Raw genomic sequence first — 57671 nt, forward strand, 5'->3', positions numbered from 1 at the left:
GTTGCCAATAAAGCCGGGATCTGATGAGGATCCGAATTGACGACTTTACTGTATCAGCTACTCCCCTTTGGAGTATTACGTATGAACTTATAACTTGATTATAAAAAGATAGAGAATGAAAGTCAAGGCATTTGGTCTAATCCGTTTATACTTCTTTGAATGCGTCCATAATCGCTTGCCATTCTTCTTCGGTCCCATCGAACTTATCCTTAGCAAATCGCTCATTAGCCCAATGCAGCATCGCTGGCCGCCCGATGAATGTGTGACACTCTTCACCCCATTGGTCGGAGATCTCCGTCAGCACAATTTTGGTTCCTTGGACTTCGACATTCAGCATGTTCCATTTATCTTTTTTGTAGATGGTATGTTTCTTAAAAGGTTGTTTTGACACGGTTGTTCCTCGTTTCTGTAGTAAGCTTAAAGATATATGCCATCGTATCATAAATAGGCTTGATTTCCAAACAGGACATCAAAGAAAACTCTATTGCCATAGACCGTTGCCCATGGTAATATTCTCCTAATCCTTTCCAGAGGGAAATGGGTTATGAGACGGGTTGTTGCCCGGAGAAGATGAGCTGAGGAGAGATGAGCATGGAGCAAAAGCGGATTTATGAGCAAGTTGGGGTCGCGATGACCTCAAGATCGTACGCAGAGTATGAGAAAATGTTTATGCTGCAGTTGGAACAATTGCAAGGTAAAAGGGTTCTGGATGTGGCCGGCGGTGCGTCTTCCTTCACGGTAGAAGCAAGGCAGCTTGGTATTCTCTCAGAGGCGGTTGACCCGCTGTATGAGAAATCATCGGAGGAGATAGATCAACACGGCAGGCAAGAAATCGGGCTTGTTGCGGCCAAGATGGAGAAGCTCCAGGACGTCTATGACTGGTCGTTTTATGGATCACTTCAAAATCATACGGCAGGACGTATATAGGGCCTAGAAAGGTTCGTAGAGGACTTCTCAAGCCGTGATGGCATGGCAAGGTATCATGTGGCTTGTCTTCCGGTGCTGCCTTTTGAACAAGATTCCTTTGATCTTGTGCTGTGCAGTCACTTTCTGTTTCTGTATGAGGAGCAGTTCGACTATGCCTTCCATCTGAAGGCGGTGCGGGAGCTGCTTCGCGTTGCGAAGCCTGGCGGTGAAGTGAAGATATATCCGCTGCTCAGTTTTCGAACAGAGGAATATGGCAGACTGCCTGATTTAATAAATGAATTGACAAACGAGGGGCATTTGGTAGAAAAAAGAGAGGCAAGCCTACCTTTTTTACCAAATTCTCATCAATATTTAAGCATAATTAAGAGGGGCTTCGCATAGAGGAAAACGTTGGTACATCAACAAATTTTAGCATGTCCAGAGCTTTTTATGCGTTGATTTATCCCAGATGTGATGGTATAATTTCCTTATTCGTCATAGATGGCGATATTTTTAGGAGGTTGTTCACTTGAAAGGTACAGTTAAATGGTTCAACGCAGAAAAAGGCTACGGTTTCATTTCTGTTGATGGAGGCGACGATGTATTCGTTCACTTCTCCGCAATTCAGGGCGAAGGATTCAAAACATTAGAAGAAGGCCAATCCGTTGAGTTCGACATTACTCAAGGCAACCGTGGTCCTCAAGCAGCTAACGTCACAAAATTATAAGAAATTGGGAGTCCCCACTTATAAATAGAGTGTCATAGCACAAACAACAGAGACAGTCCCCTGTGGGGCTGTCTTTTTTGCTGTTTTTAAGGCCTGTACACATCCTAGGAGGAGGTGCACAGGCTTTTATATTTAAACGAAGATATCGATAATCAGCACGGTTCCGAATGCAATGAAGGAAAGGAGTGTTTCTAGGACAGTCCACGTTTTGAACGTTTCTTTGACGGTTAATCCGAGGTATTCCTTAACCATCCAGAAGCCTGCATCATTGACGTGGGAAAGCATCAGTGAGCCTGCGCCTGTGGCAATAACAAGCAGTTCCAAATTAACACCGGACATATGCTCAACAATGGGAGAGACGATGCCCGCGGCTGTTGTTAAAGCGACCGTCGCTGAACCGGTTGCGACACGAATTAATCCGGCTACCATGAAAGCAAGTACGATAGGAGACAGAGAAATATTTTCAGCCATTTGCGCAATAGAGGTCCCTACGCCGCTGGCGATAAGGATTTGTTTGAATCCTCCGCCGGCACCGATAATCAAAATAATCGAAGCAACAGGGAGCAGGCAATCGTGCGACAGTTTGCTAATATAACTTTTACTCATCCCTTGGCGAATGCCTAGGAAGTAGAAGGCAGCGAAACAAGAAATGAGCAGCGCGATCACGGAATTCCCGATAAAAGCAAGGAATTTCATGAATCCGTTTGGAACCGGCAGGTAAGGTGCAATGACTGACAAAACCATCAATAAAACAGGCAGCAAAATAATGAAAAAGGAAATGCCGGCGCCTGGCAATTTTTCAGGCTCAGTGCTTGAATCCAGAAGCTCAGGTTCATTCTGAGGAACAACCCGTTTGTTTACCCACTTGGCAAACAGGGGGCCTGCAATGATCGCAGCTGGAATCGCAATGATCAGCGAGTAAATTAGCACTTTTCCGATGTCTGCTTTATAAATACCGATGGCTGTCATAGCGCCTGGATGCGGTGGCACTAGACCGTGAACAATGGACAATCCGGCAATGACCGGTAATCCGATGAGTAAAATGTTTTGCTTCGTCGATTTGTGAATGGAGATCACAAGCGGCAGGAGCATAACGATCCCGACGTCAAAAAATACAGGGATCCCGATAATAAAACCGGATAGCAGCATGGCCCAAGGCAAACGTTTTTCACCAAACACGCGAATAAAGAAATTGGCGACTTGGGTGCCTGCTCCGGAATCGGACATCATTTTACCCAAAATTGTACCTAAGGCCAAAATGCCGACTAAATGCCCTAGCACAGCGCCGACGCCGGTTTCGTATGCGCCAACGATTTTATCCATAGAAAGACCCGCCATAAGCGCCAGGAACAAGCTCGCAACGGTTAAAGAAATAAAGGCATGCCATTTCCACCAGGCTACGCCGAGAATAACAATGACAATAGCAAGCAGGGTAACGATCAGTAGATACATATTCATGTGGAATCCCTCTTCTCAAGATGTTAGTAAGCGTTATCAAGGTGTCGACGAGAAAAGGAAACAAGGCTGAAGCCAGTATTCCTAAGTATCGTAATTAACTACATAATTGTGCATTTCGGTGCTGTAATGCCCTGCGCTGAATTCGATCAGAGTGCCTTGTTCATCATAGGAATATCGCAATCTGTTCAGTAAGGGCGTGCCTGCTTTCACCTGCAGCATGTCCTCTACATGGGAAGAAGCGGTGACAGCAGCAAATTCATCCCGATATTTCTCTAGGGCAATGCCATGATCTTCAAGGAGCTCGTACAAGGATTGTTCGTTCAAGTCCGTGAGTTCGATCGTGGACATTTGCAGGGAGAGATAGTGGGAATAGTGAATATAGGGTCTGTCATCTAAGTGATATAGGCGTTCGATATAGAAACACCGCTCTCCAAACAGCTGATAAGGCAATGTTCCAGGTGTATTCGAAACAATTTCAGCGCGCAGCAATTGCTTGTGAATTTGGTGGCCTTCTTCAACCAGCACTTCTGTGAACCGTTTCCATTTGGACAGCTTGGACAGGGAAGCATTGCGAATGACTTTGGTTCCTTTGCCGCTGCCTTTTTCCAAATAACCCTCTTGTGCCAGCTCTTTGATGGCATTTCGAACGGTGATCTTGCTAACATTGAATTCCTGCTCCAACTGGGGTTCAGATGGAATATTGGTACCCAAAGGATACACACCATGCAAGATGCGATCCTTTAGGATATTCATGATTTGTAAATATAAAGGGCGTTTATTACGGGATAAGTTCACCTAAACGTTCACTACCTTTCTACATCGCCCACAACTTCCGTCATCGCACGCAGAATATCGCTTTCCGATGACATAGGCGTATCGCCAACAATGGTATGCGCGAGCATGCCGGCGGCAGCTGCAAACCCGACTGTCTTGTCAGGTGAAAATCCTTGGATTTCCCCATGTACGATACCGCTTGTGTAGGCATCTCCAGCACCAATTCTATCATAGATAGAAAATGTGAGTAGATTAGAAAAGGTGAAAGCCTCATTTTTATAGATAAATCCACGTAGAGAATGGGTGTTGTCACTGTTGATATGACGATGCGTTCCTGCAATGACAGCGATCTGATATTTGTCTGCAACCGCTGGAATCAGTTCCATCAGCTGATCTTGACGTTCGGTTTGATCGGTATGCATGCCTAGGATATAAATGGCATCTTTCTCATTCATCATGACAATGTCAGCAAACTGCAGCATGTCCTCGTAATGAGGTTTGGCTTTCGCGTAACCGCCTTCGCCCCAATGGGCCGGACGATAATTGCAATCGAAAACAACCGTGCCGCCGTTAGCTTTAACTTCTTTGGCCAAGGCCTTCATATGCTGGCGCACGTTATCATTCATGGCGAGAGTAATCCCGCAGAAATGGATCATATCGATATTTTTAGCAATTTCAGCAAAATTATAAGTGTTTTCCGGAGCCGTGTTGAAACTGCTTTCCTGCCGGTTGGAATACGTGACGCGGCTGGGCCGCGCACCGAAACCATTTTCCAAAAAATACATGCCGACATAGTTGCCGCCCCGGGTAATCATTGACGAATTGATGCCTAGTTTACGTAAGTAAGCTTCTGCAGCATCTCCTACTGCGTTGGAAGGCAATCTGGAGACTAGGAACCCGGAATGTCCGAAGCGAGCAAGCGCGGAGCTGATATTCACTCCTGTACCGGAGAATGTGTAGTTAAGCGAGCTGGCTTGGGACAAGAGTTCATAACCTGGCACCTGCAGGCGCATCATAACCTCTCCAAAAGCAGCAATTCGCTTAGCCATGTTGATCAACCAGCTTCTTCATGATACTGAGCAGTTCGCGTACATCGGATGTATTTGTTTTTCCTGTAGCTTTATCAATAATTGATGAGTACACGTGAGGGATAACTTGTGGAACTTTCGCTTCCAACGCGATGCGCAGGATTGTTTCAAAGTTTTCCATGTCGATGCCGCCAGTTGGCTCAAGAGCAAAACCTTCTTCGCCGCAAGCTTGTGCAACGGCACGAAGCTCGTCTTCACGGCTCAAGCCGTTCATCGGGAAATACTTCAGAGCATTTCCGCCCATGTCGCGAACAAGCGCGATAGCAGTTTTAACAGGTACGATGGCGTGCTCAGGTTGAGCCGCGCTTACTGGACCTGTTGAGATATTAACATAGCCGACGCGGCCAGTAGGAGAGACCAAGCTGTTGATCCAGCTGTCTTGCTCGCCAAGATTGGCGCGTGTTGCCCCAACGGCAGGGAACACCTGGTTGATGTGAGTGCCTGGGTAATGCTTGGCAATCGCAGCAACGACAGCGGCTTGGCGATTGTCGCCTGCGCCTAGTCCGATGGATACGGCTTCGTCAATCGCTTTGCCGTATTCTTTCATTGCGGCAACGGCTGTCTCAACAGTTGGGTAGTCTTTCGAAAGAACGCCGACAAGCACGTAACCTTCGGCTGCTTCGAAAACTTCTTTTGCGTTTTCAACGGAGTTAGCGAGCACGTTTAGCGCTGCGCGGCCTTTATACAATCTTTTTGCCATGTTGGACATATTATTGACCTCCTGCTAATTTGCGTATTTGAGCAGCGATAACCTCAATGTCATCGCCTTGAAGCGGACGTGGATCGATATCAAAATAGCCTTGTCTCACGCCATAATCGCGTGTATAGATGGCGATTTCACCTTCGCGAAGCCCATTTACGACTTCTTTCGCTGTCGTTCTGGCTTGCTCAGGATCAATTTGAATGCGTCCGCGGAAAATAGCGCGGCCTGCTTCGTCTTGAACAATCGTCACTTTAATGCCTTTTAATTCGCTAAGCGGCATTAGTACTTGCAAAGCTGCTTTTTCTTGCTCGCTTTTGTCTGCTTTAACGCCATACTCATCAAGTGCTTGAAGCAAGCCGAAGGAAGTTTCCTTGCCGACTTTCATGCTTCGGCCAATGCCGTGCAGTTGAACTTTAAGCCACTCAATATAGGTGCGTTTGCCGCCGACAATACCTGATGTAGGGCCTTCAATGGCTTTGGAACCGCTGTAAATGGCTAAATCGGAGTATTTCACATACTTTTGAATGTCTTCTTCCGCAGCCGCATCTACGATGAGTGGTACGTTGTTTCGCTGCGCAATGTCCCATGCTTCTTCAACGGAAATCATGTTTTTTTGGACGGCATGATGAGATTTCACATAAAGAATAGCGGCCGTATTTTCGTTAATCGCGTCTTCAATATGCTCGGCTTTCCCTTCATTGGCATAGCCAACTTCGACGAGTCTGCCGCCACCAAGGTAAACCATGGTTTCAACAGGAGCGCCGTATTGTACGTTGTGACCTTTGAGAATGATGATATCACGTTTGGCAATAGGGTCCTGATGCAGCCGCTCGCTTGCTCGACGATTCCCTTGGGTTACTACGGCTGCCACAGAAAGCGCGATGCCGCTGGATGCCGAGTTAACGACAACGGCAGCTTCGGAACCAAGAATTTTGGCGATGTAGTCGCCGGCTTTATCTACAAGATCTGCAATTTCAACGTAATTTTGACCACCATGTTTCATGGCTTCCATAACGGTGTCGGTCGGAGCGGATACCCCGAGAATACTCATACGTCCACTGGCATTGATGACACGTTTAAGACCGTATTTAGCATTTAATGAGAGCGCCATTTACAACTACTCCTTTAGATTGAATTGTTTGTTCCGCCGTGCGTGTGTCTCCTTCAGAGTCCGTGATTTGAGTCTTTTCATTCTGAACGGTAAACAGAGTGAGATTTGCTGTATCTCCAACTTGAATGCGGCCAAGCTCCGGTTTGTTCAGCCAATTTGCAGCATGCGTAGTCACTGCAGCAATGACTTCCTCAAGCGTATAGCCCAGATACAGAAATTTCGTCAGCACATTGGACATACTAAAAACAGGCCCTTTCAAACGATTCCCACGATAAATATCCGTTGAGATCGTGTCTAAACCGATGTGATGCTTTTTCGCGGCTTCGGCAACTTTGAATGAAAAGCTGGCTGTACCGTGGCCGACGTCCAGATGAACGCCTCTTTCAATCGCTTTCGTAAGGACTTGCAGAGGTTTGCCGCTGTCATCAAAAAGATTATTAGCCTTCCCATTCAAATAATGGGTAATGATATCCTTCTTTTCCAAAAGCGAAACAACTTCTTCAATGCTCGGCGGTCCAGAACCGATATGAACCATTAAAGAAAGACCCGTTGCTGCTGAAAGCGCACGTGCAGCACGCAAGGGCTCAATGCCGGAATCGCGAACAACACTTTTGCTAATTCTTGCCTTCAAACCTACGATGAAGTCCCCATAGTTCCTGACTGCTTCAACAACCTTCTCTTGGTTAATCCATGACATATCGGATAATTCGTCGATCCTTTGTAACCCGATGTGCGAAATGTTCAAAAAAGCAAACAAGTTCGTCAGCGCGTTTTGTCTGCTTGCTGCTAGTTCGGCGATACGGTCTGCTCCGCAGCTTCCGGCATCAACAATTGTTGTGACACCTTGCTTGACGCCGATTTCATCGATTTCATCGCCATAGGGATCAAAGGCAGGGAAGGCATGAACGTGCATATCAATCCAGCCGCTTGACACATAGGCACCTGAATAGTCAACGATCTGTTTTCCTTGTCCTTGTCCGGGACTCGTCAACTCCGCAATTATTCCGCCTTCAATTACAATATCCAGAAATTCTCCGTTTACTTGCTTAACATTGTGTAGGACGAACCGCTCCTGCATGCCTGTCACCTTTTTCCATAACTCGAATTATGAACGCTTTCACTAAGTCTTCCTTCTAAGCTCTCCTAATATGTAGGAGAAGGTTGTAAATTGTATAATTGAATATAACGTTATAATGTTAGAATAGCACATCGATTTATTTAAGTAAATATAACGTTATAATGTTTGGTGTGGTAATTTTGGCATGTTGACTTGGGGGACGAGGGGAGTAGAAGGAGTCAGTTGTTGATTGCGCTTACAAATCTGGGTTACATATAGTAGTAAGAGAACGACAGGGCGCTATTTGAGCTGAAATGGAGATATTCCCGGATAGACGGAACTGTAGGGCCTTATTTGCTCACAAATGGATGTATTTACTCCAGCAAAATGGTTCGAATAGAGGATCATAGTTCCCTCCGATATGTCAAATGGTAGGTTTGCCGCAAAATAGCGGACCGTAGTTCCGGTTCACCTGTTCACCATGTGCTACTTCCAACAAACCGCTTCTGTGCTCGCATAGCCGCGGCTTTAAAGTCGCGCATATAAGAAAAAGAAGCTGTCCGCGAATGCGGCAGCTCCTCATCTTAGTCGATGATTTGAAGAATATCATCAATTTCTTTGCGGGCCAATTTGCCCGGGCGATCCTTCGGATGGCCAAGGGAAATAACCATATTAATCTGACATTCTTCCGGAATGTTCAGATATTCGCGAATTTGATCTTGGGCCAGCAAAACGGGGCCCGTCATCGGACATGTCGCGAGACCTCTGGCATGCGCGGCAAGCATCAGATTCTGCGAGGCTAAGCAGGAGCTCTTGATGCCTTCTTCTGCCCATACCGCATCTTCAACAAGCTCAATCGGATCAAAAATCCGCTCACGGAACTTCGACTCGTACGGTGTTGCTAAGCAAATGATCAGCACTGGAGCGTTGGAAAACGCAGTAGCATAAGGTCCGAACGACTTCACAAGAAGGCGTGCTTCTCGGGAAAGACCTTTCTGCTCGGCTTCAGACGCCCTGAGATGAAGCTGATCCCAGGTTAGTTGTTCGATATGTTTAATCTTTTCCGTATTTCGTATCGCAATAAACTTCCATGTCTGGGAGTTCGTATCGCTTGGCGCATAGCGGGCACAGTCGATAATTTCACGAATATCTTCGGTCGCGACTTCCTGCTCTGTAAAATTCCGAACGCTGCGGCGCTCTAACACAATAGATTTAAAATCCTCATAATTCATATAAAACAATTACCTGCCTTTGCTGCATCATTTTCGTCATCATTATTACTTGGTCCTAAGAGTATAGTATAAAACAGTTGTCACTGCAGCACAACCGTATCTCCCTCTTGGAGCCCCTTGAGGACCTCCGTTTTCTCAGGTGTTTCCAAGCCGATCTCAATTTCACGGCGTTCTGTGCCTTGCGGGGTCTGCAACATGACGTAGTAAATATCTTTCTCATGATTCACAGCAAGCGTGGGAACGACTGTTGTTCCACTTTTTTTCTCTGTCTCAATGGTGCCGGAAAGACTGAGTCCTGCGATAAGCTGTTCATCCGGTTCTAGCGAAATCGTTACCTCGAATTGCGCGGAAGCCGAACCTTGATCAGTACCGGTTTTGGCAAATTTGGAAACCTTCTCAACCTTTCCTTGCAGCTTTTTCTGTTTCAGGGCTTCAACTTTGACTTGGACGGACATCCCCGGCTTAATCCGGAAAACGTCAAACTCGCCTACCGTACAAACGAGCTGCAGTTTTGTCAAATCCACGATTTTACCGATTCGTACGCTTTCCTCGACAGATTTGGGGATTTTGGCGGAATCCTCGAATAAGAAGATGCCGTCCTCAGGTGAAACAAAAGCGGCCTGCTCTACTTTCTCTTGCTTTTTTGCCAGCTGCAATTGAATGGACTCATCGTTGACCTGATTCAACTGCTCCTGGATTCTGCGTCCTTCGGAAGCAGCAAATCGAGACCTGGAATCATCCTCGCTAACAGCACCAACAGGAGTGCTGGTTGTTTCTCCTTCCGGTCCTGCTGCTTTGAAGTTCGCAAGATCAGCCTCGAGCTTCTGCTTTTTCAAATTGGATTGCAGGGCTGCGATTTCACTTTTCAACGGTGTGGCGTCAAGTTCGAACAGCAGCTGTCCCTTTTTGACTTGAGCCCCGTCAGCGATCTGCCATGCTTTAATTTCACCGCCAAACGGTGCATAGACTCGTATTTCCTTCTCGTAGGACGACTTTCCTTTTACTTCGACACTGTTGACCAGGTCCTCTTTGGTTACTTTAAATTGCAATGCGCTGGGAGAGGCGGTGTTGTCCGTATTTGCTCTCTTCATGGCTTGGGGATGGCTGGATATGTATAAAAAGCTGCTAATCCCGATGATCAAGAGCGCTGTGATTAGCAGCATCCATGTTTTCTTTTTCCTCATGCTAGGCAAACTCCTATTCTCGTTTAATAGCTGTCAACGCGTCCGTGCGCGATGCTTTAATAGCGGGATATAGCCCTGATAGAACGCCGGTCATCACAGCGAAAAACATGCCGACTGGAAGAATCCAGAAGGAAATGAATAAAATTTCAGCGGGCTCTCCGGAATTAGACCCGAATCGGATGATGATAAGATTGATTCCCCATATAACCCAATAGGAAAGCAGTATACCTACAAGGCCGCCTAACATGCCTAATAGCGATGATTCCACGATAAACATGTTGCGGATTTGTTTTAAATTCGCACCCAGCACCTTCATGATGCCAATCTGTCTCCGGCGTTGATGCGTGGACATCGTCATAGCAACTACAATGGAAATCGAAGCTACGAATAGCACGAAAAGACCGACACCCGTGAGCAGCAACCGAACGATAACGAATTCGCCTTTCATCCGGTCCTCTTGATATAAATTGGTTTGCGTGTTGAGCTGGAGTTTCTTTATCCACTCATCCACTTGCTTGACGTTGACGCTATTATCAATTTTCACTTTGACTTCCGAATATTGAACGCGACCGTTTTGGGCCGATTTGTTCAGAGACTCCAAAATTTTCTGGCCGGTTTGTGGGGATACGTAAGCCGTTTTGTTCCCTTGCAGCATGGAATCAGGTAAACCATCCGGTTTTTTCAGAATACCAGTAACCCGCAGTGTCACTTCTCTTGGTTCAGCCAAGCTTGTACCCGAATTCCCTCCAGATTGGTCTTCGTAATTATTTGCTTTGAGCAACAATTGCTTTTGATAAAGTGGATAAGGAATTGCGCCCATTTGACGGTAAGTTTCAGCTTGCTCCTTGGTTGGATTTTGCTGCATTAGCTTATTTCTGGTCTCTATCGTCTTGGAATCCATAACACCGAGGGTTGCCCCGTAATTGAGCACAATGTGGTTGTCTTGGTTCGTAGCGCCGCCTTGCCCAAATTTGGAGTCGAAATCTTCCAACGCGCTTAGTTCAGTGGCAATGAGATGAAGGTAACTTTGTTTGCCGTCATCAACCGTGAAGCTGAATTGTCCTAAGTCTTGAAAACTAGCAACGGATTTCACATGTGGAAAAGTACGAATGAGTTCGAGCTTGCTTGTTGTTAGTTTAGGCTGGCTGTTAGGGTCATTGTTCTGCTCTGTAATTGTAATTTCATCTGTTTTGAGATAAAAGCTCATTTGTTTCTGGCTGTAATGCTGAATCGATTCTCCGAAGCCGAGCGCTACCATAATGGAAGCCGAACCGATGGCGATTCCTACGGTACATAAGGCTGTGACGACTTTGCGCCGCTGCAGTTGGTCCCAGCCAAGTCGAACGTAATCTTTAAGTTTCATCCGGTCTCACCGTCCTGCTCATTTCCTTCCAGCAAGTATCCGTCGCGAAGCTGTAAAATCCGCCGCGTACGGCGCGCTACTTCGTGTTCGTGAGTAACGATCACGAAGGTGATGCCCGAATTCTCATTTAAATCAATGAGCAAATCAATGATCTCGGCTTCCGTCTTCGTATCTAGATTACCAGTAGGTTCGTCAGCAAAAACGATGGCAGGTTTCGTAATGAGGGAACGAGCGATACTGACACGCTGCTGCTGTCCGCCGGATAACTGTGAAGGAAATAAATCCGATTTATCACCGATACCCACTTGTTGCAGAAGCGCCATGGCTCGTTGTTTGCGTTCTGAGGCGGCTACACTTTGAAAGACGAGGGGCAGCTCAACGTTTTCGCGTACGGTTAAATGTGCTATTAATTCATAAGATTGGAAAATAAAGCCGATATGCGTCCTTCGAAATTCCGCCAAGCGGTTTTCGCTCATTTTCTCAATCGCCTGTCCTGCGATGCTAATACTACCTCGAGTGGGCTTCATTAAACCCGCCATTAAATTTAGCAGTGTTGATTTCCCGGAGCCTGAGCTCCCGAGCAAAGCGACCATTTCGCCTTGCTCTACCCGGAAACTTAGTTCATGCAGAACGGGTGTATCCTCTTGCCCAGTGCGGAAACTGTGAGATAACCGTTCAATGGCTAACACGTAATCATTCCCTTCAATAAAAAACTATCTGCTGCCCGGCAAACGCTCATCGTTTTGGAATAGATGCGTAGCAAGGAAACCGATTGCTGCCACGATGGATAAACAGCCGGCAATGACGTAAACCGTGCTTCCCCCCAGAGCGTCATAGATCCAGCCGCCCAACATGCCGCTAATTAATCCAGCGATGCTTGACCAAGCCACAGCAAAAATCGCTTGTCCGGACGAGCGGTATTCATCGGGTATAATTTGGCTCAAATAACGATTGGCCGTTATGAGGAATACGCCGAATGTTAAGCTATGCAGCAACTGAACGCCGATGATCCAAACGGGATTATGGATAGATCCCATAATGAAAAAGCGCAAAGCGTAAATAATTCCCGCAAAGGCCAGAAGCGGCAATTCTTTGAACCGATGCCCATGCTTGCTTAGAAAAAAGAACATGGGGATTTCACTTAGTGCGGAAGCCATCCAAGCGTAACCAATCACAGAGTCAGGGGCTCCGAGCTGCCGCATATAGAGGGCTAGGAAGCCATCATTAAAACGGTGAGAGACTGACATAATGATGATCAAAGTTAAGAACCACACAAACTTCTTCGAACGCAGAATGCTTAACATGCCGCCTAAAGCCATTTTTTTGCCGCTTTGACGCGCGTCCTTTAAGAAGAAAACAAGGATTAACGTGCATGTAATCGTGAACAGACACAGAATTGGCGTGAGGCCTGTCCCGTAATGTCTAAGCAGCAAACCAAAACCTCCGGCGGACACAGCGAATCCGATGGAGCCCCACACACGAAAAGAGGCGTAGCTTTTGCCGCTTGCCCGAATGCTCAACATGAGTTGGCTGTCATTGAGCGAATTAACCGGCTGTTGAAAGAAGAAGAACATCGCTAAACAAATGTACAGCAGGGAAAACCATCCCGCAGTAAATACTAAGATGGCCGTGATGAGCTGGCCGATGATCAGTATGATCATGATTTTTTTGACGGTTTGAAAACGGTCGCTCAAGAAACCCCACAATAAATTTGTTGCGATCCCAATCAGCGGCCCAATGGCATAAAGTAAGCCAATTTGAAGCTTGGAATATCCTTTGTAATCAAAATACAGGGGGAAAAAAGTGACGACGATGCCCATTGTCATAAAAAAGGAGAATGTGAACAATCGAAGCAGGCGATGTTGTGACTTTATAAGATTAGACGTACTCATAGATGGTTATCACTCGTTTTCGCTACAAATTTTTTGGAGACAGGGTTGGCTGCGGTTCTTCGGCTGTGCGTTTGAGCACGTAAACTACGACCAGCAACTCGGCCAAAGTGCCAATGGATTGTGCTAATGCGCCAATCATTCCATTCCAGTCGGGTACTGCCCAAATGGAGATGAAAAGGGTTAAGACCGTGATCGTAGCATTTGCCGATTGTGAGAAAACCATTATTTTCGTTTGTCCTCTGAGCATGATAATCCCGTTCATATAATCCAGCCAAGGGAATACTAATGTCATAATCATAAAGATACGCATAGCATGCAAGCTGGCTCGCATGAGTTCAGCATTAACACCCATCACATGGGACATAAACCAGGGACCTAGAGGTGTATAAGCAAGAATAGCGATGAGAGTTCCGGGAATAAAGCTAAGAACAAGGACAAACCGCAGCACGGATTTTGCATCTTTGCGATAGAAGTTCAACACGATTTGATGAATATAAGAGAAAAAACTTAAAACCAGCTGCGTCAAAGAGCCGGCAATCGCAAAAGAAGATATGGCAAGGTGGATGTGCGTTGTTTTTCCTAAGACCGCATTAATAGAGGGTCCGATGATGACGGCGATGATAGATGAGTACAAGAGCGGCTTATAGAAGCTGAAAATTTGCTTCTTGGTTTCAACGGGATGGCCGGGCACCTTCTCAGGGATAACTTTTTTTAGCAGGCTGGTGCCTTCCCAGATGGCTACTAAAGCTTCAATGACCATGCCCATTAGAAAAATAATAGCGCCAACTCGCCCGCTAGAGACATTATCGGTTGTGATAAAATATAATGATAATAAATACATAGCGACAATTCGAACACCCATGCCGATGGTTAACCATTTGGTCCGCATATTAAAAATAATAATGCCATGGAATAAACACCGAAGTCCGGAAAAAATGCTAACGTACATTAAAATACGATAAACACTAATCGTAGAGTCCAATAACTCGGGTTCGACGCCAAAGAAGTAAAGAAATACCCACTCTCCGACCGGCGTGTAGCATATAATGAGACCAAGAAGGATGATACAAGCAAATACATAAGAGCTGACTGCTGCCATGGCTCGAAATGAGATGCGGTCCCTGACGAGGGTAGAACAAGCTTGTCTTAACAGAACAGCGGGTCTCTCGGTTATGCCTAACAAACTTAGTGGCAAAGCATAACTGGCAATGACCAATTCGGGATTATCAGCCCTGGCAAGTGTGCTGTTAATGATAACGTGCGAGAGGGTAACTAACGTTGCGGAAAGACCGAGGGGGAGAAAAAAGGAGATAAGCTGATTCCATGAGATCGTTCTTTTCACAGCTGAAGCGGTCATTTCTGTATCTCTCCTAACCAATTTGTCCCTTCTAAAAACGTTATTTAAGTATACCAGAAAATGAAATATTGTTGACATACAATTTTAACTGGAAACCCAAGGTTTGAAGTGATACATTTAAAGGTAGAATGTTTCTTGAACTATCGCAGCATGTTTTTACTGCAAGGAGGTAATTCAGAAGAATGAGCTGCTATTTTCATTACGATGCCAGACTTGGTATCGAGACGCCAGCTTTAGAACAAGATTGGGATTCTTATCCCTCTGATGTGCGTGTTGAAATCCTGTTTCAATGGGAACAAATTCGAGGAGTCATCCCTGATCGAATCATGAAGCTGGAAAGCGTCATTATTCGTAAACAAAACCAGTTGGATCAAGAAGATGATTTTATAACTTCCTGTCGTTTGAATTCCGAAATTGCTGATTTGGCATCGATTATAAATGATCTTCACCTTTGGTTCCGGATTAATCAGGATTTGGAAGCGAAGACCCACCATTAAGTTCGTCTAATGAAAGGGAGAGTGACTGGCATGCATAGCAATAAAGATGGTACAGACTGGCTGGAAGCTATTGCGAAGCCGCTCTTGGAGCATCTGCCTGCCTTATATCCAATTGAAGAATGGGATTTAGCCATGGATGCGAACATTGAAGCGATGTTACCTGTTACTATGAGCCAAGGGAATCCAGAGCAAGAGATGTATGGATTGGCTATCAAAGCGGGTCTTTATTTACTGAATGAAAGTCTCGACAAGTCGCACGATATTGCCCAGGAAATTACAAATGCGACAGGCAGCTATTGGCATGCTCTTATGCACCGGATGGAAGGCGATTATAGCAATGCGAAATATTGGTTTAATGACGTCGGTCATCATCCTATTTTTTCAAACTTAATTGCCTGCGTGAGAGATTATTTAAGTGTGAAAGACTTGGCGGATCTAGACAATGAGGCGTTGCGCCAGAAGCTGGAAGTACTGATTACTTCGCCTGTATGGAACCCATGTGTTTTTATTGACGTGGTAGAACTTCAGGTATCCCTGGTTCAAAATTCAACAGTCGATAGCTGGCTGAGACATATCCAACGTTATGAAATGCAGCTGCTGCTGCAATATTGCTATGAACAAAGTTGTGGAGGAAGTCTGCTTGAAGCAATTGGACAGAAGTAGTACGAAGGTTCCGCAAGGTCCACTCCGGTTAATGCTCAGGGTATATCGATACATTTTACCGGATGTAGGCGAACAGCTTTCCATTTGGAAAACAAAAGCGGAGAACATTCCAGATACTGAACTGCGTACGCAAGCTTTAGCCAGCATAGCAACGAAGAAGTTTCATTGTCAGGGCGGCGCCGTCTATGCGGCTGCCAATTTGTCGATGCGTCATGTACTAATACCGCTAATCGTTGCTTTTCAGACGATCAGTGATTATCTAGATAATTTATGCGATCGCAGCACTTCCCTAGATCCTCAAGATTTCCGACAATTGCATCAATCGATGCTTGATGCCGTAGATCCTTCCAAACCTCTGCATGATTATTACGCGTACAGACAGGAAAAAGAGGACGGCAATTATTTGAGGGATCTTGTTTTGAAGTGCCAATCCTGTATCGATTTGCTGCCGTCTTATGGACAAGTCGCGGATCAGGTACGGGATTTCGTTGGTTTATACTGCGATTTGCAAGTGTACAAGCATATCCGCAAAGATATGCGAGAACCCGAGCTTCAACAGTGGTGGAAACTTCACCATCAGCGTTATCGCCAGATTGATTGGAATGAATTTGCGGCAGCTACGGGGTCGACTTTAGGGATGTTTATGCTGTTCTTGGCGGCATGCGATACGCAGTTGAATGACAAGCAGGTGGAGGCGATTCGTGAGGCGTATTTTCCTTACGTTTGTGGGCTGCATATCTTGCTTGATTATTTAATTGATCAGGAAGAAGATGTTCTTGGTGGAGACCTGAACTTCTGCAGCTATTATAGCTCTATGGAGGACACGGTTGAGAGGATTGCATTTATCGTGCAGGAAGCGCGCAGCAAAATTTTGTTCTTGGAACATCCGCGATTTCATCGTATGATAATCGAAGGTTTGCTCGCGCTCTACTTGTCAGACCCTAAAGTGAATGGACAACAGCAAGTAAAAAACATATCCAAGCGTCTTATGAAAAATAGTCCGTTAACCCGGTTGTTTTTCTGGCTAAATAGCATGTATATCCGTACGACATCATGAATGTCATTCACAAGAATTTGAAGGAGGAAATTGAAATGTCAGCAGTAAAATCAATTGCAGTTTTAACAAGCGGTGGAGACTCCCAGGGAATGAATGCAGCGGTTCGTGCGGTTGTCAGAAGCGCATTATTCCATGGACTTGAAGTTTATGCCGTGCAACGTGGCTATCATGGTTTAATCAACGATGATATTCGCAAAATGGATCTTAGAAGCGTTGGAGATATCATTCAACGTGGCGGAACGATCCTACAGACAGCACGTTGCAAAGAATTTTTGACTCCGGAAGGCCAACAAATCGGGGCGGATAACCTGCGTAAACGTGGGATTGACGGCTTGGTTGTTATCGGTGGGGACGGGTCCTACCAAGGAGCCAACAAACTAAGTAAACTGGGTATCAAAACGATGGGTCTGCCAGGGACAATCGACAATGACATTCCGTTTACAGACTTTACGATCGGTTTCGATACAGCGGTAAGTATCGTCGTAGACGCGATTAATAAGCTTCGCGACACCATGACCTCCCACGAGCGTTCATCCGTTGTAGAAGTTATGGGCCGTCACTGCGGAGAAATTGCGCTTTACGCGGGATTAGCTAGCGGTGCGGAAACCATCATCGTTCCAGAGGTTGAAGTTGACATCTGCGAAGTGGCTAACCGTATGAAAGAGAACTTCTCTCATGGCAAACGTCACAGTATTATCCTGATCGCTGAAGGAGCAGGCACTGGCGACGGAGTTGCGAAACAAATCAATGAGGTAGTCGGTATTGAGCCGCGTGTTACGGTTCTTGGTCACATCCAACGTGGTGGAACACCAACGCATAACGATCGTATCTTGGCAAGCCGTCTTGGGGATTTTGCCGTTCGCAGACTGATGGAAGGCGATTCTTCCAAAGCTTGCGGTGTCATCAAAGGCGAGTTAGTCGCTACGGATATCGACTTAGTTGTTAATACGAAACGTGAATTCAACACAGAGTTATATGAATTGGCAAGTCGTTTATCCCAATAAGCCCAGTAAGCAGAGAGCCTATTGACCTGAGGATTGACTTCGTCTATAATAGCCAACAACGTACAAAGCGACATTATGTCTATGAAGAGCATCCAACTCGGAGACGTTTATGATCGGAACGGCTGATGACTGAATAAGCATCGCTCTCTCTAAGTAAACCGGCACCGCCCGTTATCGCGGAACCAAGCGGATGATGGCAAGATATTGCCGTCATCAAGTTGGGTGGCACCGCGAGCAGAACGCTCCTCGTCCCAATTCGGACAAGGGCGTTTTTTGTCTTTTTCTCATAATCGAAAAGGAAGCGGTGACGGAAAATGTTGGATATCAAATGGATTCGCAACAATCAAGATCAGGTGAAAGAAGCTGCCAAGCGTAAGGGAATGACATGTCCCTTGGAAGAGCTTCTCGAAGTAGAAGAGAAGAAGAGGCAGATGCAGCATCGTGTTGATCTACTTCGAGCTGAACGTAATCGAGCTACAGCACAAATTGCAACGTTAATGGCTGAAAAGAACCGAGCGGAGGCCGATAAGCTGAAGGAGCAGGTTCGCAGCTGGAATGTAAGCCTGGCAGCGGACGAAGAGGAGCTTGCGCATTATGAGGAAAGGTTCAAAGTGCTCATGCTGGCAGTGCCGAATCTTGCTTCGCCTGACACACCTGAGGGCGCTACGGATCAAGACAATGTCGTCGTGAAAATCGTAAGAGAGCCTGCATCATTTCCTTTCGAGCCTCGCGATCATCTGCAAATCGGGGAAGATCTAGACATTCTGGATATACCAAGAGGTGTAAAAGTAGCGGGAACCCGCAATTATTACCTCAAAGGTATGGGGTTGTATTTACACCGGGCGGTTCAACAGCTGGCCATTGATTTGTTAACGGATCGTGGTTTTACGGTCATGGATGTACCGTTGATGGTTCGTGAAGAAACGCTGGTGAACGCAGCGTTCTTTCCGGCAGGCAAGGATCAGACCTATGAGCTGCAGGATGAGAACAAATGGTTAGCAGGTACTTCGGAAGGCCCGCTTGTTTCGTACTATGCGAATGAAATTGTAGATCTCTCGGAAGGCGCTGTTCAGCTGGCAGCCGTATCGAATTGCTTTCGTAAGGAGGCTGGTTCGGCGGGTAGGGATGTGCGTGGATTGTATCGCGTTCATCAATTTGCGAAGGTTGAGCAGGTCGTTATTTGCAAAAATGATCCGGAGACGGCGAATCTTATGTTGGAGCAGATCACGCGAAATGCGGAAGACATTCTGGATCTGCTGGAGCTGCCATATCGAATCGTTGCCGTGTGCGCCGGTGATATGGGAGCCAAAAATTATAAGCAGTACGATATCGAAACATGGATGCCGAGCCGTAATGCCTATGGCGAGACGCACTCGTCGTCAAGCCTGCTTGACTTTCAAGCACGCCGCAGCGGACTGCGTTACCGGGATCAGAATGGTGAACTGCACTACTGTTACACACTTAACAATACAGCTGTAGCTACACCGCGTATTCTGATTCCCTTGCTTGAAAACCATCAACAAGCGGATGGCTCGATCTATCTTCCTGCGGCTCTTCGTCCCTATATGAGAGGTTTGGCAGCGATAACTGCCAAATAACGATAAAACGCACCTTATCTTTCGGAAGCAATTCCGCTAGATGAAGGTGCGTTTGTGGTTTAATAGCCTTCGTGAATGTTCACCAAGTTCATCATTTCTCCACCGTCCAAGAGCGCCCGCAAATTATGATAAAAGATTGCAGATACACGCTCTGTATAATGCGAGGATGAACCTGCAATATGCGGAGTGACGATTACGTTCGCCATACTCCAGAGGGGAGAAGTCGCTGGCAAAGGTTCTTGCTCGAAAACATCGAGCGCTGCTCCGGCGAGCTTGCCTTCCTGCAGCATAAGCGTCAATGCGCCTTCATCAATCACATCGCCTCGAGCAAGATTGATCAGAAAGGCGCTCTCCTTCATTAGGCTTAAATGTTCTTTCGTAATTAAACCTCGTGTTTTCGGAGTGCTAGGAAGAAGCAGAACAACGAAATCGCTCTGGGCAAGCAGACTGCGGAGCCCCTCATCGCCGCTGAGCGTTTGATCATAACCAGGCTGTGGCGTACCTGAGCGATTTAAACCGATGACCGACATATCAAAAGCATTCGCTTTGCGGGCGACGGCTTCACCAATGGCGCCGGCTCCAACAATGCCTAGCGTTTTACCGGCAAGCTCGCCGACGGAGATGCGTTGATACCATTCTTTCTGAAGCTGGCATTCATACAGCTTGTTGGACTTACGCACCCACTGAAGCATAAGACTGAGCGTGAACTCACTCATCTGAATCGTATGTACTCCGCGCGCGTTCGTCAGCGGGATTTGGCGTTCTGCCAACTCGTGTAGCGGCAGCTTGTCCACCCCGGCGGATAAGGTTTGCATCCATCTGAGTTTAGGGGATTTTTCTCTGGTAGCGTATTCCGGATTAATCCGGCCGGCTGTAATGATGACTTCAGCATCAGCAATATGTTCTTGAGCATCTTTTGAAGATCTAAACCATTGGAACTGGGTGCGGTCCTTTAGATCTTGCGGCATCTGCTCTTGCATCAAGGACAGATCCATATCCGTAATGGCGACAATTTTCATTACTTCAACTCCTTCAGAGTATCACTTGTTATTGCTATTCGCTTGTTGTAACTTTTTGTGTACAGCTTGGCATCAAATCTGGTAACATATTCTTGATTATACGATAAAACACCCTGAGGTACATAGCCTCAGGGTGTTTCCTTGATTAATAACTAACATTAGGTGTGTAGTTGTTATTAGCATTCCAAAGCAAGAATTCGTCTACGCCATTATCTTTCAGTGCGCGAATTTGTTCTTGTACCTCATGTGGACCGTATTTAATGTAACCCTGTACCCATGAGGCGGTGAAATCTTGAATCCACGGGCGAACGACGGGCTTCCAACCTTTTTTGTCAATGGCTTCTAATTTCTTCGTTGTATCCTTCGATGCACCGTTAATTGTCACATAAGGAGCGGCATCTGGTACTTTAGCGCCAAACCAGCCCGTACTATAATGACTCGGATAAATCATCGGGGAAATGACATCGACATTTTGAGAAATTTTCTCGAAATCTTGTCCAATCCCTTCAGCTGCCGGAACCGATGCGGCATATCCGAAAATATCAACGGAAACACGTACACCAAGCGGCTGCAATTGTTCTTTGGCATATTTGACGAAAGAAGCTACAGCATCGATGCGAGGACGATCATCTTTGGTGTATTTGAGTGTGTCTGCTCTTTTCTCGAAGCCTTCCGGAAAGCGGACGTAGTCGAACTGAATTTCTTTGAAACCGGCTTTGACGGCTTCTTTGGCGACAGCAATATTGTAATCCCATACTTCTTTGTTATATGGATTTACGAAGCTGTCCGGCGGATTTTTGCCATTGCCCCAAACCGTGCCGTCAGGGTTAACGAAAGAGAGTTCCGGTTTCTTTTTGGCAAGAACGGTGTCCTTGAATACTACGATGCGTGCAATGGGATAAATGTTATGTTCATTAAGCGTAGTCATGAGACCGGGCATATTGCCAATGATTTTCTGGGTGGTACCCATTGCGTCCAGCTCTGGATTGCCTGTTTCCCACGTGATGTAACCCCAATCGTCTTTGACGTCGATAACCATGGCGTTCAGTTCCGTGTCGTCCATTAATTTCACAAGTGTATTGAGACGGGAACCTCCTGCGCTATGCGCAGTCGCATAGATACCTTTAACCTTGGGTGCGTCTTTTTGCGGATCTAGTTTGTTTACTGGGGCGAGAGGATCAGTTGGATCGTTTGTAGGGGCTGGTTGAACGATTGCTACGGCATTTTTAGCGTCCAAAGATGCTTGTACGAGCTGCTCGAAGCTTGCGTCAGGGTTAGCGGCAGTAACATTGCCCCAAATCAGGGCAAGTGAAGCAAGTAAAATTTCCATGATGTATAAGTCCTCTCCAATCTTGTTCTCTGCTTTATTATAAAGCAAGCAGCAAGCTCCGCACAGAGGAAATTTGTTGAGAGTTGTAGAAAGAAGGTAGTCGTTGTTGAAACTTGATAAGCAAATTGTATCTTTGTCGGGAGTTAACTTTTTTTACTATGCTTCAAGCGCAATCTTAATGCCCTATTTACCCTTATATTTGCAAACGAAAGGCTACACAGCAGCTGAAATTGGACTGTTAATGATGATTGGCCCCTTTATCTCGATATTCGCTCAACCCTTTTGGGGCTATGTAAGCGATAGATTCAATTCCGTGAAAAATATCGTATTTTTGTTGTGGGTGCTATCCTTATTAGGCAGCATCGGGCTTTTTTTAACGAGTGGATTCGGACTTACATTAGGCTTCATCCTTCTGCTTTATTTCTTTTTGCTGCCATCGATCCCACTTATTGATAATTTGGTCGTGAAGTCAACGGCTGTTCGTGGAATGTCTTATGGCTCAGTTCGGGTGTGGGGCTCCATCGGTTTCTCGGGAGTTGCACTAATTTCGGGGCTGCTGCTGGATGAATTGGGCGGGGTAGCCAAAATGCCTTATTTTTATTGGGTATTGTGGATATTTCCATTTCTGCTTCTAGCCTTTATTAAGGATGAGAAGAGCAGCGGGCAACGTATTACCCTAAGTGCTATTAGCATTATTTTTAAAAGTAAAAGCTTCCTGTGGTTTATGTTAATGATCTTGATTATTTCAATCCCGCATCGTATGAATGATGCACTACTGGGCTTATATCTCAATAAATTGGGTGCCACGGATTCGATGGTAAGCTGGGCATGGGCGATTGCGGCCTGCAGCGAAATTCCTGTATTTGCCTTAATTAATCGCTACATCCACCGCTATCATGAGCTGACCATTCTTGGAATTGTTGCGATTATTTATACAATCCGTTGGATTCTTTATTCGGTGATTACCGACCCTTGGGTGTTAATCGGCCTGCAAGTGACACAAATGCTCACTTTCGCCGTGTTATGGATTGTCGCCGTACAATATGTCGTTCGGTTGCTGCCGGAGCAGTTCGGATCAACGGGGCAATCCATACTTGCCATGGTGTTCATGGGGCTAGCAGGAATCATCGGAGGTTCCATAGGGGGCTGGTTAAGTGAACAGTGGGGAGGCGCCAGCATGTACGTGTTCGCGACCGTCATGTCGGCTATCGCGGCGGTGATGTTCCTAGGAACACAAACCGTTATGCGCAGCAGAAGTTAAAAAAATAAAAGCACCCTGTAGAAAAATATTACCGGGTGCTTTTTATTATTTGTTTATCTGACCTGTCTCTGCATTCTTCACTTCAGCAGGATTGATCTCTTTACGAGCCGGTACTGGCTGATCATCAGATGTATTGTTACCGCCGTTTCCACTCGTTGCATCTTTGAATTCACGAAACATTTTGCCAAAACCTCTGCCAAGTTCAGGCAGTTTATTAGGCCCGAACAAGAGAAGGGCAACAATTGCGATTAAGATGATGTGCCAAGGAGATAATGCTCCCATGCTAGACACCTCCAATAATTTATCTTTATGCACTATTATATCATGTTATTATAATAACCTATATAGCCTAATTATTACAAACTGAATAACAATGTTGTAAAAAAATGTGCATTCGCAGAAAAAGACGCCCCTTAATGATAAAGGGCGTCTTTATGATGTTCCGAAATGCTGAATTGAATAATCTCCATGACATCTTCCGCCTCGAGCGCCTCGATACCAAACCGAAGGACGATCTCAGAGTCCAGCTCACAGCTGGTTAAGAAGGGGTACAACTCGGGTGTTAATTTCATTACAATCCTGGATAATTTGACTGTTTCCACAAGCATCACCCTTCCAATCATAAGATTAGAATAAGAACTACGCCTGAACCACTCACGATGAAACCAGAACTATATGAAATTACAATCATTATAACACAATTTAATCTGGATGAAAGAGGCTGGTTACACGATTTACGACTTCAGCTTGCGGAATTCGCCAACGACACCAACGGTTTCAACGATATTTACGAACGCTTTTGGATCTATCTTCTTAATAATTCGTTTTAGCTCAGCGAGCTCATAGCGAGTTGTGACGGTCATGAGCATATCATGTTGTTGTTTCGTATAAGCGCCTTCTGTTTTTACTAGTGTGACGCCTCGGGGAAGCTGCAGCAGCTCATGAGTCAACTCATCCTTCTGTTTCGTAACGATGAACGCCGTCACCTTAACATGGCGAATATGTACCGTATCGACGACTTTCCCACAGATATAGATGGCTAACATGGAGAAGAGGGCGAGGTCCCAATTATTTTTAAAATAACCGAGAGCGACAATTACGATACCGTTCATACCGGAGATAATCGTACCCAGAGGAAAATCAAATTTGCGGGTTAAAATCAAGCCTACAATATCAAAGCCGCCGGTGGAACCGCCAATCCTTAAGGTGATACCGCTTCCGATCCCGATCAATACGCCGCCGAACACCGCGCCAAGAATAGGCTCCTGCGCCACATAACTCGTAGGCAGGATCTGCATCAGCCACGAGGTTAAAATGACAGATGCAACGCTGATCATAATGAATCTGCGGCCGATCACAATCATTCCCCAAATCATGAGGGGCAGGTTAAAAATTAAATATAATAAGCCGATGTTCCAGTTCGTAAAATACCCGATAATCATGGCGAATCCCGACACCCCGCCGCTAAGCAGCTGGTGAGGGATGAGAAACATATTGAAGCCAACCGCGACAAGCAGAGCGCCAACTAAAATGATGATGGCATCCAGCGCTTTTTTCAAAAAAAATCACCTCTAAAATAGTATGCAGCATAATGCAAGTATAATTCATTCTTTCAAAACTTCAATCATTATTTAACCGTTGTTTAATTAAATTAAACAGAAATAAAAAAGCTGTGTCCATTTCGTGGACAACAGCTTTTCCCAAGTGACTAGCGCCTTTTGAAGGAGCCGGTTTTCTTTGATGTGCTTGGCTTACTGGTTGAAGGCTTCGTCACCTTACTAGGTGTTGACCCGTCGTTTTTACGAGACGTAGAGGAGCTGCCTGAGCTGGGATTTGCCGTCCCGCTCTTGAAAGTACCCGTTCGATCCGATGTAGTCGGTTTCTTATCCTTGGAGGTATCGGTAGTCGGCGTAGTTGCTTTGCCAGAGCCTGCATTATAGGTCGGTGTCTTCGTATAGCCCCGATAATCGTAAGATCCTTTATTATTGTACCAGCTTCCTCCGAAGAGGTTCTGTAGTAGAGCCGCTGTCAAAAAACCTTGTAAGAAGGAAGAATCATAATGCGTTTTTGCATATTCAATACTATCTACCTGAACCAGGGTGTTCTTGCTTTCATTCGGATCTTTCTGAATGTTAATGACTTTATCGCTATAAACAAGGAACATTTGATCTTCTGATTCCTTGCTCTTTTCTTTCGGTGACTCTTTCGCGGCTAGTTCAGTTGCAACAGCAGGGACATTTTTTCCTTCAACCAAATATACTTTAGAAAGGTTAGTGCCTTTGCCTTCTACACTGACAAGCGGGTACTCATCTTTAATATATCGTACGGCATCAGCGCCACACCCGGTCAGAAGGGCGATGATCAATAGGAAGGAAAGCCATGAGGTCCATCTTTTCACTTTACAGTAAACCCTCCTTTTGGGGTATGACTAAATGATATCACAGGTGAATTAATGCGTCGATTTCAAAAATTTAATCTGATTCCCCGGCGTGCGCTCCCCTTCGGCGGCGATAAACTTGCCATCTTGCCATTGAAGGAAGAAGAATCTGCGATCAGGGCCGAAGTAGCGCCAGAAGATGACATCATCACCACTTCGGAAATCGGTATTTCCTTCTGTCCGCGTAACATCATTACGATGAAACTCCAAGTCGAACGTCAAATCGTCATCTAGTTCAAGCCGTGTCGGGACATCATTGGGATCATCAAGTGCTCCTTCAACAAAGCTGCATAGGAAGCAATCATAGGTTCGTCCTTTTTCCACAATCAGACACTGAATATTTCTGCCGCTTTGCAAATAATAGGCGTAGCGATGCGGAGCAAAACCGCGGTCAAAATAAACGACTTTACCGGATATGACGTATTCCTCTAAGTCTACATTTACAATATCCCCAACTTTGGCGTCTTCAAGCGGGTTGCCGGCAGGGGTTGTTTCCGGTATTTGTTTCTGGCTTCGCAAAATGTTGCTTACACGTTTAAATATGGACATTGAAAACTCTCCTCTGTTCCGAATGTTGTTCTAACCTGTAATACGTTTAGCTTATGCTTAAGGTTTCGTTCTCATCATTTGATATGCTCATGAAAGCAGCCTCTGGCATTGTGCATATAACTTGTGCTATAATACTTTAGATGTTCTTAAGGGCGGCCCATTGGATCATGGAAGATGATGAATCGAAATGTTATCCACCAAGAAACTATAGACACGGATAGGAAGTCGTACTTAAGGGTAAAAAAGATACAAGGCATTAGCCTGCCCTGTACAAAAGGAGATTGAATTTATTTGAAAACATTTCAGGAGTTTGGTTTAGAGCCGGCGATTCTACGTGCGGTAACGGAGATGGGGTTTGAAGAATCCACACCGATTCAAGAAAAAACGATTCCGTTAGCCATGGAAGGCCGAGATCTGATCGGTCAAGCACAAACCGGTACTGGTAAAACAGCAGCTTTCGGTATCCCGCTAATCCACAAAATTAATATGAAAGAAGAGCGTATTTCTGCTCTTATTATGTGTCCAACACGGGAACTTGCCATCCAGGTTGCGGAAGAGATTGAGAAACTCGGCCGTTTCAAAGGCATTCGTTCCTTACCTATTTATGGTGGACAGGATATTGTAAAACAAATTCGTGCACTTAAAAAGAAACCTCAAATCATTATCGGTACGCCTGGTCGTTTACTTGACCACATTAATCGCAAAACGATTAAGCTTGATGATGTTCAAACGGTTATCTTGGACGAAGCAGATGAAATGCTTGACATGGGCTTCATGGATGATATCCAATCCATCTTGAAGCTTGTTCCGGAAGAGCGCCACACCATGTTGTTCTCAGCAACAATGCCAACGAACATCCAGAGATTGGCACAGCAGTTCCTTCGTAATCCTGAGCATGTATCGGTGATCCCGAAACAAGTCAGCGCACCGTTGATTGATCAAGCTTATATCGAATTGCACGAAAAACAAAAATTCGAAGCATTAAGCCGCTTGCTTGATATGGAAGCTCCGGAACTGGCCATCATCTTCGGACGTACAAAACGCCGCGTTGATGAATTAGCGGAAGCTCTACAAAAAAGAGGTTATGCAGCAGAAGGTTTACACGGCGATTTGTCCCAAAATCAACGTGATAATGTGATGAGAAAATTCCGTGACGGAAGCATCGATGTGCTCGTTGCTACGGATGTAGCGGCTCGTGGACTTGACGTGTCTGGCGTAACGCATGTTATCAACTTTGACCTTCCGCAAGATCCGGAAAGCTACGTTCACCGTATCGGTCGTACAGGACGTGCTGGTAAAGAAGGTACAGCTTGGACATTCGTAACACCAAGAGAAATCGATCACTTGCACTTCATCGAGAAAGTTACTCGTCATAAAATTAGCAAAAAGCCATTGCCTAGCTTGGCAGAAGCGATCGAAGGCAAGCAAAAAATGACAGCTGAGCGTATTCTTGATGTGCTTCAAAATGATGCACAATTCGAATTCAAAGGTTTGGCTATTCAAATGCTTGAGCAATATGATTCTGTTAACTTGCTTGCAGCGGCTATGAAGCTTTTGACAGGCGACAAAAAAGAACTGAATATCGAGTTGACTCCGGAAGATCCAATCCGTGCTAGAAAGAAAAAATTCGACGTGCGCAGCTCAGGCCGTCGCGTTGGTGGCGGATATGGTTCCGGTTCAGGAGATCGTCGCCAAGGTGGCGGATACGGCTCCGGTTCCGGCAGCTCCAACTCCCGTTACCCGCGTAAAGATGGCGGTAGAGATTACGGTTCAAACAGAGAAGGTGGAGAAGGACGCAGTTCCTCTTCCAGAAACCGTGAATACGGAAGCAACAACCCGGGCAACCGCGATCGTTCCAGAGCTCCTCGTAAAAGCGAAGACACTTTGGTAAATAAATAAGGGGTTACACCCACAAAATAATGGCGGAGATCCTTGAAGGATCTTCGCCTTTTTTCAATCGTTGAAGAACCTAGAATGACTAGACGTCTACCTTAATGTTCAAAAATAGGCTATAATTAAACCAAGGTTGGCGAGACAAGCTTTTTGATGACTTATGGACTATCAACGTAGAAAGTTTCCTGAAGGAAACGCTAAGGAGGAAGCGGGTTTGGAGTTTAGAGGAGTAATGGGAGGACTTTACAAAATATCAGAATGGATCATGCGTTTATCGGTGATCAATCTTTTATGGATTTTGTGTTCAATTCCGGTTTTCTTTTTTGGTTTTATGGGTTTGGTTAGTCCATCTCCTGATGGGCTGAAAGCCATGTTACCGATCATCGCAATTTTGGCACCGTTTACTTTATTCCCGGCGACTACTGCGATGTTCGCGGTTGCTAGGAAATGGGTTACTGGAGAAGAAGATGTGCCTCTGTTGAAAACATTTTTTCGCGGATATAAAGAAAATTACGTGCAAAGTATGGTTGGCGGTATTTTCTTTGTTCTCATCTTCGTCATCATTAGCGTGAATTACTTCTTTTACTTAAAACAAGGAAGTTCGCTCAAAATATTGGCCGTTTTGTTCATTGCATTCACGGTCATCATGATCATTTCCTTATTTAATTTCTTTTCCATCATGGTTCACCTGCATATGAAGATTTTTCAAATTTTGAAAAATTCCGTCTTGATTTCAATTGGAAATCCAATCAACTCCATCGTGTTGCTGCTTTGTAATGGGGCTATTTTCTACATTTGTGTTACGAAGTTTAATTTCTTCCTTGTTGTATTCTTCATGGGAAGCATTATGGCAACTTTTTCATTTTGGCAGTTTAACCGCAGTTTCACGAAATTGCAAATTAAGCAGCAGGAACTCGAAGAGAAAGAGCAGCAGAAGCTTGAAGAAGCTGAGGCTGAAGCTGAAGCGAACTCGGAGGATTTGGTCGAGGAAGAAACAGAAACTAAAAATTCTACGGTTAGTCTGCATAAAAATGACGAAAAGAATAGAGAATAAAGCTACCAGTTGATTATCAGCCGGTACAGCACTATAATAAGAACTACAAAAGAATCCTGCGATGTACGTAACGGTTTTAAGTTGTTTTAAACCAATGACTGTTTCTAGGGAGACCTAAATCGAAGTGTGGCTGACATGCCCTCGAAAGGGGACCTCAAATACACTTCTGCGGACACCCACCTGCGAGAGCGGGTTTGAAGCACAAAAACCGGACGGCATAGGCGGGTTTCTTTGCGTCTTCATACTTATAAATAAAAGCGGTTGATCAGGAAGGTTTCCTGTTCAACCGCTTTTTTAGTTCTTACACAAATCAGGATTGACCGGCAAGGTCGCTTAATTGGTGGAAAGTGTTTTGAAGCGTGCCGTATAGGCCACGGTAGATTTGATAATAAGCTTCGTATTTATTCTGATTATCAATATTCGGCTCTACTCGATCTGTCACTTGGATCCATTTCTCACAAAGCGAGGTGATGTCCTCTCCAATGACCCCTGAAGCAGCCATGATGGCAGCCCCATAAGCAGGCCCGTCTGTAGAGTTAACGGTGACAACAGGGATGCCGAAGATGTCGGCAATCATTTGACGCCAGAATGGGCTTCTAGCGCCGCCGCCGTTCACGCGAAGTTCAGTCACCTCGACGCCGGACTCCCTGATTAGTTGAAGAGAGTCGCGCAGCCCAAACGTAATGCCTTCAAGAACGGCGCGGGTCAGATGCGCTTTGCTGTGTCTGAGATTCAGGCCGATGAAGGCGCCGCGGGCTTTGGGGTCTGGGTGCGGCGTCCGCTCCCCGGACAAGTAAGGCAGGAACAGCAAACCTTCGCTGCCTAAGGGGGCAGTGGACGCCTCAGACGTCAAGATCTCGTAAACGTCTTTGCCTTCCTGCTGCGCACGCTCAAGCTCCTCGTGCGCGAAGTGGTTGCGCCACCACTGGAACGAGCCGCCGGCCGCCAGCATAACCCCCATGCGATGCCATTTGCCAGGCACGCCGTGACAGAAGGAATGAAGCCGGTACGCTTCATCCACTTGATACGTGTCGTCGTGAACGAAGACGACACCGGAAGTGCCGAGCGCCACCGACGCGATGCCTTGGCGGACGACGCCAACACCTACGGCGCCGCATGCTTGGTCTCCGCCGCCGGCTACGATCGGCGTGCCTGCGGCAAGACCGGTCAGGCTGGCTGCTTCCGGCAGCAGGTGGCCGGCTACGTCGCCGGACTCAAAGAGCGGAGGCAGCCACTCGAGCGGAATCTCCAACCGCTCGGCGACGGTTTGCGACCAGCTGCGGTGCGCGACGTCCAGCAGCAGCGTGCCGCTTGCGTCGGCCATGTCCATGCCGAACGCGCCCGTCAGGCGCAGCCTGACGTAGTCCTTCGGCAGCAGCAGATGCCGAACGCGTGCGTAGTTCTCCGGCTCATGCTGCCGGAGCCAAATGACCTTGGGCGCGGTGAAGCCGGTCAGCGCCCGATTGCCCGTAAGTCGGCCGAGTTCGGCTTCGCCGACGGTCGACTCGATGTAAGCGCACTGCTCGGCCGTGCGCTGGTCGCACCAGAGCAGCGCAGGTCGGATGACCTGCTGCGCCTCGTCAAGGAAGACCGACCCGTGCATCTGGCCGGAAAAGCCGATACCTGCAACATCGCTGCCAGGGATGTTTGTTTTCGTTAAGAGCGCGCGGATACCCTCGACGGTGGCGTTCCACCAGTCCTCAGGATGCTGCTCTGCCCAACCGGGATGCGGCTGCTGAAGCGGATACTCAACGCTATGGCTCCCAATGACATTTCCTGAGTCATCTACAAGAATACATTTAACTGCAGAAGTTCCTAAATCTAACCCCATAAAATAAGACATATACATTCACCCTTTGTTGAAAATAGAATTAGTCCTTTATTATCTTTGTTTGTTTAATAAATATACAAAGATGGATCATCTATATTATTCGGACGAAAACATAAAAATCCTTCTTTTGATGAGATTTTTTTCGTCTATTGCCATATCAAATTCATTTCATACCACTGGACTCCGCCATGCTCCGATGCCGATGGGCCAATGTACCGAAATCCATTTCTTTCATAGAATGAAATCAAATGTTTTTCACACATTAAAATAATGCCTTTTAAACCATCATCTTTGGTCTTTCGTATCATTTCTTGCAGGAGATTGGCGGCGATCCCTTGCCGTTGGTAATCAGGATGTACGGCGATCGTCAGCAGGCAAAAATAACGGCCGTTAGGATCATAATCAACACCCTGTTTAATGCTCTCATCCGAGAGGTCGCTGTGATTCAATTGCACACCATTGGCTACACCAACAATTAGCTGCTCAGAACTTGAATCGGATTCAGCTAGCAGAAAATAGCGCCCGAACACTTCCATCCTCATCTGAAACGCATCCCACGATGCAGCGGACTCTTTTGTGTACACGGTCATTTCAATATTATGGGCTGCGTTCAATTCTAAATCATTGGCGATTGGACGAATTTTCATTGTGAAATTAACTCCTCATTGTTGGTTTTTCCCATGGGAAAATTTATTTCGTATGCACATAAGTGTTTGCCTATAGCATAGTATGGGTTTATATAGTATAATTCTAAATAAAATGTTTCCTTAGGACAACATTATTGGTCTTGCGAAAGAAGGAGATATCTATGTCAATAGCATATAAAGAAGCTGAGCATGAAGGTGAAGGCTGGAAAGGTAAATCCTCGATGCCGAGTTTGCCTGAAGTTCATCAAAGTATGCGAGTACCCAAGAAGGCAGGCTTCATACGTAAATTGCTTGCATTCGTAGGCCCTGGCTACCTCGTCGCGGTTGGGTATATGGATCCTGGGAACTGGGCGACGGACTTAGCGGGAGGTTCCAAGTTTGGATACACCCTTTTGTCTGTCATCTTAATTTCGAACCTCATGGCTATTCTCCTGCAGGCCTTGGCTGGCCGCTTGGGCATTGTAACAGGACGTGACTTAGCGCAAGCTTGTCGGGATCATTACAGCAAGCCTGTATCATTCGTACTATGGATTCTATGTGAATTAGCGATTGCGGCCTGTGATTTAGCGGAAGTCATTGGTGCAGCGATTGCTTTGAATTTGCTTTTCGGGATTCCCTTAATTTATGGTGTTATATTAACATCGATAGACGTTCTTTTAGTACTGATGCTTCAAAAAAGAGGCTTTCGTTACATTGAAGCTATGGTTATAAGCTTGATTGCACTTATTACTTTTTGTTTTGTCATGGAGCTTATCTTTTCTCAACCTGATTTTGCGGCTGTAGCAGCGGGATTTATTCCGACAACTGAAATTGTAACCAATCCTGCTATGTTATATATTGCTCTTGGTATTCTTGGGGCGACGGTTATGCCTCATAACTTATATTTGCATTCTTCGATCGTTCAAACGCGTAAAATTGAACCAACGATTCAAGGAAAACGCGAGGCGATCAAATTCGCAACGATTGATTCTACGGTAGCATTAATGCTGGCTTTATTCGTCAATGCGGCTATTCTTATTCTTTCTGCAGCAGCTTTTCACTCAGCAGGTACAGAAGTAGCTGAAATACAAGATGCCTACCACTTACTGGGACCTATGTTAGGTACCGGCGCCGCGAGTGTATTGTTCGCTGTTGCGTTGCTAGCTTCAGGGCAAAATTCAACGCTCACTGGGACATTAGCCGGGCAAATCGTCATGGAAGGCTTTTTAAATATCCGTCTTTCACCATGGCTTCGCCGTTTAATCACCCGTATGATTGCAATTATTCCAGCGGTCATCGTGATTGGCATTTATGGAGAAAGCGGCGCTACAGATTTGCTTATTCTAAGTCAAGTCATCTTGTCGCTTCAGCTTTCCTTTGCTGTCATTCCGCTAGTGAAGTTTACATCTGACCGTAAAAAAATGGGTGAACTTATCACACCGAAGTGGATGATTGTGCTTAGTTGGATCGTAGCGGTCTTAATTGCAGTTCTAAATGCCTATTTGCTGTATAGCACCTTTTTTGGAAATTAATGAGTAATTCTGTCTAAATAACTGTGGAGTAATCCTACCGATTTCATTTTCCCTCTTTTTCTTATCCCCAAACAGTGGTAATATAGAGAGCAGTGTAGAGAAGGCAAGCGGTCTAAATGCACTTCATTGAAGGGGGAAAAGGCTTTTGCTTAAGAGAACTTTAATCGGATTACTTCGCAGTCACGAAACGACCGGAGATAAAGCCAAAGATCCTTTGCTGAAAACAAGGTATTACAAGCTTCCCAAAGAGCAGGTATGGGAAGAGGTTACGGCAGTTTTGAAGAAGACACCGGGTTATAAGCTGCTCCACGAAGTACAAAGTGTAGGCGAAATTCTCGCAGAACGCAAAACAATGACAGGCAGAACACAGGATGTTACTTTGACACTGTTCGCGATTAATCCCGTGAAAACGGCAGTGGATATTTATTCAGCATCCCGAGGCTCAATGGGGGACCTTGGTTCCAACTACCGTACAATTATAGATATTTACAAACAATTAGACCGTAAACTAGCTCAATATAAAATTGAAGGATAATAAAAACAGCAGGGAAGCTTGGCCTCCTTGCTGTTTTATTTGTTTCTATTAAATTAATTTTTTAACAGCTGCTACAGCTGCTTCGTAGTTAGGGTGAGCTGTCATTTCGCCCAGGTATTCCACGTATTGAACGGTATCGTTAGCGTCGATAACGAAGATTGAACGCATATCAAGTTGAAGCTCTTTGATCAATACGCCATATGCTTCACCGAAGGATTTTGTTTTGTAATCGGACAATGTGATGACTTTGTCGATTCCAGCTGCTCCGCACCAACGGGATTGTGCGAAAGGAAGATCAACGCTAATTGTCAGTACAGTGACATTGTCACCTAGGCCAGCTGCTTCTTCATTGAAGCGGCGAGTTTGTGCGTCACAAACACCTGTGTCCAAGGATGGAACTACGCTGATCAGCTTTACTTTACCAGCATAATCTGCCAAGGTTACTTGTGTCATCAAGTCTTTGTTCACAGTGAAGTTAGGTGCTTTGTCACCTACTTTAATTTCAGGTCCCACCAAGGTGATCGGATTGCCTTTGATTGTAGCAACACCAGTACGGTCTTGAGCCATTTGAACAGTTCCTCCTTTGATTTCCATGCAATTTAACAACTTTTTCATTATAAGCTTTTTGAAGTTAGGTTGTCCAATTGAAGCTGTGAGGCTATAATTTAAATGCATAAAATGTTGACAGATTCGTAATCCTGTAAGAAAAGTCGGGGGATTCATCCAAGTGGAATTAAGACAATTGCAGTATTTTGTGAAAGTTGCAAGAAAGCAGCACGTGACTCAAGCCGCAGAAGAAATGCATGTGGCTCAGTCGGCTGTTAGCCGCCAAATTCATCTGTTAGAAGAAGAGCTTGGCGTGAATTTATTTGTTCAAAAAGGGCGTAACCTGCATCTGACCTCGGTTGGTCATTTATTTTTAAGCCGCATCGAGGGGATATTGACGGATCTAGAGCGCGCCGTTGGTGAGATGCATGAATTTCTAGATCCGGAGGCGGGGGAAATTCGTATTGGTTTCCCGCACAGCTTAGTTATTAATTTACTTCCAGCTGTCGTTGCCTCTTTTAAGAAGGATCATCCTAATGTGAAGTTCCGGCTTCGCCAAGGGACGTACACCTCTTTGATTCGAGATGTTAGCAAAGGTGAAATCGATCTTGCATTTATTTCGCCATTTCCAGAGTCCCATGAGCATGTGACTGGGGAATTACTGCTGACGGAAGAATTATATGCGATTATTCCGGCCAATCATATCCTGGCTGATTATACGTCTATTCGTCTTGAACAGTTGAAACATGAGAACTTTGTTATGTTTAGTGAAGAGTATACGCTGCGTTCTATTGTCATGGAGGCATGCTTGAAGGCCGGTTTCGTCCCGAAAATTGAATTCGAGGGAGAAGAGACAGATACCATTCGTGGACTCGTTGCCGCGGGGATGGGGGTCAGCTTGCTGCCTGCGATGGCGCTGATTGAAGGCGGCCAGATGCAGCCTGCCAAAATCCGTGTTACCGATCCGCAAGTAACCCGTACAATAGGTTTAATAAGCCGGAAAGGTGAAAAGCTTCCGTTAGTAGCCGAAGTGTTCAGACGTTTTCTGCAAGAATACTTTCAATAATAAAAGCTCTCCTGTGTGCTGCTTATGCTGCAGCGCAATGGAGAGCTTTTTGGATTAATCGTCGTTGTTACGACCTGTAAATATCATGATATATTTCAGTAGCTCCAGCACGGAGATTAACGCTGCCGCGACATAAGTAAGTGCTGCTGCATTAAGGACCTTGGCTACCCCGCGTTCTTCCTGATTGGAGATGAATCCTTCGGAAACCATCAAATCGCGAGCTCTGGAGCTAGCGTTGAATTCTACCGGCAAGGTGACCAGTTGAAAGGCGACGGCTGCTGCGAAAAAGATAATGCCCAGACCGAGAAGCCATGGAATCTGTTGGAACAAGAACCCCGCTAAGATTAAAAGTGGAGCTACGCCGGATGCAAAATTTACGACGGGGAACATGTAATGTCTTGCAACGAGCATAGGATAATGTACTTTGTGCTGAATCGCATGCCCAACTTCGTGACAGGCGACGGAAACGGCTGATATGGAGCTTTCATAATAGACGTGCTCTGATAATCGAACAACTCTAGCTGTCGGGTCGTAGTGGTCTGTTAACGTGCCTCGTACGGCTTCAACAGGGACATCATAGAGCCCGTTAGCATCCAGCATCCGACGTGCGGCCTGGGCGCCTGTCATGCCTGAGTAGACAGGGACACTAGACCATTTGTTGAATGTTCCGCGAACTCTGAACGAAGCCCACAAAGAAAGTGCGAATGCAATAATAATGAGAAAATCCATTGGGTGAAAAAATAACATTTCACATGCCTCCGTAATTCGTTATGAGAACGGATTTTTACCTAGAAGAACAATTAATGCTTCAATGCATGCCGCAGTTGGTTGCGTTAAAATGCGATAGAGCTTTTTGAGCTGATTTGGCTTCAACTGTTGGATAATAGGCCCAAGTTCTTTGGCTTCCTTCATTAATTGTTCAAGATGAAGCTGAATGGATGTCAGCTTATCTCTCACTGTGTCATCTTGGGATACCTTGCTCCATTGCTGTAAGTTTGCTTTGATCTCCTCTAGGGTATATTTCTCGTTCTTCATAGTTTCAATACGTTTAAGTCGATTCAAAGTTTCATCGCTATAAAGTCGGTAGTTCGTATCGGATCTTTTCTCGGGCTCGATCAAGTTAAGCTTGGTGTAGTAATCAATGGTTCGAGAACTAACATCGGCAAGTTTGGCAAGTTCCCCGATTTTATATAGCTTCTCATTTTCCATGTTTCATTCACCTCTACTCCAATGTCATATAATAAATTCCTTCTATATAATAATGATACCTGATTACAAACCGTACAGTCAAACGTGATGCTTATGCTATCATACCTGACAAGGGTTCAAAGATAGGAATCTTAACATTTTTCACAAAAAATTAATGAAAACACGAATTATGCCTGTTCGATGTCAGGTTATTTTTCGTTTTTTTCATTTTTTTAGAGAAAATCCTATTGTCAAACCCATATAACCTGTATATAATGACATTAAGAGTTTCATTACATGTTATTTAATCTAACATTAAAGGAAGTGGTCGTATGATTAAGAAGTTGTTGTTAGCTTTTGGTGTCATGGCTCTGCTGTTCCCTACTCTCGCATTTGCTGCAGATGAAGCGACAGTTCCCCAATTGCAAAGTGCAATCGATGCCGTTTGGGTCATGTTAGCCGCAATTTTAGTTATCTTCATGCAAGCTGGTTTCGCCTTATTAGAAGCAGGGTCGACTAGAATGAAAAATGCCGGTCACGTAGCCGGTAAAACAATCTTAACCTTCGGACTATGTGCCATTGCATTCTGGGCTGTTGGTTTCGGTTTCGCCTTCGGTGATGGCAATGCCTTCTTCGGAACAACAGGGTTCTTCGTTACAGGCTTGGAAGATCAAGCTACAGCGGCATTCGGGTCGCTATCTGCATCTGATGTACCTATCGGCATCAAATTCTTATTCCAACTGGCTTTCGCAGGTGTATCCTTGGCGATTGCTTGGGGTGGATTCGCAGAAAGAGCGAAGCTTCCGGTTTACTTTATCTTCGGAATTTTGTTCACCGTTGTGATTTATCCAATCGTAGCTCACTGGGTATGGGGTGGCGGCTGGTTGAGTAAGCTTGGTATGCAAGATTTCGCGGGTTCAACGGTCGTTCACTTACAAGGTGCGACAGCAGCTCTGGTAGCTACGATCTTGTTAAAACCACGGATTGGCAAATATAATAAAGATAAAACGCCAAATCTGATTCCTGGTCATAACCAAGTGTTGTCTGTTCTCGGTGTTATCATTCTTTGGATCGGTTGGTTTGGATTCAACCCAGGTAGTACGCTAAGTGCAATGGGAGATGGATTCTTCGGTTACATCGCTTTGACAACGAACATGGCTGCTGCGGCAGGTGGTGTTGCTGCACTGATCATTTCCTGGATGTACTTTGGTAAAGCGGATATTCCTAGCATGTTGAACGGTGTTCTTGCAGCGCTTGTTGCAATTACAGCAGCATGTGCGTTCGTAGATACTTGGGCTGCGATTGTTATCGGTGCGGTAGCAGGTATTGTTACTTTCTTCACGGCGCAATGGTTTGAAAAAGCTGGGATCGACGATCCGATCTACGCTTTCTCTGTACATGGTATTGCTGGTATCTGGGGTACGCTTTCCACGGGTCTGTTCGCAACTCCTGAACTGTCTGCTAAAGTTGGTGTCGGTGGTGCGGGTTTATTCTACGGCGGCGGTTTGCACCAACTAGGTATTCAAGCGCTTGGCGTTTTCGGAGCATTGGCATTCGTACTTGTTTTATCCTTCATTATCTTAGGAATTCTTAAAGCTACAGTTGGTCTGCGTGTAACGGAAGAAGAAGAAATCATTGGTCTGGACTTGTCTGAACACGGTTCATACGGTTACCCAGAACAAATGAAAAAAGCAGCTCAAAACGGCGTGTCCGTTTAATATCACATAACTTTTTACTTGGGCAAAGGGGATGCAACATGAAACATCTCTCAATGGAACAGATCCTGGAGCGTATCTATCTATCGGAACAGTTCGATGAGATGCGAATAACCAGAGATCAGGTGCATGAGATGTTTCGGGAGCATCTCCTTTTCTCTCATACACCTGAATTAGGTCGAAAGGTGAACACGGTTCACGATGCTTTTATACAGAGAACGATTGAGCTTGCTGAACACATTTTAGAAGACGAAGGCTTTGGGAAACCGCCTGTGCCGTATGCTTTTATCCTGTACGGTAGCGGAGGGCGAAGTGAACAAACGCTTTGGAGCGATCAGGATAACGGGCTTGTATATGGGGAAAGCGACCAGCATCCAAAGGAAGAAGTAGAAGAATACTTCATTAAATTGGTTGATTGCATCTTGAAAGGTCTAGACGCGTTAGGATACCCACCGTGTGAAGGCAATGTTGTTTCTAGCAATATACAATGGCGTAAGTCGTTATCAGAGTATACCCAAATGATGCTGGAATGGCTGAGGGAACCGGAGTGGGAAAATATCCGTTACCTGCTCATCATGGCGGATATGCGGTGTATATACGGATCGCAAAATTTGGTCGATCAACTGAAGGATACGTTTTTAACCTATGTTCGGGAGAACTCGGGCATTCTGAATGATTTATTATCGAATACGCTCCACCACAAAATATCGTTAGGTGTCTTTGGCCAGTTGATTACGGAGAGGTACGGTGAAGATGCTGGTGGTTTTGATATCAAATATGGCGCTTATATTCCTATCGTGAATGGTATACGTCTACTCGCTATCCAAGCAGGCATTATGCACTCATCGACTTTGCAAAGGATAAAGTTACTAAAGGAAAGTAGTTTTATATCAGATCAATTAGCTGATGAGTGGTTAGAGGCATTCTGCGTAGCACTTAAACTCAGGGATTTAACACCATTCCAATTAGAAAATGAGATGTACACAACCCGCGGGAAGCTGGCCGCTGATCAATTAACCAAGGAAGTCAAACAGGAATTGAAACAATGTTTACGTGCCGGGATTGAACTGCAAAAGTATGTTAAAAGGTCGATTGTTTCACACATAGAGAGAGAAAAGGGTTAGATGGATCGGAATGCATTTTTCTTGTGTTGGAGAGGTGAGTTGGGATGAAAGATATGCGGCCTGGCGGACGTATGTGGCAGTTGTACAAAATGGGGGGGCTGACACCGGCTATAACCTCCATGTTTGATGTGCAAAGTGCCCAGCAGATGGCTTTTATTCGCTCGATGTTAAAAGAACAGCGGAAGGATTCCCTGTTTGAAATACCGCTGCACTCGATGGAAATTGTAGTTTTTGATTTGGAAACGACAGGATTTTCTCCTTATAATGGTGATGAAATTATTTCGTTCGGCGGCGTCTCCGTCATTGGTGGTGAAGTTCAGAGAGATCATACTTTCTATAGTATGGTAAATCCGAAACGTAAAATTCCAGAAGACATCATTGAATTGACAGGGATTACGAATGAAATGGTAGCGGATGCTCCTGAATTGATCGGCGTTTTGAGCGATTTTCTGGAATTTGTCCAGCAGCGAATTTTGGTAGCTCATGCAACCGGGCATGATAAAAACTTTCTGAATTCTGCGCTCTGGCGAACCTCTAAGGTCAGTTTATCTCATCGTGTATTGGATACGATGATGATTGCGAAGTGGCTGATGCCAAAAAGGAAAAATTTAAGCTTGGATTCTTTGCTTCATGCTTATGATATACCGGTTACTCAGCGTCATCATGCCCTGGAGGATTCCTTGATGACTGCAGAGCTGTGGTCCCGATTCATGGAGGAGATCAAAGCGAGGAATGTTGATACACTGGGTGATCTATACGCCCTCTTAAGCCATCATTGACCGATTACAAACGCGAGTTTGTGATAACCGGTCGATGAGGCTTTTTTTATTTGATAAACCACTAACTCAGGGTTATCTGGGTTCGTCAAAGAGAGGATCCAATGAGTAGGAATCGTATGCCAAAGGGTTTGCAGGTCCGCGGCAGAAGGAACCGCGGAGGCTGTTGGATGTGAGTGGAATAAGCCCATCACAGGATTTTGGTTATTTGTTAGATAGGGAATCATCTCCGCCGGGTCCAACTCGAAATGAATTCGAGGGTTGGTGGAGCAATTCCGCATGGGAACAAAAGAAGAGGCTAGAAGCTCTTCGTTTGGGCTCGTAGATTTGCCTATAATGAGGCCGCATGCTTCCTCCGGCATCATTTGTTGGCTGAAATGCAGCAGCTGATTGAAAAGTTCTTTTTTTAAATATACGACCATTGGCGCCTCCACCTTAAAATACGACTAAGATTGAGGCTAGTATATCATGCATTTCCTTTTAGTTCTTCATTCGGTTTGATACAGAAAAAGACGAGTGCTAACATCAGGAGAGCCATGGAAGCTACTGTTATGAACAAGGTTTTATGCGACATATTCATGAGCCATCCGAATAATGGTGGACCGAATGCCACGCCGATAAAACGAAGGCTGTTGTACAATGAAGTGATCATACCACGCTGATCACGTTCCACTGAACCGGTGATCATGGTGTTTAGACAGGGTAGGAGAAGTCCTGTGCCTATTCCGCTAAGCGATAGAAGTCCTATGAACACATACAGGTTCGTATTGAGAAAGATTGCTAATGTTAAGGACACTGTCATCAGAATCAGTCCGATATTCATTAACCATCGCATCAAGGTGCCATTTTGTTTGATTTTCGCGCCGGTCGTGTATGAGGTTATGACCATGCAAAGCAAGGGAACGGCCAGTACGAGCCCTTTGCGGACTCCCTCGATGCTGTAGGGCTTTTCCTCTAGGATTTGAGATAGATAAAAAAGAACGCCGAACAGAATGAATAAAGTGATCGACCCGGCAAAAAAGGCAGGGATAAGCCAACGTCCTTTTTCTCGCAGGATATCTCTGATTTGCTTTAAATACGTGCCGAGAGGTTCTGCTTTTTTCTCATTCGGAGGTTCTTTAATCATGAAAATAACTGCCAGCAAAGCTAATACACAAAAGATCGGAAACGCGAAAAAAGGGGCAAACCAGACGATTATGGCAAGTAATGAGCCTAATATCGGACTAACCACTTTGCCTGCTCCATTTGAGGCTTCTATGAGCCCTAGTGCTTTGCTTGCGTCTCCGCCTTTGTATAGATCGCCAACTAATGCCATGGCTATAGGGGCTGTACCAGCCGCTCCAAGGCCTTGTATGGCACGTGCGATGATAAGGGTGGGGTAAGAGTGCCAGACAGCCCCGAAGCCTGCCAGAACACCAGCTGCCCCGTAAACGATAAGCGATGGAATGATGACGGATTTCCGCGTAAAGCGATCTGACAAATAGCCGGATACCGGAATGATGACGCCTGCTGCAATCGAGAAAAGTGTAATGACAAGGGAGCTTTGGAAGCGGGAGATGCCCATCTTTTCCTGTAAATCAGGTAAAATAGGGACTAGCATGGAATTCCCTAAGACGAGAACCAAAGGAATTGTTGCTAACGCAATGTATTCCCATATGGAGCCTTTGCTTGACTTATCCTTGGACTTGCTGTTCGATTTGTTATTTGATGTGTTGTTTGAACCGTTGCTGGCATGGTCACTAAATCTGTTTTTGGTCCTGGTGTTGGATGTTGCAACTTTGTTCACTTTGATTATTCCTTTCAGAGCAATTGGTAGACTTACTTTTCCCGTAATTGGGGAAAGCATACTTTGTTGATTTGCCGATGTTGGAAATTAAGCTGAATTGGAGATAATATAGACAATGGAGGTGAACACATTTTTGAAGAAGAATGTATTTGTAATCGTATTGGTCGTCGTATTAGCCGGGATAGCTATTTATCAAAACGCCCAGCATAAAAATAAACAGACCCTAATGCCAACAGAACAAGCGCCTCAGGTGAATTTCCTTGCCCCTGCGTTTACCTTGACTGGGCTTGATGGAAAGGCGTACACGATTGGTGGTCCGCGCGAGAAGCCTTTGCTCGTTAATTTCTGGGCATCCTGGTGTGGTCCGTGTGAGGAAGAAGCGCCGGATCTAGTGAATGTATATAACAAATACGAAGGACAGTTTGACTTGTATGCGGTGAATGTGACGCCTGGGGATAAAATGGAGAATATCAAAAAGTTCGTGGAAACGTATAAATACCCTTTTCCAGTACTGTTGGACAAGCAGGGAACGAACGCGGATGCGTACCGGGTTGTTGCGATTCCAACGAGTTTTCTGATTGATAAAAATGGCGTCGTCCGCGAGGTTATTCACGTGCTTTCGCCAAAAGAACTGGATAAGAAGATCGCGAGTCTCATCAAGGGATGACAAAAAAAGCTGCAAGTTAGCCTTATAGGGCCAATTTGCAGCTTTTGTCTGTGTGTTAGTCTTAGTGATTGATCAAACCAAGTCGCTCGTTCTGCTCTTTGTTGGCCGGCTCAACACGTTGTCTGCTGATCAGCGCATAGCGCAAGCTGTCAACAAGCGCATACCAGCTGGCTTCGATGATGTTACTGGATACCCCTAGCGTGTTCCATGTCGTGTTAAAGTCTGTCGTTTCCATCAGGACGCGAACTTTACCGGCTGTTGCATCTTTCTCGTCAAGGACACGCACTTTATAATCGGATAGGTGGATGTTCTTGATATCCGGGTAATATTGGATAAGCGCTTTGCGTAAAGCGTTATCCAGGGCGTTGACGGGACCATTTCCTTCTGCCGCGGTGTAGATCGTTTCGCCATGTACCTTAACCTTGACGATGGCTTCCGATACGACGGATTGGTTCGCGGATTTCTCAACAAGCATTTTAAATGATTCTAAAGTGAAAATTTCTTCAAGTCCTTCAAATGCTTCACGCAGCAGCAGCTCAAGTGTCGCATCCGCTCCCTCGAACTGGTAGCCTTGATGTTCCAGATCTTTGATCTTCTCGATCACTTGTTTGGTTTTCTGAGGCTCTTTATCGAAGTCTAAGTTCAGCTCTTGCGCTTTGACAAGCACGTTGCTTTGGCCAGCAAGCTCTGAAACAAGGACGCGCTGTTTGTTGCCGACGAGCTCTGGTTTCGTGTGCTCATACGTGCTTGCATCTTTAAGGATGGCAGATACGTGAATACCGCCTTTGTGGGCGAATGCAGCGTTACCGACATAAGGCTGATTGATCGGCATATGCATGTTGGCAATTTCGCTGATATACCTGGAGACTTGTGTTAATGTTTTCAATTGTTCCTCAGTGATTACGTGGTATCCCAGCTTCAATTGAAGGTTAGGGATAATCGAGCTCAAGTTCGCGTTCCCACAGCGTTCGCCATAGCCGTTAATCGTACCTTGAACCTGTCCGGCACCGGCTTGAACGGCAGCGAGGCTGTTGGCTACTCCTAACTCGCAGTCGTTATGCGCATGAATGCCAACAGGCGTTGATACATGCTGCTTCACAGCGGTCACGATTGCGGTTACTTCTCCAGGGAGCGAACCTCCATTGGTATCACACAATACGATCCAGTCAGCACCGGCATCTTGGGCTTTTTTGATCGTTTGCAAAGCGTATTCAGGATTGTTTTTGTAACCGTCAAAGAAATGCTCTGCATCATAAATGACTTCTAATCCGGAGCTTTTCAAAAAAAGTACGGAGTCGTAGATCATGGCCAGGTTTTCTTCGAGTGTCGTTTGAATCGCTGTATGCACGTGGAAGTCCCAGGACTTCCCGAAGATGGTTGCTACCTGCGCACCTGATTCAACAAGTCTGTTCAGATTAATATCGTCTGAAGCAACGGAATCTTTGCGTCTTGTGCTTCCGAAGGCGGTAATCTTGACATTGGTGAACTTCATATCGCGGACACGCTCAAAGAATTCGATGTCTTTGCTGTTGCTGCCCGGCCATCCGCCTTCAATATAATGAACCCCAAGCTCATCGAGCTTTCGGGCAATTTTAATTTTATCCTCAACAGATAAGCTGATGCCTTCTCCTTGAGTTCCGTCTCGTAGGGTAGTGTCGAAGATTTTGACTGATGTTGGCATGGGTTCCTCCTTCAAAAGCTAGCAAAAATGACTTGGATACGTATGTGTAGGTTAATATGCTTGCTTTAAAGCGCTAATGTATAATTTACGATTATAACATAATATTACGGGTAAAGACATCATAACTCAAAAATGCGTTTGCTTGAACCCATATTTTTTTGTATGCTGAAAATGACTTTCATCTAGTTTTTTGAATATGGAAGGGGTTGTGAAATGACGACGGTCGAGCATCACTATCCCAAGCAAGGCAGAGTTATTTTGCATATCGATATGAATGCATTTTATTGTTCGGTCCATGAGGCTGTCGAGCCAGACATATATAGAGGGAAACCCATCGCAGTTGCCGGAAGTGTGGAGCTCCGCAGAGGGATCATTGTAACTTCCTCTTATGTGGCCCGATCGATGGGGATTAAGACAGGCATGCAGGTGGGACAGGCTTTGAAAATATGCCCTGATTTGATGCTTATCCGGCCTGATTTTGAATTATACCGCAGTTTTTCAAGACGTTTTATGCAAATCGCCTACAGCTATTCTCCCATGGTCGAATCGATGTCGATTGACGAGTGTTTTGTAGATATTACCGGATCCAAACAGTTCGGTACTCCGCTTGAAATTGCTGGGACAATTCAGCAAAGGATTATGAATGAGCTGCAGCTGCCCTGCTCCATTGGCGTTGCACCAAATAAATTATTAGCTAAAATGGGCTCGGATATGAAAAAACCGAATGGCATCTCTGTTCTGCGCCTACGGGACGTGCCAACTGTCTTATGGGACAAACCGTGCAACTATTTATATGGTATCGGCAAAAAGACGGCGGACAAGCTGACAAAGCTAGGCATCTTTACACTGGGTCAACTGGCTGAAGGCGACGAGCTGCTGCTAAGCAAGCATTTTGGCGTTTTGGGCCCACATCTAAAGCGTTCGGCGAATGGGATCGATAACTCGCCGGTTAACCCTGAGCAAGAGCAAAGCAAATCTATCGGCCATACGACAACACTGCCTCGGGATTATATAGACAGAAAAGAGATTCACCGCGTTTTCTTGAATCTTGCAGATCAGGTGGCAAGAAGGCTTCGGAAGCAGGAATTGATGACGTCCACCATCCAAATCACCATTCGTGATCCGGACATGAGGACGATTACGAGATCCGTTACATTGCCTACGCCGACGGAGCACATGGATGATATCTACAGAACTTCCTGCCAACTGTATGATCATCAATGGGAGGACGGCAACCCGGTCCGGTTGTTGGGGATTACTTTGCAAAATCTAACAAGCAAAGAAGAGACGTTCGTGCAGCTTGATTTATTTGATTACGAGAAGCAGCCAAAACGCGAAAATTTAAATAAAATCATGGATGGACTCCGAGATAAGTTTGGCGAGAACGCGATTCTGACCGCTGGTATGATGAGTGACGACCCTTCTGCTTTTATTAGAAATCATAAGTCAAGAGGAACTTCCTTGCAGATGGATCATTTGAAAAATAATCCGCTTCATAAGGAAGAGGAGAAGTGAGGGGATTATGGCACATTGTATCGGTTTTACCGGATATTCCGGCAGCGGCAAAACGACCTTGATTGCTAAACTAGTCATTGAAATGAAACGCCGCGGCAAGCAGATCGCTGTATTGAAACATGATGCACATGGACACTATAAGGAAGCATCCGGAGCAGATTCTACAATTTTTGCGCAATCCGGTGCGGAAGCTGTCGTAACAATCTCTACTGATTCTATTCATGTCTATGAGAAAAAATGCAAGCCTGACTTGCAAGAACAAATCAACGCTTATGCTCACATGGATTATGTTTTTGTTGAAGGATTTAAGCGGGAAAAGCATCCAAAGATCGCTGTCTTTCGTACAATAGAGCAGAGTGAAATTATTCAAGCTCTAGAACACGAGCCTATAGCGATTGCAACAGATATGGAGGCGCTGGATTCTCGGTTCTCAACCCTGCCAAAGCTTGATTTGAATGACATTGTTGCTCTCGCAGACTTTGTTGAAAGGTATTTTAAGGCAGAACAATTTTAAGGTTTGAACTTTGTCCTCATTTATATTATATTTTACAATGAGGATAAAATGAGGAGGAGTTAAACTATGGCAAAGTATACATTCGTTGATAAAGATACTTGTATTGCTTGTGGCGCTTGCGGAGCTACAGCACCAGACATCTATGATTACGATGATGAGGGCTTGGCAGAAGTAATTTTTGATGGAGATGGTAACAAAGGGGTAACTGAAATCCCAGAAGATCTGTTCGATGATCTACAGGATGCACAAGATGGCTGCCCAACTGATTCCATCAAAGTTGCGGATTCACCTTTTAACTAATCATAACCCAACTTGTGGCGTGTTCCACAATATGTCGAAAAAGCTCGGTTCCTGCAAAGGGATTGGGCTTTTTTTCTGCTACAATTTGTATTTTTTTGTAACAATTCATTGCCAATTGTTTCCCCCCATCTTACAATGAAGCTAGTATGCATGGGGAGGCTCTTATGGGTAAAAAGAAATGGATCAATACGTTGGCAGCGGGACTTGTGCTGATGCTGTTGTCGACATATTTCTACACGGTGAACTCGAGTGGGTTATTTTATTTTATTGAGGGTCCCCTTCAAGATGTGTTGCGGAAAGCCAAATCAGTGGAAGAACGCCAACCTGAGGATCGGATCAAAATTGTCAAGATTGATGAGAAATCGTTAAAAGCAATCGGGAAATTCCCGTGGGACCGAACAACCTACGCCCAATTGATAGAAAAGCTGGAACAATCCGGCGCAGCTGCAATCGGCATAGACGTGGTCTTAGCTGAACCTTCCAAAAACCCCGCAGACGACAAGGCATTGGCTGATGTTCTGGCCAAATATCATAATGTAATCCTGCCCGTTCAAATCAATTACCCCTCCAAACAACAGCAGGCAGGAGATCTTGTGCCTGAGAGAGTTGACTACCCAACGACAACCTTAACAACTAATAAGCAGCAGATGGCGCATATTAATGTGTTTGTCGATAAAGATGGAAAAGCACGAAAGCTTCCGGTTGGATTGCCGGATGAGAATGGGACTTTCATACCAGCTTTCAGCGTTGCCCTTGCCAATCTCGTACTTGACGACAATGAGAAGGTTAAGCGAGATGAGGCGACGGGAGAATGGAAGCGCGGCAGTGTCGTTTTGCCGACGAATGAAAGAAATCAGGTAACGACGGAGTTTTTCACACTGCCCAGGCAGAAGGTGGATGCTACTACCGGTTACGAGATGCTCTCATTTGTGGATGTTTTGAATAGCAAAAATCCTTTGCCTCTGCAAGGCAGCATTGTATTGGTTGGCCCTTTCGTGACGGCGATGCAGGACGAATATCCTACGCCGATCAGTTCTGTCAAAATGTTTGGAATCGAAATCCATGCCAATATGATCCAAACTTTGTTGGAAAGCAAATTTTATAAAGACGCAAGTACACCTGTAGGAATTGGTCTTATTCTACTTATTTCCGTACTAGCCATTTACTTATTTGAGAGATTTAAAGGGAAAACCGCACTATTTATTTTCATTGGCATGTTCGTGGTTTATGGAGGCGTGTGGTTAGCCTTTTATATTGCGGGTTCAACTTTTGCGCCACTCGTTTATCCGCAATTTGCGTTAGTCACTATATACATATGGTCATTGGTAAGTCATTACCTGGATGAGCGCAAAGAGCGTAATCGGGTAACAGGGATCTTCGGCAGATTTGTTTCAAAGTCGGTAGTAGACGAGCTGTTGCAATCTGGAGAAGATGTCAAGCTTGGTGGAAGCCGCAAGGATATATCTCTGATTTTCGTTGATATTCGCGGATTTACGCCAATGTCAGAACGGTTAGAGCCCGAACAAGTCATTCAAGTTTTGAACGAATATTTGGATGTATGTACGAAGGCGATTTTTAAATTCAATGGAACGCTTGATAAGTTCATAGGTGATGGTGTTATGGCGATGTTCGGCGCTCCTATTGAATATGACAATCACCCGGAAATGGCTGTTCGCGCAGCGATCGAAATGAAGTCGCAGGCGAATGTGCTTGAACAGAAGTTGATCGAGAAGTACGGGATCGGCGTGAAATTCGGACTGGGCATCAATAGCGGACCTGCTGTAGTCGGGAACATTGGCTCCGAAGACCTTCGTCTGGACTATACGGCGATCGGAGATACCGTGAATTTGTCAGCACGTCTGGAATCGAATGCAAAACCAGGGCAAATTCTCATTAGTGAGCAGACGTATGAGCGGGTCAAAGACCTTTTTGAAATTGCGTCTATCGGTGAAATCAAAGTTAAAGGGAAAGAAAAACCCGTAGCAGTATATGAAGTAATCGGGAATCTGTAAAGTTGGAAACTAGGGAGGAAGCTGGTGTGGGGATGTCCAAGAAATCATTTGTCTCATTATGTTTAAGCTTAAGTTTGATATTTAGTTTGATCTCCGTGCTGCTTGTTAAGCCTGTAGATGCCAAAACGGTTAGGGTTGCTGTTGTATCGGTCTTATCAGGAGAAGTAACGGTCAAAAAAGGCGGAGGCTCCAAAACATACGATGCTTATGAGAGCATGAGTTTAAATCAAGGGGATACCGTTTATACGGGGGCAAGCTCCTCTGTAACGCTTAATTTGAGCAACGGAGATGCAGATGTAACCTTGGGGGAAAATGCGGAAATCAATGTGTCCGACCTCAATACTTCGGATGGAAACAAGAAGTCCAAGCTCAAAGTATGGGCAGGTTCCTTGTGGGTCAAAGTGAAATCATTAGCCGGTTCCAATGATGAATTTGAAGTTGAAACACCGACTGCCGTCATGGGTGTCCGGGGAACGCAGTTCTTTGTGATGGTTGATCCGGTAACAGGTGCCATCAAAATGGCGGTTGGGGCAGGTAAAGTGTCTGCTTCTACGGTAACGACGGGCGAGGATTCGGAGCAGAAAACAGCTGTTACTTACTTGTATCCTACACAACAAATTTCACTTGATGGCCGAGATGAAACTGAGGATTTGGCATTGAAAGTGGATTTCCTCGATCTGGATGATTTCGTTAAGCAGGCATCGCCTGAAGTTATCAAAGAGTTCATTCTGAACAAAGCGGAAATCGATAAAGAAAATGAGGAATTCATCGCCAAAAAAGCAAAAGAGCTTGCCGAAGGCAATGTAACCGATGATGGGAATTTAGTCGTGAAGAGCACGGATGAGCTCGATAAAGTGAAACAAAATTTCGATAATTTAATCGGAAACATTGCGAAAAAAGCACTGGCTGAAAAGAAACTGGATCAATCTGCGATGGATAAAGTGATTGCAGAGGCCAATAAAAAGATTTCTGAGGAAAACAAGAAATTAGATTTAAGCAAAGTAAAGGATTTAGATAAAACAGCGGGTGTCGATGCTGAAAAAGAGAAACAAAAACAAGAGCTTCTGAAGAAGCTTGAAGCTGAGAAATTGAAAAAGAAGCTCGAACAGGAGAAAAAGCAAGCCGAGCTGAAGAAGCAGCTGGAGGCGCAGCTTAAACTGCTGGAAGAGCAGAAGAAAAAGCTGGAGGCAGCTACGAAAGCCGCCGAGGAAAAGGCTAAAGCAGATGCATTGGCGAAGTTGAAGGCGTCGGAAGCTGTTAAGCCACCAGTGACACCACCGACCGATGGAGGTTCGAATTCCGGAGGAAGTTCCGGTGGAAACACGAATCCAGGTAATCCTGATCCGGGAACACCTAATACGCCAGTGCCGGCTGTAAGTTTAACGGCGACATTAAATGAGACAGGTTCTAATCCGAATACATACAACTTGGATATTAATTTAAAAAATTTCGTTGAATCTAATGATATTTATGGCGTAGAGGTGCACCTGTTCTATGGTGAAGATACTTATTACAGTGATGACATGCCGGCTGTAAATGGAACGATTTTTGGGCGGGAAAACAGTACCAATTATGTCGAACATATCGAAGAATATGAGGGCAGCGGTCAAAAAGAACTGGTTTACACGGTCACGGGTTATGGGGATGCAGGCAATATCAAGGTTACTGATCTTCAAAAGCTAGTGACAATTCCTTTGCAAGGTTATGGGCATCAAGAAATTAGTGTTGGGAAAATCGTCATTGTACGGAAAAATGGCACGTCCGTTCAAACCATCCCCATTGTGGAATCTAGTATTCAACCGGTAACTTTAGATTTAGATCTCCATACGGGTGTTTAATCGAATTATTAAAGGAGAAACCTATGAAACCCTTAAAATATATCCTTGTTTCCACGTTTGCGGCAGCGACTTTACTTGGAGGTTCGTCCGCGTGGGCGGCGGGTTTGTCTGCAGATGCGCTGCGTTCAAGTAATGGCCAAATTCTAGCAGATGTTACGACGTTCGCCGGAATTGGGGATTTTGAAGATGTGAACGGCGATGCCTTAAGTGCCGCATTTCGAGCGCCGGGCAGTGTTCTTCAACTGCCTGACGGCAGCATTCTGATTGCAGATACCCGCAATCATCTTATTCGTAAGGTTTCGGGAGGCAAAGTTACGACGTTCGCAGGACCAGAGGTTGTTGTTACGACGAACAGCCAAGGATTTCCAACGGGAGGACTCCTTGATGGTAAAGCCTCTGAAGCATTTTTTAATGCACCGTCAGGCTTGGCCGTTGACGGCAAGGGGAATGTGTATGTAGCCGACTCTGCGAATAACGCGGTTCGTAAAGTGGACACGAACGGACAAGTTACCACGCTTGCGGGAAATGGTGTTCCGGGTAAGAAGGATGGCAAAGGAGCGGACGCGAGTTTCTACCATCCGAGTGATGTTGCGGTAACGGCTGATGGGATTGTGTACGTAGCGGATTCGCTGAATCATGTGATTCGTAAAATTTCTACAGACGGCACGGTCTCAACACTGAATGCAGCTTCTACTCGTGCAATTCTGGTTCGTCCCGGAGAGGCGTCATTTGCCGGTGAGTACCAAGACGGTAATTTAACTGAAGCTAAGTTCAACGAGCCTTCCGGTCTTGCTCTGGACAGCAAAGGAAATCTGTATGTGAGCGACACGGGTAATCAACGCGTACGTTATATTGATTTGCAAGCTGGTACTGTGAAGACGGTAGCTGGATCTACGGCACTATTAAGCAATAATACGATATATGAAAAAAATGAGCTGTATGCAGGCGGTGACTACGCCGATGGCGAAGCGTTGAAAGCTAAGTTTGATTTTCCGAAAGGACTCTCCGTGACTTCGGAAGGCGGAGTTTTGATAGCGGACAGCTTAAATCATGCAATTCGTTATTTATTGGACGGTAAGGTGACAACGATATCCGGCACGGTGCAAACAGGTGAGACGGATGGGGTTGAGCGGGCGGCTGAATTTTATAATCCGAGTGATGTCATTGTCACGGCTCAAGGAAATATGATCGTTGCAGATGCTTCGAACAATAAAATCCGTAAAATAACGCCGTATCATTTACCGGATAATTTAGCCAGCCAAGGAATTAATGTCGTACATGGCGATAAAATGATTGTTTTCGATGCTCAGCCTGAGCTTCAGGATGGACGGACGATGGTTCCGGTTCGAGCAATCAGTGAAACATTTGGTTTCGAAGTTAAGTATGCAGAACAAGCGGGCAAAAAGATTGTACAGCTGAATAAAGGAACCACGACGGTGGAGTTAACCATTGGTGAAACCGGTGTTGTGCTTAAACAAGCAGGACAAGCGGATGTGAAGCAATCTACGGATGTGTCGCCTTATGTGAAGCAAGACAGGACGTATGTGCCGATTCGTTTCTTCGCGGAACAAATCGGTTTGGATGTGCAGTGGGATGAAGCGACGCATACAGCGATTTTACGCACGAAATCATTTGTGAAATAAGAACTAAGCGAGCCTGGCGAGGGGAACCTTGTTGGGCTTGTTTTAATTTAAGCTTCAACTCCAAGCTTCATCTGCCGATAAATTTGAGAGAGTTAATCTCGAAGTTCGTGCGGGGAGGTGTCCGGGATGAAAAATAATCATCGCCAAGATCAGTTGGAACGATTCTTCCAACATAATCCGATCGAAGATCCGCTGTATCTTAAGAAATATGTCAAAGAGCATCCTGATCATAAAATGGCTTGGTATTTATTGGGGCGAGAATACGCGGCGCAAGGGAAAGAAGGCAAGGCAGCCTACTGTTTTGCGCAAGCTGGCGAGATTTATGAGGCTTTTGAGCGTCAAAAAATAATAATTGAAGGTCCGCTTCCTACTGATCCATCTACCGTCTCTAGGAACGTTAAGGGGGCAGAGAGTTCGAACCGGGTGAGGAATAAAGGGAAGTGGATGCCGCTCTTGGTTCTTTTGCTGCTTTTGGCAGTTCCAGCCGCAATAGACTCTGCGAATGGCGGTGTGACTAGTGAAACTGCAAAGACAGCACCTGGCAAAAACGCGAATGCTAATGCTGAGGTTCAATCCGCTCAAATACAGGGAGAAGTGCCAGGGCCAGGGACGAAGTTATATTTCTCGGAAGGGGATTGGGGGAGAAGACTTCAGCAGGTCCTTGCTACTTCCAGCTTGAGCGCCGGAGAATCGGTTATTATGCAAGCGCCGCGCAGTGCAGATGGCAAATGGATCGAGTGGAACAGATCAGTGAGTCCGTTGCTAAGTGTGACGTCTGATGGTGGAGGTGGGAATTCGTCTGCTTTGAAGTACTATCAGTCGCAAATATGCTCATGCCAAGTTGCTGACAGCGCAGCGCTTGTTCCTGTTATTGAGCAATGGATGAAGGATCTTGAACAAGCGATAGTGCTGCAGAGCGCGATGAAGGCTTATCAAGCGAAAACGGGTTCGCTGCCTGAGGCGCCTGATCAGCTGGCCAAGCCCTACCCGGATAATTTGCTTCCAGGGCTTACGCCGGAGATGAAGGAGCTGTTTCCACAAACGCTCAAGTTGTTGAAAGCTAATCCTGCCACACCTGGGCAGGCTCAGGGGACGAAGCAAGCGGAGGAGGGAGCTCAGCCTGGCCCAGAGGGCAAAGAGGCGACTATACCGAGCAGCTCGCAGCCTAAAACATCAAGCGATCCTTTGCGTGAACCGCTCAGCATCATGATTGACACAGATAAGCATCTTCTTGCCTTGGTTAGCGGAGATAAGATCATCCGCAGCTATCCTGTCGGGTTAGGCGGCGAGAAAACGCCTCAGGGTGATTTTATCATTAGCGAAAAGGTGCGCAACCCCAACGGCAAATCGAATGGTGAATTCGGGAGCCGAGGTATGACGTTATCCGATACGCTGTATGCTATTCACGGGACGAACAAGCCTTCCAGCATCGGCAAAGATGAGTCTCACGGCTGTGTCCGGATGCAGCAGGCGGATGTTGAAGAGCTTTATGACATGGTGACACATCAAACGAAAGTAACCATTGGCAAGGGGATTTTGCCTGAGTCGGGTTTAGGCGATGGATCAGGAGCGGGAACAGGATCCCCTGGCAGTGGAGCTGGGAGAGGAAAACCGAATCAATCCTTTGGACTGCCGTTGCAGACAAATGACAGCAATCCAGGCAAGAAGTATAAATGGTTGGATTAACCCTGTTCTGTCAGCCTTATAAATGATTGAAGTAAACCCCGTCTGAATGAGAATCAGACGGGGTTATTTGCCTGTTCATACAAGCAGCTGAGGATTTGTATTGACAATCACCAAGAAAGCGATTACAATTCAAAATGTGATAAATTCAATCATTTCAGTTATAGTCATTTGTCCAAAATGAGCAGTAATGTCATGCCAATAATGACAACGAGCAAAATGGCGCCTGTCCATATGATGGCTTTCTTATTGACTTCCTCTTTGACTCTACGATTAACAGCTGTTGGTTTACGTTTGGACATAGGAATCACCCTTTACTTAGGATTAAACGATATGATCTATCATATCACAAGATGGGTCGATCATAGAATATAGTAGTCACAAGGAAATTTTTGTAACAGGTATTGACGATCATGTCATTATATTGTAAGATTTAATCACACGAAGCAACAAAAACAATTGAATATGTTAGTTTTAATAACATGTTACCGTAAGGGCATTAGTTATTAGAAGAAAGCAAGTCTTCTTCTATAACTATGCCCTTTTATTTTTTTTCAATAACGGATTGCTGAAAGGGGTTGGTCGTACAAACGTCGGATGGACAGGATAACGGGAATTCGCTACTCCAAAATAACAAACAGATTTATTAAAAAAGGGAGAAGATGAACACATGAACATGAAAAAATGGTCAACAATGGGCCTCGCTGCATCTATGGTACTTGTAGCAGCAGGTTGTGGTAAAACCGCCGCTCCGGCAGAAACGACAAAACCCGCTGCATCAACAGCACCAGCAGCAACAGCCGCTGCAAGCGCTGCGCCTACTGCTGCAGCAGCAAAAAAACTAACAGGTGATTTTGAAATCCAATACTTTGTTGGCGGATACGGCGACAAATGGTGGAAGAAAGTTATTGCTGATTTCCAAGCGGCAAACCCGGATCTGAAAATTAAAGAAAGTGCGGGACCAAAAATCAACGAACAAATGAAACCCCGTTGGATCGCTGGTAACCCACCTGATTTCGTATATATCGATGGACCTGAATTGTTCGATCGTCAAATGGTGACAGACGGTCAACTTGAAGATTTGACAGATTGGATCAAAGACGCTAAAAACGTTGACGGCGATAAAATTATTGATTTGCTAGCACAAAAGCCACAAGAGTTTGACGGTAAAATTTATAACATACCTTTCGTTATGAGCTCATGGGGTATTTTCTACGATAAAGCCCTATTCAAAGAAAAAGCTTGGGCAGAGCCAAAAGACTTTGAAGACTTCCTTGCTGTAAGCGAGAAAATTAAAGCCGCTGGCATTAATCCTTTCATTCACACTGGTAAATACCCTTACTACATTAATGGGGCAGTACTATTCCCTGCCATCGTATCGGCGAATAACAATGACTACAAATTGCTGCAAGACATGTCCACAAACAATCTTGAAGCTTGGAAAAACCCTGCCATCATCAAAGGTCTGAACAAAATCGTTCAATTGCGCGATAAAGGATTCATCGATAAAGCATCCGTTCAAATCAATCACACGGATTCCCAATCCTTGTTCCTGCAGCACAAAGACGCTTTCATCCCGAACGGCCTATGGCTGCCAAACGAAATGGCGAAAGACGTTCCAGCTTCCTTCGACTTCGGATTCATCCCTTCCATCACGCAAGATAAAGGTGGAAAAGTGGTAGCGAACACGTCCACAGCGACATTTGCCATCGCGAAAAAAGCGAAAAACAAAGATGCTGCAAAAGCATTCATGCAGTTCGTATTCTCCAAAACGCAAGCTTCCCAATGGGCTGAGCTGAGCGGTGCTCCTTCGAATGTTAAAGGTGACATCTCTTCCTCCAAAGCACCTAACTTCGTTAAAGATGCTGCCAAATTCTTGTCTTCACCGGACACAGTGGTCGTACCTACGGTTTCCTTCGCAGCTGACGTTGACAAAGCTATGCAAGATGCGAGTGTTGCTTTGACAATCGGAACCATTACCCCTGAAGAGTGGGTAAAACGTGTAACGGATGTCGTCGCCAAGCAGAAGAAATAGCAACGGAATGAGGAAGTGCGGAGAACAAATAAGGCTAAGTGCCCTAGGCGTTCTCCGCCATTTTAATGATAGGACGGTGAGGATAGAATGAAGGCTAAGTCAAAAGTGTGGAAAAGGAATATGTTCATCGCTTCATTCATCATTCCGACTTTTTTATTCTTCTGTGTGTTCACGATCTACCCTGTTATACAGGCCTTGCAGAAGTCATTCTATGATTGGTCAGGAATGTCGGAGAACAGCACGTTTATCGGTTTTGACAATTTTAAAGAGATATTTAAAGACCCAATTATCCTTACAGCCATTGGGAATGATTATTTCTTAGTCGTTGGTAAAGTGATTGGCATTATGATTCTGGCCACGTTCTTCGCAGTCGCTTTGACACGCTTCAGAGTAAGAGGATCCGGTTTTTTCCGAGCCATCTTTTTTATCCCGAATGTCATCTCAGTCGTTGTTATCGGCGTACTCTGGAACTTCATCTACAATCCGCAAATTGGATTCCTGAATGCTTTCCTGTCGCTATTTACAGGTGAAAAGGTTGATATTACTTGGTTAGGTTTTCCCCAGCATACGATTTGGATGTTACTGCCGCCTACGATCTGGGCTGGTATCGGTTTCTACATGATCTTGATGATTGCTGCAATCGTGAATATTCCTGCTTCCTATTACGAAGCAGCTAATATAGATGGAGCCGGTCAATGGTCGCAATTCCGCAACATTACGATGCCGCTCATCTGGGAGCAAATTAAAGTTTCGGTTGTTAACATTGTAATCACAACGCTCAACGGTTCCTTTGTCATTGTTCAGCTCATGACGAACGGCGGACAGCCTGACAATACAACCCAAGTGATGGGATCTTACCTGTATCGGATGGCTTTTCAACAGTATCATTTCGGTTATGGAGCGGCCATCGGTGTGATGATCCTGATCGTCTCACTGATCACAACCCTTATTCTGCAGCGCGTTATGCGCCAGGAAACCATCGAAATGCATTAAGGTCATCTTAGAAAAAGAAAGATTCTGAAGGAGGGGGAACCATCTTATGGAGATTAAAAATCCGTTAGCCAAAACGATTGTCTGGATCATTCTTCTGATTTGGGGCGTTGCCGTCCTGTATCCTTTGTTATGGACACTGCTCGACGCACTCAAAAATAATGAGCAATTTTTCTTGAACGCCCCTTGGGCGCTGCCGAAATATCCACTGTTATGGTCCAACTTCTCCTATGTATGGAGCAAATATAACTTCAGCACTTATTTTCTGAATTCCATTATTGTCACTGCTGGAAGCACCCTGCTTGGCATGATTCTTGCGGCGATGACGGCGTATATTTTAGCGAGGTATGATTTTAAAGGAAATAAAATTATTTTTACGATTTATATCTCATCGATGATGATACCTTTCGCATTGGCTTTGATCCCACTGTTCTTCTTGCTCAATGATTTGCAGTTGATCAATACGTGGCTGGGGTTGATACTTGTGTACGCAGCGCTTAACCTGCCATTCGGGATTTTCTTGCTGGTCGGATTCTACAAATCGCTGCCGAAAGAAATTGAAGAAGCCGCTATCATTGACGGGACCTCTCATTACGGTACTTTCTTCCGAGTCATGCTGCCGTTGTCACAGCCTGGTCTGATTACGGTTATGATTACGAATATGCTCAATAACTGGAACGAATATTTCTTGGGCGTTGTTTTAACGAATGAGCCAACGAAGTACACACTTCCAATCGGTTTAGCCGTTATGCAAGCGGAAATGCAGTATCGTGTGGAGTGGGGGCCGTTGTTCGCAGGTCTTCTGATTACGACCCTCCCAACCCTGATTGTGTATATCATCTTCCAACGCCAAA

General features: G+C 45.4%; 57 protein-coding genes and 1 other RNA gene (1 of these 58 only partly in view). 29 read left to right on the forward strand and 29 right to left on the reverse strand.

Annotated elements, in window-relative coordinates:
* Nucleotides 1-145: 145 nt before the first annotated feature.
* Nucleotides 146-337, reverse strand: a complete 192-nt coding sequence (locus ACKTT9_RS10165) for a hypothetical protein (RefSeq protein ID WP_127454723.1) — start codon at nt 335-337, stop codon at nt 146-148.
* Between the two features lie 254 nt (nt 338-591).
* Between ACKTT9_RS10165 and ACKTT9_RS10170 the strand changes: the two genes are divergently transcribed.
* The 3 genes from ACKTT9_RS10170 to ACKTT9_RS10180 all read left to right on the forward strand — a co-directional run bounded on the left by ACKTT9_RS10170 (nt 592) and on the right by ACKTT9_RS10180 (nt 1633).
* Nucleotides 592-927: a hypothetical protein gene (locus tag ACKTT9_RS10170; RefSeq protein WP_407871446.1), complete on the forward strand. Its 336-nt coding sequence runs from the start codon at nt 592-594 to the stop codon at nt 925-927.
* Between the two features lie 42 nt (nt 928-969).
* Nucleotides 970-1308 (forward strand): methyltransferase domain-containing protein, encoded by a 339-nt coding sequence (locus ACKTT9_RS10175; RefSeq protein WP_407871447.1) that lies wholly within the window; start codon nt 970-972, stop codon nt 1306-1308.
* Nucleotides 1309-1435: 127 nt separating this feature from the next.
* Nucleotides 1436-1633: a cold shock domain-containing protein gene (locus ACKTT9_RS10180; RefSeq protein WP_028556542.1), complete on the forward strand. Its 198-nt coding sequence runs from the start codon at nt 1436-1438 to the stop codon at nt 1631-1633.
* A 132-nt stretch (nt 1634-1765) separates the two neighbouring features.
* Here ACKTT9_RS10180 and ACKTT9_RS10185 read toward each other — a convergent pair whose 3' ends face one another.
* The 12 genes from ACKTT9_RS10185 to ACKTT9_RS10240 form a co-directional block, all read right to left on the reverse strand.
* Complete coding sequence (locus ACKTT9_RS10185) at nt 1766-3091, reverse strand: GntP family permease (protein ID WP_407871448.1); 1326 nt, start codon at nt 3089-3091, stop codon at nt 1766-1768.
* An 81-nt stretch (nt 3092-3172) separates the two neighbouring features.
* Nucleotides 3173-3886, reverse strand: coding sequence for a GntR family transcriptional regulator (locus ACKTT9_RS10190; RefSeq protein ID WP_407871449.1), 714 nt, complete (start codon nt 3884-3886; stop codon nt 3173-3175).
* An 11-nt stretch (nt 3887-3897) separates the two neighbouring features.
* The gene (locus tag ACKTT9_RS10195; RefSeq protein ID WP_407871450.1) at nt 3898-4914 is read right to left on the reverse strand and encodes a sugar kinase; all 1017 of its coding nucleotides are present in this window, start codon (nt 4912-4914) and stop codon (nt 3898-3900) included.
* The gene (dagF, locus tag ACKTT9_RS10200) at nt 4907-5662 is read right to left on the reverse strand and encodes a 2-dehydro-3-deoxy-phosphogluconate aldolase (protein WP_315954190.1); all 756 of its coding nucleotides are present in this window, start codon (nt 5660-5662) and stop codon (nt 4907-4909) included. The genes ACKTT9_RS10195 and dagF overlap by 8 nt, the downstream gene beginning before the upstream one ends.
* Before the next feature lies 1 nt (nt 5663).
* Nucleotides 5664-6767 carry a DgaE family pyridoxal phosphate-dependent ammonia lyase gene (locus tag ACKTT9_RS10205; RefSeq protein ID WP_407871451.1) on the reverse strand — a complete coding sequence of 368 codons (1104 nt, stop codon included), beginning with the start codon at nt 6765-6767 and terminating at the stop codon, nt 5664-5666.
* Complete coding sequence (locus ACKTT9_RS10210) at nt 6745-7845, reverse strand: amidohydrolase/deacetylase family metallohydrolase (RefSeq protein WP_407871452.1); 1101 nt, start codon at nt 7843-7845, stop codon at nt 6745-6747. The genes ACKTT9_RS10205 and ACKTT9_RS10210 overlap by 23 nt, the downstream gene beginning before the upstream one ends.
* 563 nt (nt 7846-8408) lie before the next feature.
* On the reverse strand, nt 8409-9056 hold the full coding sequence (locus ACKTT9_RS10215) for a nitroreductase family protein (RefSeq protein WP_157322670.1): 648 nt from the start codon (nt 9054-9056) through the stop codon (nt 8409-8411).
* Between the two features lie 80 nt (nt 9057-9136).
* The gene (locus tag ACKTT9_RS10220; RefSeq protein ID WP_407871453.1) at nt 9137-10240 is read right to left on the reverse strand and encodes an efflux RND transporter periplasmic adaptor subunit; all 1104 of its coding nucleotides are present in this window, start codon (nt 10238-10240) and stop codon (nt 9137-9139) included.
* A 13-nt stretch (nt 10241-10253) separates the two neighbouring features.
* A complete protein-coding gene (locus tag ACKTT9_RS10225) occupies nt 10254-11603 on the reverse strand; it encodes an ABC transporter permease (RefSeq protein ID WP_407871454.1) in 1350 nt (449 codons plus the stop codon).
* The gene (locus ACKTT9_RS10230) at nt 11600-12292 is read right to left on the reverse strand and encodes an ABC transporter ATP-binding protein (protein WP_181646688.1); all 693 of its coding nucleotides are present in this window, start codon (nt 12290-12292) and stop codon (nt 11600-11602) included. Before ACKTT9_RS10230 ends, ACKTT9_RS10225 begins: the two co-directional genes overlap by 4 nt.
* A 24-nt stretch (nt 12293-12316) precedes the next feature.
* On the reverse strand, nt 12317-13495 hold the full coding sequence (locus ACKTT9_RS10235) for an MFS transporter (RefSeq protein ID WP_407871455.1): 1179 nt from the start codon (nt 13493-13495) through the stop codon (nt 12317-12319).
* Between the two features lie 22 nt (nt 13496-13517).
* The gene (locus ACKTT9_RS10240; protein WP_407871456.1) at nt 13518-14852 is read right to left on the reverse strand and encodes a multi antimicrobial extrusion protein MatE; all 1335 of its coding nucleotides are present in this window, start codon (nt 14850-14852) and stop codon (nt 13518-13520) included.
* Nucleotides 14853-15034: 182 nt separating this feature from the next.
* On the opposite strand from ACKTT9_RS10240, the gene ACKTT9_RS10245 reads away from it, so the two are divergent.
* From ACKTT9_RS10245 to serS, 5 genes are all read left to right on the forward strand, one after another.
* Nucleotides 15035-15349 carry a hypothetical protein gene (locus ACKTT9_RS10245; RefSeq protein ID WP_407871457.1) on the forward strand — a complete coding sequence of 105 codons (315 nt, stop codon included), beginning with the start codon at nt 15035-15037 and terminating at the stop codon, nt 15347-15349.
* A gap of 30 nt (nt 15350-15379) precedes the next feature.
* Complete coding sequence (locus ACKTT9_RS10250) at nt 15380-16012, forward strand: hypothetical protein (protein WP_127454604.1); 633 nt, start codon at nt 15380-15382, stop codon at nt 16010-16012.
* Between the two features lie 31 nt (nt 16013-16043).
* Nucleotides 16044-17069, forward strand: a complete 1026-nt coding sequence (locus tag ACKTT9_RS10255; protein WP_157323247.1) for a tetraprenyl-beta-curcumene synthase family protein — start codon at nt 16044-16046, stop codon at nt 17067-17069.
* Nucleotides 17070-17104: 35 nt separating this feature from the next.
* Entirely contained in the window at nt 17105-18073 is a 969-nt protein-coding gene (pfkA, locus tag ACKTT9_RS10260) for a 6-phosphofructokinase (RefSeq protein ID WP_407871458.1), read from the forward strand.
* Nucleotides 18074-18387: 314 nt separating this feature from the next.
* On the forward strand, nt 18388-19671 hold the full coding sequence (serS, locus tag ACKTT9_RS10265; RefSeq protein WP_407871459.1) for a serine--tRNA ligase: 1284 nt from the start codon (nt 18388-18390) through the stop codon (nt 19669-19671).
* A gap of 59 nt (nt 19672-19730) precedes the next feature.
* Here serS and ACKTT9_RS10270 read toward each other — a convergent pair whose 3' ends face one another.
* Together ACKTT9_RS10270 and ACKTT9_RS10275 are read right to left on the reverse strand one after the other, a co-directional pair.
* Complete coding sequence (locus ACKTT9_RS10270; RefSeq protein WP_407871460.1) at nt 19731-20690, reverse strand: D-2-hydroxyacid dehydrogenase; 960 nt, start codon at nt 20688-20690, stop codon at nt 19731-19733.
* A 145-nt stretch (nt 20691-20835) separates the two neighbouring features.
* Nucleotides 20836-22020 (reverse strand): putative glycoside hydrolase, encoded by a 1185-nt coding sequence (locus ACKTT9_RS10275; protein WP_407871461.1) that lies wholly within the window; start codon nt 22018-22020, stop codon nt 20836-20838.
* A gap of 103 nt (nt 22021-22123) precedes the next feature.
* On the opposite strand from ACKTT9_RS10275, the gene ACKTT9_RS10280 reads away from it, so the two are divergent.
* Nucleotides 22124-23281 (forward strand): MFS transporter, encoded by a 1158-nt coding sequence (locus ACKTT9_RS10280; RefSeq protein ID WP_407871462.1) that lies wholly within the window; start codon nt 22124-22126, stop codon nt 23279-23281.
* A 45-nt stretch (nt 23282-23326) separates the two neighbouring features.
* On the opposite strand, the gene ACKTT9_RS10285 is transcribed toward ACKTT9_RS10280, so the two are convergent.
* The 5 genes from ACKTT9_RS10285 to ACKTT9_RS10305 form a co-directional block, all read right to left on the reverse strand.
* Entirely contained in the window at nt 23327-23563 is a 237-nt protein-coding gene (locus ACKTT9_RS10285; protein ID WP_407871463.1) for a twin-arginine translocase TatA/TatE family subunit, read from the reverse strand.
* 131 nt (nt 23564-23694) lie between these two features.
* On the reverse strand, nt 23695-23889 hold the full coding sequence (locus ACKTT9_RS10290) for a hypothetical protein (RefSeq protein ID WP_079413795.1): 195 nt from the start codon (nt 23887-23889) through the stop codon (nt 23695-23697).
* 126 nt (nt 23890-24015) lie between these two features.
* Entirely contained in the window at nt 24016-24840 is an 825-nt protein-coding gene (locus ACKTT9_RS10295) for a YitT family protein (protein ID WP_127454592.1), read from the reverse strand.
* 149 nt (nt 24841-24989) lie between these two features.
* Complete coding sequence (locus tag ACKTT9_RS10300) at nt 24990-25679, reverse strand: DUF4247 domain-containing protein (protein ID WP_407871464.1); 690 nt, start codon at nt 25677-25679, stop codon at nt 24990-24992.
* Between the two features lie 51 nt (nt 25680-25730).
* On the reverse strand, nt 25731-26267 hold the full coding sequence (locus ACKTT9_RS10305; protein WP_157322653.1) for a DUF4178 domain-containing protein: 537 nt from the start codon (nt 26265-26267) through the stop codon (nt 25731-25733).
* 291 nt (nt 26268-26558) lie between these two features.
* Here ACKTT9_RS10305 and ACKTT9_RS10310 point away from each other — a divergent pair, with 291 nt between their 5' ends.
* From ACKTT9_RS10310 to ssrS, 3 genes are all read left to right on the forward strand, one after another.
* Complete coding sequence (locus ACKTT9_RS10310; protein WP_127454586.1) at nt 26559-28166, forward strand: DEAD/DEAH box helicase; 1608 nt, start codon at nt 26559-26561, stop codon at nt 28164-28166.
* 208 nt (nt 28167-28374) lie between these two features.
* Nucleotides 28375-29214, forward strand: coding sequence for a YesL family protein (locus ACKTT9_RS10315; RefSeq protein ID WP_407871465.1), 840 nt, complete (start codon nt 28375-28377; stop codon nt 29212-29214).
* Between the two features lie 50 nt (nt 29215-29264).
* Nucleotides 29265-29446: non-coding RNA, 6S RNA (ssrS, locus tag ACKTT9_RS10320), on the forward strand.
* Nucleotides 29447-29524: 78 nt separating this feature from the next.
* On the opposite strand, the gene xylB is transcribed toward ssrS, so the two are convergent.
* Together xylB and ACKTT9_RS10330 are read right to left on the reverse strand one after the other, a co-directional pair.
* A complete protein-coding gene (xylB, locus tag ACKTT9_RS10325) occupies nt 29525-31057 on the reverse strand; it encodes a xylulokinase (RefSeq protein WP_407871466.1) in 1533 nt (510 codons plus the stop codon).
* Between the two features lie 134 nt (nt 31058-31191).
* Nucleotides 31192-31692 carry a GNAT family N-acetyltransferase gene (locus tag ACKTT9_RS10330; protein WP_407871467.1) on the reverse strand — a complete coding sequence of 167 codons (501 nt, stop codon included), beginning with the start codon at nt 31690-31692 and terminating at the stop codon, nt 31192-31194.
* Between the two features lie 161 nt (nt 31693-31853).
* Between ACKTT9_RS10330 and ACKTT9_RS10335 the strand changes: the two genes are divergently transcribed.
* Nucleotides 31854-33203 (forward strand): Nramp family divalent metal transporter, encoded by a 1350-nt coding sequence (locus tag ACKTT9_RS10335; RefSeq protein ID WP_407871468.1) that lies wholly within the window; start codon nt 31854-31856, stop codon nt 33201-33203.
* A 145-nt stretch (nt 33204-33348) separates the two neighbouring features.
* Entirely contained in the window at nt 33349-33738 is a 390-nt protein-coding gene (locus tag ACKTT9_RS10340) for a DUF1499 domain-containing protein (RefSeq protein ID WP_127454576.1), read from the forward strand.
* Between the two features lie 48 nt (nt 33739-33786).
* Here the strand turns inward: ACKTT9_RS10340 and tpx are convergent, their stop codons facing one another.
* Entirely contained in the window at nt 33787-34305 is a 519-nt protein-coding gene (gene tpx, locus ACKTT9_RS10345; RefSeq protein ID WP_127454574.1) for a thiol peroxidase, read from the reverse strand.
* 160 nt (nt 34306-34465) lie between these two features.
* Here tpx and ACKTT9_RS10350 point away from each other — a divergent pair, with 160 nt between their 5' ends.
* On the forward strand, nt 34466-35350 hold the full coding sequence (locus tag ACKTT9_RS10350) for a LysR family transcriptional regulator (RefSeq protein ID WP_407871469.1): 885 nt from the start codon (nt 34466-34468) through the stop codon (nt 35348-35350).
* Nucleotides 35351-35404: 54 nt separating this feature from the next.
* On the opposite strand, the gene ACKTT9_RS10355 is transcribed toward ACKTT9_RS10350, so the two are convergent.
* Both ACKTT9_RS10355 and ACKTT9_RS10360 read right to left on the reverse strand, forming a co-directional pair.
* Complete coding sequence (locus ACKTT9_RS10355) at nt 35405-36097, reverse strand: zinc metallopeptidase (protein ID WP_407871470.1); 693 nt, start codon at nt 36095-36097, stop codon at nt 35405-35407.
* 21 nt (nt 36098-36118) lie between these two features.
* Complete coding sequence (locus ACKTT9_RS10360) at nt 36119-36559, reverse strand: MerR family transcriptional regulator (RefSeq protein WP_127454568.1); 441 nt, start codon at nt 36557-36559, stop codon at nt 36119-36121.
* Nucleotides 36560-36870: 311 nt separating this feature from the next.
* Here ACKTT9_RS10360 and ACKTT9_RS10365 point away from each other — a divergent pair, with 311 nt between their 5' ends.
* Genes ACKTT9_RS10365 through ACKTT9_RS10375 form a run of 3 tightly spaced genes read left to right on the forward strand, consistent with a single transcriptional unit; the run spans nt 36871 to nt 40156 of the window.
* Complete coding sequence (locus ACKTT9_RS10365) at nt 36871-38256, forward strand: ammonium transporter (protein ID WP_407871471.1); 1386 nt, start codon at nt 36871-36873, stop codon at nt 38254-38256.
* Nucleotides 38257-38294: 38 nt separating this feature from the next.
* Nucleotides 38295-39377 (forward strand): DUF294 nucleotidyltransferase-like domain-containing protein, encoded by a 1083-nt coding sequence (locus tag ACKTT9_RS10370; RefSeq protein WP_407871472.1) that lies wholly within the window; start codon nt 38295-38297, stop codon nt 39375-39377.
* A gap of 44 nt (nt 39378-39421) precedes the next feature.
* Complete coding sequence (locus ACKTT9_RS10375; protein WP_157322639.1) at nt 39422-40156, forward strand: exonuclease domain-containing protein; 735 nt, start codon at nt 39422-39424, stop codon at nt 40154-40156.
* Here ACKTT9_RS10375 and ACKTT9_RS10380 read toward each other — a convergent pair.
* Nucleotides 40150-40575, reverse strand: coding sequence for a M67 family metallopeptidase (locus tag ACKTT9_RS10380; RefSeq protein ID WP_407871473.1), 426 nt, complete (start codon nt 40573-40575; stop codon nt 40150-40152). The two genes, ACKTT9_RS10375 and ACKTT9_RS10380, sit on opposite strands and share 7 nt — an antisense overlap.
* Before the next feature lie 44 nt (nt 40576-40619).
* A complete protein-coding gene (locus tag ACKTT9_RS10385) occupies nt 40620-41939 on the reverse strand; it encodes an MFS transporter (protein ID WP_407871474.1) in 1320 nt (439 codons plus the stop codon).
* 133 nt (nt 41940-42072) lie between these two features.
* Here ACKTT9_RS10385 and ACKTT9_RS10390 point away from each other — a divergent pair, with 133 nt between their 5' ends.
* Nucleotides 42073-42606 carry a TlpA family protein disulfide reductase gene (locus tag ACKTT9_RS10390; RefSeq protein WP_407871475.1) on the forward strand — a complete coding sequence of 178 codons (534 nt, stop codon included), beginning with the start codon at nt 42073-42075 and terminating at the stop codon, nt 42604-42606.
* Between the two features lie 61 nt (nt 42607-42667).
* Here ACKTT9_RS10390 and cimA read toward each other — a convergent pair whose 3' ends face one another.
* Nucleotides 42668-44287: a citramalate synthase gene (gene cimA / locus ACKTT9_RS10395; RefSeq protein ID WP_407871476.1), complete on the reverse strand. Its 1620-nt coding sequence runs from the start codon at nt 44285-44287 to the stop codon at nt 42668-42670.
* A gap of 213 nt (nt 44288-44500) precedes the next feature.
* Between cimA and ACKTT9_RS10400 the strand changes: the two genes are divergently transcribed.
* The 7 genes from ACKTT9_RS10400 (at nt 44501) to ACKTT9_RS10430 (ending at nt 53795) form a co-directional block, all read left to right on the forward strand.
* Nucleotides 44501-45802: a DNA polymerase IV gene (locus ACKTT9_RS10400; RefSeq protein WP_407871477.1), complete on the forward strand. Its 1302-nt coding sequence runs from the start codon at nt 44501-44503 to the stop codon at nt 45800-45802.
* A 7-nt stretch (nt 45803-45809) separates the two neighbouring features.
* A complete protein-coding gene (mobB, locus tag ACKTT9_RS10405) occupies nt 45810-46316 on the forward strand; it encodes a molybdopterin-guanine dinucleotide biosynthesis protein B (RefSeq protein ID WP_407871478.1) in 507 nt (168 codons plus the stop codon).
* Between the two features lie 66 nt (nt 46317-46382).
* Nucleotides 46383-46616, forward strand: a complete 234-nt coding sequence (locus ACKTT9_RS10410) for a ferredoxin (protein WP_127454548.1) — start codon at nt 46383-46385, stop codon at nt 46614-46616.
* A 164-nt stretch (nt 46617-46780) separates the two neighbouring features.
* Entirely contained in the window at nt 46781-48628 is a 1848-nt protein-coding gene (locus ACKTT9_RS10415) for a CHASE2 domain-containing protein (protein WP_407871479.1), read from the forward strand.
* A 32-nt stretch (nt 48629-48660) separates the two neighbouring features.
* Entirely contained in the window at nt 48661-50466 is a 1806-nt protein-coding gene (locus ACKTT9_RS10420) for a FecR domain-containing protein (protein ID WP_407871480.1), read from the forward strand.
* Nucleotides 50467-50489: 23 nt separating this feature from the next.
* Nucleotides 50490-52109: a stalk domain-containing protein gene (locus ACKTT9_RS10425; RefSeq protein WP_407871481.1), complete on the forward strand. Its 1620-nt coding sequence runs from the start codon at nt 50490-50492 to the stop codon at nt 52107-52109.
* A gap of 126 nt (nt 52110-52235) precedes the next feature.
* On the forward strand, nt 52236-53795 hold the full coding sequence (locus ACKTT9_RS10430) for a L,D-transpeptidase family protein (RefSeq protein WP_407871482.1): 1560 nt from the start codon (nt 52236-52238) through the stop codon (nt 53793-53795).
* 164 nt (nt 53796-53959) lie between these two features.
* On the opposite strand, the gene ACKTT9_RS10435 is transcribed toward ACKTT9_RS10430, so the two are convergent.
* Nucleotides 53960-54094, reverse strand: a complete 135-nt coding sequence (locus ACKTT9_RS10435) for a hypothetical protein (RefSeq protein ID WP_258567649.1) — start codon at nt 54092-54094, stop codon at nt 53960-53962.
* A 368-nt stretch (nt 54095-54462) separates the two neighbouring features.
* Here ACKTT9_RS10435 and ACKTT9_RS10440 point away from each other — a divergent pair, with 368 nt between their 5' ends.
* From ACKTT9_RS10440 to ACKTT9_RS10450, 3 genes are all read left to right on the forward strand, one after another.
* Entirely contained in the window at nt 54463-55827 is a 1365-nt protein-coding gene (locus tag ACKTT9_RS10440; RefSeq protein WP_407871483.1) for an ABC transporter substrate-binding protein, read from the forward strand.
* Between the two features lie 87 nt (nt 55828-55914).
* Nucleotides 55915-56820, forward strand: a complete 906-nt coding sequence (locus ACKTT9_RS10445; RefSeq protein WP_127454540.1) for a carbohydrate ABC transporter permease — start codon at nt 55915-55917, stop codon at nt 56818-56820.
* 46 nt (nt 56821-56866) lie between these two features.
* On the forward strand, nt 56867-57671 hold the 5' portion of the coding sequence (locus ACKTT9_RS10450) for a carbohydrate ABC transporter permease (RefSeq protein WP_407871484.1). It continues 35 nt past the right edge of the window; the window shows 805 of its 840 coding nt (coding positions 1-805); its start codon is at nt 56867-56869; its stop codon lies off the right edge, out of view.

The sequence above is a fragment of the Paenibacillus sp. P36 genome, from assembly GCF_045866505.1.
Taxonomy (GTDB): domain Bacteria; phylum Bacillota; class Bacilli; order Paenibacillales; family NBRC-103111; genus Paenibacillus_E; species Paenibacillus_E chondroitinus.

Bases quoted from the DNA above. Each gene is read 5' to 3' on its own strand.
- ACKTT9_RS10165 (WP_127454723.1), bottom strand. From the start codon at position 337: ATGCTGAATGTCGAAGTCCAAGGAACCAAAATTGTGCTGACGGAGATC.
- ACKTT9_RS10170 (WP_407871446.1), top strand. From the start codon at position 592: ATGGAGCAAAAGCGGATTTATGAGCAAGTTGGGGTCGCGATGACCTCA.
- ACKTT9_RS10175 (WP_407871447.1), top strand. From the start codon at position 970: ATGGCAAGGTATCATGTGGCTTGTCTTCCGGTGCTGCCTTTTGAACAA.
- ACKTT9_RS10185 (WP_407871448.1), bottom strand. From the start codon at position 3,091: ATGAATATGTATCTACTGATCGTTACCCTGCTTGCTATTGTCATTGTT.
- ACKTT9_RS10195 (WP_407871450.1), bottom strand. From the start codon at position 4,914: ATGGCTAAGCGAATTGCTGCTTTTGGAGAGGTTATGATGCGCCTGCAG.
- dagF (WP_315954190.1), bottom strand. From the start codon at position 5,662: ATGTCCAACATGGCAAAAAGATTGTATAAAGGCCGCGCAGCGCTAAAC.
- ACKTT9_RS10205 (WP_407871451.1), bottom strand. From the start codon at position 6,767: ATGGCGCTCTCATTAAATGCTAAATACGGTCTTAAACGTGTCATCAAT.
- ACKTT9_RS10210 (WP_407871452.1), bottom strand. From the start codon at position 7,845: ATGCAGGAGCGGTTCGTCCTACACAATGTTAAGCAAGTAAACGGAGAA.
- ACKTT9_RS10215 (WP_157322670.1), bottom strand. From the start codon at position 9,056: ATGAATTATGAGGATTTTAAATCTATTGTGTTAGAGCGCCGCAGCGTT.
- ACKTT9_RS10220 (WP_407871453.1), bottom strand. From the start codon at position 10,240: ATGAGGAAAAAGAAAACATGGATGCTGCTAATCACAGCGCTCTTGATC.
- ACKTT9_RS10225 (WP_407871454.1), bottom strand. From the start codon at position 11,603: ATGAAACTTAAAGATTACGTTCGACTTGGCTGGGACCAACTGCAGCGG.
- ACKTT9_RS10235 (WP_407871455.1), bottom strand. From the start codon at position 13,495: ATGAGTACGTCTAATCTTATAAAGTCACAACATCGCCTGCTTCGATTG.
- ACKTT9_RS10240 (WP_407871456.1), bottom strand. From the start codon at position 14,852: ATGACCGCTTCAGCTGTGAAAAGAACGATCTCATGGAATCAGCTTATC.
- ACKTT9_RS10245 (WP_407871457.1), top strand. From the start codon at position 15,035: ATGAGCTGCTATTTTCATTACGATGCCAGACTTGGTATCGAGACGCCA.
- ACKTT9_RS10250 (WP_127454604.1), top strand. From the start codon at position 15,380: ATGCATAGCAATAAAGATGGTACAGACTGGCTGGAAGCTATTGCGAAG.
- ACKTT9_RS10255 (WP_157323247.1), top strand. From the start codon at position 16,044: ATGCTCAGGGTATATCGATACATTTTACCGGATGTAGGCGAACAGCTT.
- pfkA (WP_407871458.1), top strand. From the start codon at position 17,105: ATGTCAGCAGTAAAATCAATTGCAGTTTTAACAAGCGGTGGAGACTCC.
- serS (WP_407871459.1), top strand. From the start codon at position 18,388: ATGTTGGATATCAAATGGATTCGCAACAATCAAGATCAGGTGAAAGAA.
- ACKTT9_RS10270 (WP_407871460.1), bottom strand. From the start codon at position 20,690: ATGAAAATTGTCGCCATTACGGATATGGATCTGTCCTTGATGCAAGAG.
- ACKTT9_RS10275 (WP_407871461.1), bottom strand. From the start codon at position 22,020: ATGGAAATTTTACTTGCTTCACTTGCCCTGATTTGGGGCAATGTTACT.
- ACKTT9_RS10285 (WP_407871463.1), bottom strand. From the start codon at position 23,563: ATGGGAGCATTATCTCCTTGGCACATCATCTTAATCGCAATTGTTGCC.
- ACKTT9_RS10290 (WP_079413795.1), bottom strand. From the start codon at position 23,889: ATGCTTGTGGAAACAGTCAAATTATCCAGGATTGTAATGAAATTAACA.
- ACKTT9_RS10305 (WP_157322653.1), bottom strand. From the start codon at position 26,267: ATGTCCATATTTAAACGTGTAAGCAACATTTTGCGAAGCCAGAAACAA.
- xylB (WP_407871466.1), bottom strand. From the start codon at position 31,057: ATGTCTTATTTTATGGGGTTAGATTTAGGAACTTCTGCAGTTAAATGT.
- ACKTT9_RS10330 (WP_407871467.1), bottom strand. From the start codon at position 31,692: ATGAAAATTCGTCCAATCGCCAATGATTTAGAATTGAACGCAGCCCAT.
- ACKTT9_RS10335 (WP_407871468.1), top strand. From the start codon at position 31,854: ATGTCAATAGCATATAAAGAAGCTGAGCATGAAGGTGAAGGCTGGAAA.
- tpx (WP_127454574.1), bottom strand. From the start codon at position 34,305: ATGGCTCAAGACCGTACTGGTGTTGCTACAATCAAAGGCAATCCGATC.
- ACKTT9_RS10355 (WP_407871470.1), bottom strand. From the start codon at position 36,097: ATGTTATTTTTTCACCCAATGGATTTTCTCATTATTATTGCATTCGCA.
- ACKTT9_RS10360 (WP_127454568.1), bottom strand. From the start codon at position 36,559: ATGGAAAATGAGAAGCTATATAAAATCGGGGAACTTGCCAAACTTGCC.
- ACKTT9_RS10365 (WP_407871471.1), top strand. From the start codon at position 36,871: ATGATTAAGAAGTTGTTGTTAGCTTTTGGTGTCATGGCTCTGCTGTTC.
- ACKTT9_RS10370 (WP_407871472.1), top strand. From the start codon at position 38,295: ATGAAACATCTCTCAATGGAACAGATCCTGGAGCGTATCTATCTATCG.
- ACKTT9_RS10375 (WP_157322639.1), top strand. From the start codon at position 39,422: ATGAAAGATATGCGGCCTGGCGGACGTATGTGGCAGTTGTACAAAATG.
- ACKTT9_RS10380 (WP_407871473.1), bottom strand. From the start codon at position 40,575: ATGGTCGTATATTTAAAAAAAGAACTTTTCAATCAGCTGCTGCATTTC.
- cimA (WP_407871476.1), bottom strand. From the start codon at position 44,287: ATGCCAACATCAGTCAAAATCTTCGACACTACCCTACGAGACGGAACT.
- ACKTT9_RS10400 (WP_407871477.1), top strand. From the start codon at position 44,501: ATGACGACGGTCGAGCATCACTATCCCAAGCAAGGCAGAGTTATTTTG.
- mobB (WP_407871478.1), top strand. From the start codon at position 45,810: ATGGCACATTGTATCGGTTTTACCGGATATTCCGGCAGCGGCAAAACG.
- ACKTT9_RS10410 (WP_127454548.1), top strand. From the start codon at position 46,383: ATGGCAAAGTATACATTCGTTGATAAAGATACTTGTATTGCTTGTGGC.
- ACKTT9_RS10415 (WP_407871479.1), top strand. From the start codon at position 46,781: ATGGGTAAAAAGAAATGGATCAATACGTTGGCAGCGGGACTTGTGCTG.
- ACKTT9_RS10420 (WP_407871480.1), top strand. From the start codon at position 48,661: ATGTCCAAGAAATCATTTGTCTCATTATGTTTAAGCTTAAGTTTGATA.
- ACKTT9_RS10425 (WP_407871481.1), top strand. From the start codon at position 50,490: ATGAAACCCTTAAAATATATCCTTGTTTCCACGTTTGCGGCAGCGACT.
- ACKTT9_RS10430 (WP_407871482.1), top strand. From the start codon at position 52,236: ATGAAAAATAATCATCGCCAAGATCAGTTGGAACGATTCTTCCAACAT.
- ACKTT9_RS10435 (WP_258567649.1), bottom strand. From the start codon at position 54,094: ATGTCCAAACGTAAACCAACAGCTGTTAATCGTAGAGTCAAAGAGGAA.
- ACKTT9_RS10440 (WP_407871483.1), top strand. From the start codon at position 54,463: ATGAACATGAAAAAATGGTCAACAATGGGCCTCGCTGCATCTATGGTA.
- ACKTT9_RS10445 (WP_127454540.1), top strand. From the start codon at position 55,915: ATGAAGGCTAAGTCAAAAGTGTGGAAAAGGAATATGTTCATCGCTTCA.